The organism is Actinorugispora endophytica (assembly GCF_004363075.1).
GTDB lineage: Bacteria > Actinomycetota > Actinomycetes > Streptosporangiales > Streptosporangiaceae > Actinorugispora > Actinorugispora endophytica.
On record NZ_SNYN01000001.1, the window covers coordinates 510140 to 566326 of the forward strand.

Genomic DNA, 56187 nt, shown 5'->3' on the forward strand with positions numbered 1-56187 from the left:
TCGGGGGACGGTCGGTCTCCTCGCCCCTCCGTCGTCGGATGGGAGCTTTCAGGCTAGTCCCGAGCACACTGGACAGCCACCGGATAATCGCCCTAAACAGGACGAGAAGGCACTCGGTTCCGACCGCAACCGGTCACCGCTCCTTCCCGTGCGAGGGTTCCGGACACCGTGCCCGCGTTCTTTCGGTCACCGCTCCGGCCGCTTCCCGGACCGGCCGGCGGGACCGCTGGACGGGCGACACGGGATCTCCCGGTGTGCGGGTGTCCCCGTCCACGCGACGCCACCGACCCGCGCCTCCGACGGGCGTCGACGGCGCCGTCCGCCGGGCTCTCCCCCCGGCTCCCCGAGCCCGAGCGGCAGGCCCCGCGCGGACGCGTCCCGGCCGCCTGGGACGGGGCCCTCCCCGCCGTCCCGGCGCTGACGACCGCGTGAGGGTCCGCCCGAAAGGGCGAGAGGCCCGGAACGTGTTCCGGGCCTCTCGTGGCGGCACCCCTCGCACCGCTGGTTGCGGAGTTGTGGGACGGGACCCGGCGGTTTCGGGGTGCCGTCGCCACCGACGCTCCCCCGGAGGCGGGCTGCCCCGGCGGCCGTCGTTGGTCGTCTCATCCATCGGAACGGGACGCGTTGACATCATTACCCGGCAAGGCCGCGCACACTCGCACAAAAACGCAGGTCAAGGACTATATTCCGGATCGTTTGCCAACCTGTGACCGAACCCGGCCGACCGTGTCGCGCGTACCCCGGGAAGGGGCCGCGCGCACGGGGCTCCGGGACGGGGACCCGTCCGAACGGACACATCGGGGAAGCGATGGAATAGCGTAAAGAGCGATGAGCGACGACGCGGAGCCTGTCGCGCGCCGGGACCCGGAGCGCGCCCCCACCTATACCTCCTGGCTGCGGGGTCTGTCGGACACCGAACTGGGCGCGCTGTTCATCGTGCGCCCGGACCTCGTCAACCCGGTGCCGGCCGGAATCGCGGCGCTGGCCGCGCGGGCCACCGCCAAACCCACGGTCGTGCGCGCCCTGGACCGGCTGGACCGGTTCTCCCTCCAGGTGCTGGAGGGCCTGCTGGCGCTGGGCGACCCGTTGTTCTCCGGCCCTCCCGCGGGAACCGACCGGGCGGCGCTGGCCGCGGCGCTGGACGTCCGGGGCCCGCTCCTGGACACCACGCTGGACCGGCTGCGCACAGCCGCCCTGGTGTGGGACGACGGCGGAACGCTGCGTCCGATCTCGGTCCTGCGCGGCATCCTCGACCGGCCCGCCGGACTCGGTCCGCCGCTGGTCGCGCTGCTCAGCGTGCAGTCCCTGGAGCGGCTCAACCGGTTGGCCGCGGACCTCGGCCTGTCCGCCGGCTACGCGGACGGCGACCCCGCGGCGCGGATCGCCTCCGAGCTGACCCGCCGGAGCCGGCTCGACGCGCTCCTGGCCGAGGCCGGCGAGTCGGCCCGGCCGGTGCTGGACCGGCTCGTCTGGGGGCCCTCCCACGGCAGCGTCACCAACGCCCGCCGCGAGGTCTCGCTCGCCTCCGCCGCCTCGCCCATCGACCGGCTGCTGGCGCTCGGCCTGATCGTCGCCACCGACGAGCACACCGTCGCGCTGCCCCGGGAAGTGGCCCTGCACCTGCGCGGAGGGCGGCTGTTCTCCAGGACCGCGTCGATCCCTCCCCGGCTCGACGGACCCGCGCACGACCTCGCCTCGGCGGGCCGGGCCGCCGCCGGCCAGGCGTTCACGGTGGTCCGGGTGGTCGAGGAGCTCCTCGAGGACTGGGCCGGGAACCCGCCGGGGGTGCTGCGCAACGGCGGCCTGGGGGTGCGCGACCTCAGGCGCGCGGCCCGCACGCTCGACACCGACGAGCCGACCGCGGCCGTGCTGCTGGAGATCACGTACGCGGCCGGACTGATCGCGGCCGACGGCGAGGTGGACGGCGAGTGGCTGCCCACCGGGGAGTACGACATCTGGCGTGCGCACGGCCCCGCCCGCCGCTGGGTCTGGCTCGCCGAGGCGTGGCTGCGCTCCCCCCGGGTGGCGAGCCTGAGCGGGCAGAAGGACGCGCGCGGCCGGGCCCGCAACGTCCTGGGCGAAGGACTCGAACGGCGCTCGGCCCCCGAGACCCGGCTGGACGTGCTGCGCGCCCTCGCCCGAGCCTCCGAGGCGACCGCGCCGACCCCCGAGGCGGTCGCCGAGTACCTGGCCTGGCTGCGTCCGCGCCGGCAGGGGACCGCCTTCGCGGACCTGGTGCGCGGCACCCTCGACGAGGCCGCGACCCTTGGGCTGACCGGGCGCGGCGTACTCGTCCCGTACGCGCGGGCCCTGCTTCCGGAGCGGAACGCCGGCGCCGCGGCGCCCACCGGCGCGGAGGGGGCCGCCGCCGCGTCCCTGCTCGCCTCCCAACTCCCCGAACCGCTCGACCACTTCCTCCTCCAGGGCGACCTCACCGCGGTGGCCCCCGGCCCGCTGCTGCCCCCGCTGGCGCGCGAACTGGCACTGGCAGCGGACGTGGAGTCGACCGGGGGCGCCACCGTCTACCGGTTCAGCGCCGCCTCGGTCCGCCGCGCCCTGGACGCCGGGCGCGGCGCGGACGAACTGGTCGGGCTGCTCGAACGCCACTCGACCACACCGGTGCCGCAGCCCCTGCGCTACCTCGTGACCGACGTGGCCCGGCGGCACGGGCGGCTGCGGGTGGGGACCGCCTCCAGCTATCTGCGCTGCGACGACCCCGCCGTGCTGGACGAGCTCCTGAGCGACCGGCGCGCCGCCGACCTGCTGCTGTTCCCGCTCGCCCCGACCGTCATCGCCTCCCGGTTGAACCGGCCGGTCCTGCTGGACCGGCTCACCGAACTGGGGTACCACGCGGTCCCCGAGGCGACCGACGGAACGATGCAGCTCAACCGCCCCGAGACGCGCCGGGCCGCCGCGCGCGCGAGCGTCTCGGAGCTCGCCGAGCCGGATCCCCCCGGTCCCGAGCTGCGGGCGGCGGCGGTGCGCGCGATCCGCGCGGGCGACGAGGCCGCGACCGCGGTGCGGCACCCCATCGACTCCCCCGACGCCGAGCAGCCGCGCTCCCCGGTCGCCGCGACGACGGCCGCGCTCGCCGCGGCCGCCGCCGAGGGAAGGCGGGTCTGGATCGGCTACCTGGACACCGAGGGCATCGCCGGCAGCAGCATCGTGGAACCCGCAAAGGTGGACGGCGGGTTCCTCACCGCCTACGACACGACCCGGGCCGCCGTGCGCCGCTTCGCCGTCCACCGCATCACCGGGGTCGCCTCACTCGGTGGGGAACCCGCGTCCTCCTGACCGGTGCGGGCCGCACCGGACTGGGTATCCACCCCTCGGAAATCCCTCCCGGGTTCTGATGAGATGGGAGGGCCATGTCCGGTGCACGGAAACGAGGATCCTCCCCCCATGAGCAACCAGTCGCCGCTACCGCCCGGAGCGTCCGACCCCCGCGACGAGCCGCCGCCCCGGATCCGCCGAACCGAACGCGACCGGGACGGTGACCGGCGCGACGACGCGGAGGGGGAACACCGGCCGACCGGGGCGAGCAGCTCCACGATGGCGCTCATCCTGCACGCGCTGACCTTCCTGTGCTGCGCCAACTGGCTGTTCGGGGTCATCGGCATCGTCTTCGCGATAAGGGCGGCCCACAAACGCGACCGGGGGCTCTACACTCAGGCCGAAACCCTCACCCGGTACTCGTGGTACTGCCTGGGCGCCGCGGCCGTCATGTTCACGGTCATGCTCATCTCCTTCGGTGTCATCCTCACCCAGTCGGGGTCGTGGGTAGAGGGGTTCACATCGGACTTCAACTACTGACCGGCGCCCCGAACAACGGCCCGGTACTCGTGGACAGCAGAAAAGGCAGGAGCTCATGAGCAGCCAGTGGCCCGGCTCAGGCGACTATTGGGGCGACCCTCACCAGCCCCAGCAGCCGGGCCGGGACGGTGGATACGGCCGAACCGGCGGCCCCTGGCAGCCACCCGCTCCCCAGGTGCCGCCGCACCCCGGGTTTCTCCCCCAGCCCCCCGGCGTCCCCCCGGGTCCGCCGCCGGCCAAGGGGAACACGGTCCTGGCGCTGATCATCGCGATCATCGTCACCCTGTCCTGCTGCGGCTTCACCAACATCATCGGCATCGTGTTCGCCTCGGTCGCCCTCAGCAAGGAGCAGGAACCGGAGGCCTTCGAGAAGTACACCCGGTGGGCGTGGCTGTCCAACTTCGTCCACATCGGCATCCTGGTGCTCATCGTCGTCCTCTTCGTGATGCTCAGCTACATCTAGGGAAGCTCCGACCCGGGGGTGATTCGGCGTGCCGGTGCTTCGGTGGCCTTTCGGCCTCCTGTCACGCGGATCGCGGGGTCACGGCGGGCGGCGACGGCGGGTGGGGGTCGGGGCCGCGCCCACGGTGTCCGTTTCGCGTGGTTTCCGTTGGTGATCTTGCTGTTTCCCCCCGAGAACCTTGACCTCGGGGGAAACAGCAAGATCACCGGACATTCGAGGGCCGGTTCCGCCCCCACCCGGAATGATCTTGGGCTTTCCGCCCTTCCCGGCCCCGAAACGGGCAGAAAGCCCACGACCGTCAACGGCCCCCTCACGCAACGGACGTCGTGGGCGCGGCCCCGACCCCCGCCCTCCGGCCCCGCCCGCCGTCACCTCGCGGTCCGCACGGCATGAGGCCGAGAAACCCACCCGAAGCATCAGCACGCCGATCCCCCCGCCGGAAACTCCACAGCGCGGTCGCCGCGGACGTCCACCGGACCGGAGGACGGATAGCCTGGAGCGTCGCGCCGAGAGGAGACGCCCGTGTCCGGTCCGCTCATCGTCCAGTCCGACAAGACCCTGCTGCTCGAAGTCGACCACGAACTGGCCGCCGAGTGCCGGCGGGCGATCGCGCCGTTCGCGGAGCTGGAGCGCGCCCCCGAGCACATGCACACCTACCGGGTGACGCCGCTGGCGCTGTGGAACGCGCGGGCCGCCGGGCACGACGCCGAGCAGGTCGTGGACGCGTTCGTCAAGTACTCGCGCTACCCCGTGCCGCACTCGCTCCTGGTGGACATCGCCGAGACGATGGACCGCTACGGGCGGCTGCGGTTGCTCGCCCACCCCGTGCACGGCCTGGTGCTGAACGCGCTCGACCAGGCCGTGCTCGAGGAGGTCGTGCGCGCCAGGAAGATCAAGCCGATGCTGGGCGAGCGGGTCGAGCCGGACACCGTCCCGGTGCACCCGAGCGAGCGCGGCAACCTCAAGCAGGCCCTGCTCAAACTCGGCTGGCCGGCCGAGGACCTGGCCGGCTACGTGGACGGCGAGGCGCACCCGATCGAACTGGCGCAGGACGGCTGGGAGCTGCGCGGCTACCAGCGCGAGGCCGCCGAGAGCTTCGACGCGGGCGGGTCGGGCGTGGTCGTGCTGCCGTGCGGAGCCGGAAAGACCATCGTGGGCGCGGCGGCCATGGCGCTGGCCGGCGCCACCACGCTGATCCTGGTCACCAACACCGTCTCGGTGCACCAGTGGCGCTCGGAACTGCTGCGCCGCACCTCGCTCACCGAGGACGAGATCGGCGAGTACTCGGGCACCCGCAAGGAGATCCGGCCGGTCACCATCGCCACCTACCAGGTGATGGCCGCGCGCCGCAAGGGCGTCCACACGCACCTGGAGCTGTTCGAGGCGCGCGACTGGGGCCTGGTGGTCTACGACGAGGTCCACCTGCTGCCCGCGCCGATCTTCCGGATGACCGCGGACCTGCAGGCGCGCCGCCGCCTCGGGTTGACCGCGACCCTGGTGCGCGAGGACGGACGCGAGGGCGACGTGTTCTCCCTGATCGGCCCCAAGCGCTACGACGCTCCCTGGAAGGAGATGGAGAACCAGGGCTGGATCGCCCCCGCCGACTGCGTGGAGGTCCGGGTCACCCTGACCGAGTCCGAGCGGCTGGCCTACGCCACCGCCGACCCCGGGGAGCGCTACCGGTTCTGCGCCTCCACCGACGCCAAGACCGAGGTCGTACGCGAACTGGTGCGTCGGCACGAGGACGAGCAGGTGTTGGTGATCGGTTCCTACATCGACCAGCTGGACGAGGTGGGCGCGGCGCTGGACGCCCCCGTCATCAAGGGCGAGACGCGGGTCGGGGAACGGGAGCGGCTGTTCGACGCGTTCCGCTCCGGCGAGCTGCGCACCCTGGTGGTGTCCAAGGTCGCGAACTTCTCCATCGACCTGCCCGAGGCCGCCGTGGCCATCCAGATCTCGGGCTCCTTCGGCTCCCGCCAGGAGGAGGCCCAGCGACTGGGCCGGGTGCTGCGCCCCAAGTCCGACGGCCGGGCCGCCCGCTTCTACGCGGTGGTGGCCCGCGACACCCTCGACCAGGACTACGCCGCGCACCGCCAGCGCTTCCTGGCCGAGCAGGGCTACGCCTACCGGATCGCGGACGCCGACGACGTGGTCGCGGGCCGGGAGGTCTGAGCCGCTCCCCGAAGCCCGGGACGGAGGGGCCGGCCGGTGCTAGCATCCCGGTGCCCCTCCCCTTCCCCTCATCCCCGGAGCCGCCATGTCCCGGCTACGCCGCGGCCTGATCACCGCGACCGTCCTCCTCGTCAGCCTCGCCCTCGTGCTCTTGGGGACGAACACGCTGATGAACTCGCGCACCTTCCAGCTCACCGGTGAGATCGTCCACCGGGTGGACACGGACGACCGCGTCGTGGCGCTGACCTTCGACGACGGTCCCACCGAGCACGCCGAGGAGGTGGTGCGGACGCTGGACGGGCTCGGCGTCCGGGCGACCTTCTACGTGACGGGCCGGGAGCTGGAGGAGAACCCCCGGATGGGGGCGCTCATCGCCGAGGCGGGCCACGAACTGGGCAACCACACCTACTCGCACCAGAGGATGGTCTTCCGGTCCGCCGACTTCACCACCTCGGAGATCGAGCGCACCGACGCGGCGATCCGCGAGACCGGGTACTCCGGCGAGATCACGTTCCGCCCGCCTAACGGCAAGAAGCTCTACATCCTCCCGAGCTACCTGGCCGAGCACGACAGGACCACGGTGACCTGGGACGTCGAGCCCGATTCCGCGGAGGTCTCGGACGCCGGGACGATCGCCGAGGCAACCGTGCGCCAGGTGCGTCCCGGGTCGATCGTCCTGCTGCACCCGATGTACGACGCCCGCACCCCGACCCGCGACGCGCTCTCCTCCATCGTCGAGTCCCTGACAGCCGACGGGTACCGCTTCGTGACCGTGTCCGAGCTGCTGGCCCTGCGCCCTTCCCGCTGACCGTGGCCCTTCCGGGGTCTCGGAGACGGTTGAGACCCCGGGAAGGCCGGGACCGGCACTTCAAGGCCCGGGAGGCTACGGGGTTTCCGGTGCGGGGGTGGCTCGGGCACCGGTGCTTCGGAGGCTTTTCGGCCTCATGTCGTGCGGATCGCGGGGTCACGGCGGGCGGCGAAGGCGGGCGGGGGTCGGGGCCGCGCCCACCCGGAATGATCACGGGCTTTCCACCCTTCCCGGCCCCGAAACGGGCAGAAAGCCCAAGACCGTCAACAAAACCACCGGTGCCCGAGTCATCCCCGCGCCGGAGACTCCCTAGATCGCCGGCAGCGAGCCCACGATCAGGGTTCCGCCCGCGATCGCCCAGGCCACCAGGGAGTAGCCGAGGGTCTGGGCGCGCAGGACGGACCTGGCCCGCAGCGCCGGGGTGGCGAAGGCCGCGACCATCAGGATCAGGGCGAGCATCGCCGGGATCAGCGACGCGATGGCGAACAGCGCCATCTGGTCGACGCACTTCTGATAGCCCTGGACCAGTGGGTCACCGCAGAACACCCTGTCTCCCGACTCCGTGAAAACCAACAGCGAATAAGCGGCCGCCATCGCGGCGCCCGCGACCACCAGACCCGTCAGCACCGCGGAAACCGCGCGTACTCCCCCGAACCGGTCGTGTGAGGACGACACCTCCTGACCGTACCCCGGACGACCGATCCAGATCGAACGTCACCCCGAAACCGCCGGGGAGCGACACGAGGGAATGGCCACACGGTGTCGGTAAGGACCCCGCGGTCCGTAGGGTTGGACCATGGACATCCCCGACACCGCACCGCCCGCCGTCGTGGACGCGCTGGCATGGGTGCACGTCCGTGACGGGCGGGTGCTCAAGGTCCGCTCGACCGGCAAGGACGCCTTCTACCTGCCGGGCGGCAAACGCGAGCCCGGTGAGAGCGACGCCCAGGCGCTGGTGCGCGAGGTCTCCGAGGAGTTGTCGGTCCGGCTCGACCCGGCGACGCTGGCACTGTTCACGGTGGTCGACGAGGCCGCGCACGGCTATCCCGAGGGCACCAGAGTCCGGTTGACCTGCTACACGGCCGAGTCCACCGGTGAGCCCGTCCCCAGTTCGGAGATCGCCGAACTGGCCTGGTTCGGCCCCTCCGACGCCGCCCGCTGCGCCCCCGCGGGGGTTCGCGTCCTGGCCGAACTGACCGCGCGGGGGATGCTGTTCTGAGAGACGGGTCCGGCCGCACGCGAAAGGGGCGGCCCCCGAAAGGGCCGCCCCCGGGTGGAGCGGTGAGCGGTGCGGACTAGAAGTCCATGCCGCCCATGTCGCCGCCCGGAGCGGCCGGAGCGGCCTTCTCCGGCTTCTCGGCGATGACGACCTCGGTGGTCAGGAACAGACCGGCGATGGACGCGGCGTTCTGCAGGGCGGAGCGGGTGACCTTGGTCGGGTCGATGACGCCGTCCTTGAACAGGTCGGTGTACTCACCGGTGGCGGCGTTCAGGCCGACACCCGCCTCCAGGTTCTTCACCTTCTCCGCGACGACGCCGCCCTCGAGACCGGCGTTGACCGCGATCTGCTTCAGCGGCTCCTCGACGGCGCGGCGCACGATGTCGGCGCCGATGGCCTCGTCGCCGGCCAGCTCCAGCTTCTCGAAGGCCGGGACGCTGGCCTGGAGCAGCGCGACGCCACCACCGGGCAGGATGCCCTCTTCGACGGCGGCCTTCGCGTTGCGGACGGCGTCCTCGATGCGGTGCTTGCGCTCCTTGAGCTCGACCTCGGTGGCGGCACCGGCCTTGATGACGGCGACGCCGCCGGCCAGGCGCGCGAGGCGCTCCTGCAGCTTCTCGCGGTCGTAGTCGGAGTCGGTGCGCTCGATCTCGGAGCGGATCTCGTTGACCCGGCCGGCGATCTGGGCGGCGTCACCGGCGCCGTCCACGATGGTGGTCTCGTCCTTGGTCACGACGACCTTGCGGGCGCGGCCGAGCAGGTCCAGCTCGGTGCTCTCCAGCTTGAGGCCGACCTCCTCGGTGATGACCTGGCCGCCGGTCAGCACGGCGATGTCGCCGAGCTGGGCCTTGCGGCGGTCGCCGAAGCCGGGGGCCTTGACCGCGACGGACTTGAAGGTGCCGCGGATCTTGTTGACGACGAGGGTCTGCAGCGCGCCGCCCTCGACGTCCTCGGCGATCACCACGAGCGGGCGACCGGCCTGGAGGACCTTCTCCACGACCGGCAGGAACTCGTTGTTGTTGGAGATCTTGGAGTTGGCGATGAGAATGTAGGGGTCCTCCAGCACCGTCTCCATGCGCTCCAGGTCGGTGGCGAAGTAGGGCGAGATGTAGCCCTTGTCGAAGCGCATGCCCTCGGCGAGCTCCAGCTCGAGCCCGAAGGTCTGCCCCTCCTCGACGGTGATGACGCCTTCCTTGCCGACCTTGTCCATCGCCTCGGCGATGTACTCGCCGATCTGGGGGTCGCCGGCGGAGATGGAGGCGGTGGAGGCGATCTGCTCCTTGGTCTCGATCTCCTTGGAGAGGTTCGCCAGCTCCTCGCTGATGCGGGCCACGGCGGCGTCGATGCCGCGCTTGAGGCCGACCGGGTTGGCGCCCGCGGCGACGTTGCGCAGACCCTCGCGTACCAGGGCCTGGGCCAGCACGGTGGCGGTGGTGGTGCCGTCACCCGCGACGTCGTCGGTCTTCTTGGCGACCTCCTTGACGAGCTCGGCCCCGATCTTCTCGTACGGGTCCTCGAGCTCGATCTCCTTGGCGATGGAGACGCCGTCGTTGGTGATGGTGGGCGCGCCCCACTTCTTCTCAAGGACGACGTTGCGGCCCTTGGGGCCGAGCGTCACCTTGACGGCGTCAGCGAGCTGGTTCATGCCGCGCTCGAGGCCGCGCCGGGCTTCCTCGTCGAACGCGATCAGTTTGGCTGCCATAGAGTTCTGGTCCTCCCGAGACCGGGCTGATACGCGAAGGAACGAGCGATGCCCGCGACGGACGCCCGCGACCCGACCGGCAACCCGTCTGCCGGAGGCCACGGCCTCATCTCTCGATCCGTGATTAGCACTCCCGATGCGAGAGTGCTAACGGTCTTCTTTTTAGCACTCTCCTCGGGAGAGTGCAAACGCCCTCGCGGTTTCTCTCAACGGAAGCCACCCGCAGGTCAGAGCCGGGAAAACCGGTTCCCGCCAGGAACCCGGGCACGCTCGGAGGCCGTTCCCGGACAGGAAAACGGCCGGAGCGCTCGGCGCGCTCCGGCCGTTCAGGGTGTCCGGGGACGGGTCAGCAGCCGCCCGCGACCGCCGGGATGATCGAGACCTGGCTGTTCTCGGGGGTCTCGGTGTCCAGGCCGTCGGCGAACCGGACGTCCTCGTCCCCCACGTACACGTTGACGAAGCGGCGGATCCTGCCGTTGTCGTCGAGGATGCGGGCCCGGATCCCCGGGAAGTTGGCCTCCAGGTCGGCGAGCACCTCCTTGAGGGTGCCGCCGTCGGCCGCGACCTCGGCCTCGCTCTTGGTGTAGGTGCGCAGGATGGTGGGAACGCGGACGCTGACGCTCATGGCTGTGGGACTCCTCTGTTCGTGCTGCTGCTCGTCGGGAACGGACCGGCCGCTCGAAAGGGCGGCCGGGATCGGGCCGGAGGAGGCCTCCGGGTGCCTGCTCAGAGCAGGCCGGCCTCCTTGAAGGCCCCCAGGGACGGCTTGATCGTCGCGGTGACGCCGGCGCCGGACACCGCGTTGAGCGTCTTGAGCCCGTCACCGGTGTTCAGCACCACGGTCTCGGCCTCCGGGTCGAGCAGCCCCTTGCCCAGGAGTTTGCGCAGCACCCCGGTGGTGACGCCGCCCGCCGTCTCGGCGAAGACCCCCTCGGTGCGCGCCAGCAGCCGGATCGCGTCGACGATCTCGGGGTCGCTCACGTGTTCCACCGCGCCGCCGGTGCGGCGGCAGATGTCGAGCACGTACGGCCCGTCCGCGGGGTTGCCGATCGCCAGCGACTTGGCGATGGTGTCGGGCTTGACCGGCTGGATCACGTCGTGGCCGTTCTCCCACGCCCTGGCCACCGGGGAGCAGCCGGTGGCCTGCGCGCCGAAGATCCGGTACGGCCTGTCCTCGACGAGGCCGAGCTTGACCAGCTCCTGGAAGCCCTTGTCGATCTTGGTCAGCTGGGAGCCCGAGGCGATCGGGATGACGATCTGCTCGGGGAGGCGCCAGCCCAGCTGCTCGGCGATCTCGTAGGCGAGCGTCTTGGAGCCCTCGCCGTAGTAGGGGCGCAGGTTGACGTTGACGAACCCCCAGTCCTCACCCGCCGGGTCCCCGATGAGCTCGGAGCAGAACCGGTTGACGTCGTCGTAGTTCCCGTCGATCGCCACCAGCCGGCCGCCGTAGACAGCGGCCATGACGACCTTGCCCTCCTCCAGGCCCGCCGGGATGAACACGCAGGACTCGAACCCGGCCCGGGCGGCGGCCGCCCCGACCGCGCCGGCGAGGTTCCCGGTGGACGAGCAGGACAGGGTGGTGAACCCGAAGGTGCGCGCCGCCTCGACGGCGATCGCCACGACGCGGTCCTTGAAGGAGTGCGTCGGGTTGCCGGAGTCGTCCTTGACGTGCAGGGAGCGCAGCCCCAGTTCCGCGGCGAGGCGGTCGGCCCTGACCAGCGGGGTCTGGCCGGGGTTCATGTTCGGCAGGTCCTGGACGTTGCCCGGGACCGGCAGGAGGTCCTTGTAGCGCCAGATGTTGTTCGGTCCCCGGGCGATGGACTCGCGGGTGACCCGTCCGAACTCGTAGGCCACTTCCAGCGGGCCGAAGCACTCGGTACACGCGAACCGCGGACCGAGTTCGTAGCGCGCGCCGCACTCGCGGCAGGACAGCGCGACGGCGGGGCCGAAGGCGTCGGTGGCGGACGTGGCGGGTTCCGTGGCGGCAAGCACCATGAGGCGTCTCCCCTCATCTTTCCCGCGCCGCTCTGGCGACGGGACGGAGTTGGCACCTGTCCCGGTCGCCCCGCACTTGACGAGAAACGTGTACCGGGATGGTTGCCGGGGCTTCGCAGGGCCGTATCCCTCCACCCCTCTGGATGAGCAATATGAAGTTGTCGCCCGGTTTCGCGCCGAGACCTGTCGGTCACTCTAACCGACGGCATGTCGGATTTTCCATCCGGGGTCGCCCCCGTTCCACGGCCCCGCCCGGGGGCGTGAGAAAGCCCTCCCGGGGGAAGGACGGGTTTGCGGAGGGACGCCCCGGGCGAGACATACCGAGAACGTCACGTGACCCGCCTCCCGTCACCGTATGGGCGGTGTAGTCAAATGGGGCATCCGACCCGAACCGCTGAGAGGTGGACCAACAGGTGGACAAGGCACAGATCCTCGTCGCTTCCAACAGGGGACCGGTGTCCTTTTCGATCGGGGACGACGGCTCCGTCAACTCGCGCAGGGGCGGCGGGGGGCTCGTCTCCGGACTGAGCTCGGTGACCGCCGAGACCGACACCCTGTGGGTGTGCGCGGCGCTGTCCGACGCCGACCGCGAGGCCGCCTCCGCCGCGCCCGAGGGCCGGCTGGACAAAGCGGGGCACGACCTCGGCGGGGCGCTCGTGCGCATGCTCGACATCCCCGCCGGCACCTTCGCCAACGCCTACAACTCCGTGGCGAACTCCACACTCTGGTTCGTCCACCACATGCTCTACGACACCCCGAACAAGCCCGCGTTCGACGCGGGCTTCCACGCCGAGTGGGAGGACTACCGCGCCTACAACTCGGCCTTCGCCGAGGCGCTGCTCACCGGCTCCGCCGAGGGCGCGAAGGTGGCCGTGCAGGACTACCACCTGGCACTGGTGCCCCGGATGCTGCGAGGCCGGCGCCCGGACCTGCGCATCGCGCACTTCTCACACACGCCCTGGGCCCCGCCGGAGTACTTCCGGATGCTGCCCGGCCGGGTCGGCCGCGAACTCCTGGAGGGCATGCTCGGCGCCGACCACGTCGGCTTCCTCAGCACGCGCTGGGCGGACGCGTTCCTGCGGTGCTGCGAGACGTTCCTGCGCGCCGAGGTGAACTGGGAGAACCGGACCGTGGACTACGGCGGCCGGGTCATCCAGGTGGGCGTGCACGGCCTGGGCGCGGACGCCGACGGACTGCGTGAGAGGGCCTCCGCCGAGGACGTCGCCCAACGGCGCGCGGCGCTGCGCGAGCTCGTGGGCGACCGCAGGCTGGTCCTGCGCGTGGACCGGACCGAGCTGTCCAAGAACATCGCGCGCGGCATGGCCGCCTTCGGCGAGCTGCTGCGCGACCGGCCCGAATGGCGCGGACGCGTCACCCACCTGGCGTTCGCCTACCCGAGCCGCGGGGACGTGGCGGAGTACCGCGCGTACACCGAGTCGGTGCGCGCGGCCGCCGAGGCGGTCAACGCCGAGTTCGGAACCCCCGACTGGACCCCGGTGGTCCTGGAGGTCAACGACGACTACCCGCGCTCGCTGGCGTCCTACCAGATCGCCGACGTGCTGCTGGTGAACCCGATCCGGGACGGCATGAACCTGGTCGCCAAGGAGGGGCCGGTGCTGTCCGAGAACGGGGTCGCCCTGGTGCTGTCCACCGAGGCGGGGGCCGCCGACGACCTGGGCTCCGACGCGCTGCTGGTCAACCCGTACGACGTGAGCGAGACCGCCGCGGCGCTGCACGAGGCGCTGGCCATGGACGGCGACGAGCGCAGGAAGCGCAACGACCGCCTGGTCGAGGCCGCGGTGGCGCTGCCCCCGCAGCGCTGGTTCCTGGACCAGCTCCGGGCCCTGGGCTGATCTCGCGTCGCCTGGTCTGGCCGCATGCGGCCAGACCAGGCGATATCACCGCTTCCGACCTTGACCGTCACCCAGGGTCGCCATACTGGTTTCCATGCACGACGGGAGGCAATATGGCAGTCATGACTATTGGCGAGACACGCGCACCGCACCGGCGGTTGACCTCGGAGGACCTGCTGCGGATGCCGGACGACGGTCGCCGGTACGAGCTGGTCGAAGGGCGGCTTGACGTGTCGCCCGCACCGGTGTTCCTGCACACCCTCATCGAGTCCCGGTTGACCATCTATCTGGGCGGTATCGCGCCGGACGACCTCATGGTGCTGTCCGGCCCGGGGATCGACTTCGACGCCGACCGCGCCCACCACCGCATCCCCGACCTCGCGGTCATCCACTCTGCGGACGCCGAGCGGCCCTACCTCACCAGGCCGCCGCTGCTGGCCGTCGAGGTGGTCTCGCCCGAGAGCGTGTTCCGCGACCACCACACCAAGCTGCGCGAGTACGCCGGGTTCGGCATCGGGTCGTACTGGATCGTCAGCCCCTCGACCGACAAGCCCGGCATCGCCGAGTTCCGCCTCGACGGCGACCGCTACGTCGAGACCGCCCAGGTGTTCGGCGAGGACGTCTTCACCACCGACGCGCCCTTCCCGGTCCGGATCGTCCCGCACTGGCTGCTGGCGGACGGCCCCTGGAAGAAGCGCATCGGCGGCGAGGAAGCGGACTCAGACTCCTAGCGTCCGGGCCAGGTCCTCCAGGAACGCCACGACCCCGGCGGGGCCGTCCACGACCAGGTCGGCCCGCGCGGCCAGTTCGACGACCTCGGCGGAGCCGCTGCACAGCTTCAGCCCGGGAACGCCGTCGGCGCGCAGGCGCTCGACGGCGTCGAAGGCCGCCAGGTCCCCCAGGTCGTCCCCCGCGAACAGCACCGTCTCCGCGCCCAGGGCGCCGGCCAGGCCGGTGAGCGCCACGCCCTTGTCCATGCCGGGCGGGCGCAGTTCGATGACCATGCGGCCCGGCTCCACCGCGAGTCCGGCCCGCTCCGCCAGGTCCGCGAGCGGGGCGCCCAGCAGGTCGAGCGCGCCGTCGGGGTCGGCGGTGCGCCGCGTGTGCACGGCCAGGGCGTGGTTCTTGTCCTCGATCCAGGTGCCGTCGGGCGCGCCGAGCCGCTTGAGCACCCCGGGCAGCGCCGCGCGCACCCGGGCCACGCCCGGCGGCGGGTCGGGCACGGCGAGGCGGCCGTCCTCCCAGCGCTCCCGGCCGTACTGGCCGAGCACCGTGAGGCCCGGCACCGCGTCCAGCCCCCCGTACTCCACGGCCACTGCGGCGGGGCGGCCGGTGACGACGGCGACCGCGCGCACCCGGTCGGCCAGGGCGCGCAGCGCCGGGACGACGCCCGGGTGCGCCCGGGAGTCGCGCGGGTCGGGCACGATCGGGGCGAGGGTCCCGTCGAAGTCGAAGGCGAGGAGGGCGCGGCCGGGCTCGCTCTGGATGCGGTCGAGCGCGGCGCGGCCGTCCGCGGTGGTCGGGCGGTACGGAGTCATGGGCGGCTTCCCGTTCGGTGGTGGGACGTGCGCCGCGCCGGTCGCGGCGCTCGACGGGGAGCGGGTCGGCGTCCCCGGGGCTACAACTGGATGCCCAGCTTGCGGGCGGTGCGCTGGCGGCGGCGGTCGGCACGCCGCCTGCGGAGCCGTTTGACGGTCATGGGGTCGAAGACGAGCGCCTCGGGGCGCTCGATCAGGCCGTTGAGGAGCTGGTAGTAGCGGGTCGGCGAGAAGCCGAACTCGTCACGGATGGCCTGCTCCTTGGAACCCTCGAACTTCCACCACTGGCGTTCGAAGGCGAGGATCCGCTGCTCGCGTTCGTCCAGTCGGGGTTCGTCGACGGGTATCGCCCCGTCTGCTGGGAGATCGGACGGATCCCGGTCTCTCGGCCCTGCATCGGACATTGGGCGCCTCCTCGTCCGGATTGGCGCGACTTATGCTAGCGAGTCCACATGAACCCGGGAACGCGTTCCGCCGGACGGCCCTCCCGTACTCCGGAGGCTACCCGACAGGGCCGCGCGGCAGCGGGCGGGAAGAGGGCCCGCCCCTCCCGGCCGGGTGAGCCGACCGAAGGAGCGACCCGGCATGACCGACCCAGGCGGCCACAGGTGCCTGTCCTTCCTCACCGACTACGGAACACGCGACGGCTTCGTGGCCGCCTGCCACGGCCAGATGCTGCGGCACGCCCCCGGCCTGCGCGTCGTCGACATCACGCACGAGATCCCGCCGGGGGACGTCCGGCGCGGCGCGACCGTGCTGGCCGACACCGTGCCCGAGTTCCCGCGCGCGGTGCACGTGTGCGTCGTGGACCCCGGGGTGGGCACGGAGCGGCGCAGCGTCGCGCTGGCCGCCGGGGGGCACGTCCTGGTCGGCCCGGACAACGGCCTGCTGGTCTGGGCGGCCGAGGCGCTCGGCGGGATCGACGCGGCCTTCGAGCTGACCGACGAGTCGCTGTGGCGGCGTCCGGTGTCCGACACCTTCCACGGCCGGGACGTCTACGCCCCCGTCGGCGCGCGGATCGCCGCCGGCCTGCCCCCGGCCGGGGTCGGCCCGGAGCTGGACCCGGCGGGCCTGGCCCGGCTGCCCGAGCCGCTCCGTGAGGTCTCCACGGGATCGGCCCGCGGCGAGGTGCGCGCCGTCGACCGGTTCGGCAACTGCCAGTTGTCCCTGCGGCCCGGCGACCTGCGCGCCGCCCTCGCCGGAGCGTCCGCGCCGGACGCGCTGACCGTCCGCCTGCCCGGCGGCACCCGTCCGCTCGCCGCGGCCCGGACCTTCGGCGCGGTCGGGGCAGGCGAGCCGCTGCTGCTGACCGACTCGGCCGGGAGGCTGGCCCTCGCGGTGAACGGCGGCAGCGCGGCCGAGGTGTTCGGCCTGGACGTCGGTGATCCGGTCGAGCTCGGAGCGCACCCGCGCATGACAGAATGACCGGACCTCGGGGGCTGCTGCGGTCGGGCCGCGCGGGGGAGGGAGCCATCGGCCGTCGGGGAGGGTTGCACCGCCATGCGCATGACACGGACCGGGACACTCATCGCGCTGGGCGCCTGCGCGGCGGTCGTCGCCGGACCGCTCACCGTTCCGGCCGCGGCCGACGTGGCGGACCTGCGATACGACCAGTGGGGGCTGGAGACGGTCGGCGCCTCCCAGGTGTGGGAGACCACCCGGGGCGCGGGTGTCACGGTGGCCCTGCTGGACACCGGTGTGGACACCGAGCACCCCGACCTCGGCTCCGTCACCGCCGGCCCCGACCTCACCGGGCAGGACCTGGCGCCCGGCAGCGAGCACTACGGCGTGCACGGCACGATGATGGCCGGGATCGTCTCCGCGAGCGGACACGGCGTCGAACACAGCGGCGGGGTCATGGGGGTCGCCCCCGACGCGGACCTCCTGTCGGTCCGGGTGGCGCTCGACGAGGACGACCCCGAGCGGGGCGACTTCCCCGGCGGAGCGGGGTCCGGCAGCGCGCTGGCCGAGGGCATCCGGTACGCCGTGGACCAGGGCGCGCAGGTCGTCAGCGTCTCGCTCGCCGACGCCAACGCCGGTTCCGAGGGCCGCGAGGACGAGCAGCGGGCCATCGACAACGCGCTGGCCAACGGCGTGGTGGTGGTCGTCTCGGGTGGCGACGGCGGCGTGGACGGCGGGCCGGCCTATCCGGCCGCGTACGAAGGCGTGCTCGCGGTGGGGTCGGTGGGCGAGGACGGACTGGTGTCGGACTTCTCCAGCCGCCAGGACCACATCGCGCTGACCGCGCCGGGCGAGGAGATCATCGCCCCCGCTCCGAACAGCGAGTACCTGGCCGCCACTGGCAGCAGCGCCGCGGCGGCGTTCACCTCCGGCGTCGCCGCGCTGATCCGGTCGCGGTATCCGCAGTTGAACCCCGAGCAGGTCACCGAGGCGCTCCTCTCGGGCTCCGTGCTCCCCGAGGGCGCGGAAGGGCAGCCGGGCTACGGAGCCGGGGTGCTGAACGCGCCCCGGGCGATGGCGGCCGCCGACGTGATCGCCGCCGACGTGCCCGCCTTCGACCCCGAGATCGCGGAGGAGCTCGCCGACAGGCCGCTCGTCCCGACGTGGGCGCTGTGGGCGGGCGGCGCGGTGCTCGCCGTCGTGCTGGCCGTGGCGGGGGGCCTGCTGCTGCGCAGGCGCCTGTCCAACCCGTACGACCTGCCCCCGCGCGAGGCCCCGCCCGAGGGGCGGACGCGCCGCAGGAGGCAGCGCGGCGGCCGTCGGCGCAGGATCACGCGCTGAAGGCCGCGCGAACCGTCGCCCGCAGGTCGAACAGCCCGGGGCGCCGCCGCCCGTAGTGCACGGCGTTGGTGAGCAGACCGACGTAGCGGCCGCTCCGCGGGTGCAGGTACAGGCTCGTCCCGGTGAAGCCGTTGTGGTAGACGAGGCCGTCGTCGGTGACCAGCCAGGCCAGCCCCCGGGAGTAGTGCTCGTGCACCACTTCGTGCGGCGTCCAGCTCTGCCTGACGAAGCTGGTGAACGGGTTCGCGCCGTGTTCCCCCATGTGCCGCGACAGCAGCTCCCGGGCGAACACGCCCAGGTCCGTGGCGGTGCTGAAGACGCCGGCGTGCCCGGCGACGCCGCCCATGAGTGCCGCGCTCTCGTCGTGTACGACTCCCCAGGTGGCCGCGGCGCCGGGGATCCGGCGCTCGGTGGGGGCGACCGAGGCCGTGCGCGGCAGCGGGCCGTACGTCGTCGCCGTCATCCCGGCCTCCCGCCACGCCTCGCCCGCCAGCCGGTCCAGGGGCCGCCCGTACAGGCGCTCCAGCAGCAGCCCCAGCAGGATGAAGCCGCGGTCGATGTAGCGGTACCCGGGCTCCTCCAGCTCCTCGGAGAGGATGGCCTCGGCCAGCGGCTGCTCGGTTCCGACGTAGCGTTCGAGCCAGGTCACCGGGTTCAGCCGGGACGTGTGCGTGAGGATCTGCCGGGTCGTCACCGCGCCGCCCGGGTACGGCCCTCCCGGGTGGTAGCGGGCCATGGGGGCGTCCAGGTCCAGGAGCCCCTCCCCGACCGCCCGGCCGACCAGGATCCACGTGGCCATGATCTTGGTGAGGCTCGCCACGTCGTAGCGCACGTCGGGCGCGGTGACCGCCTCCCCGCACTCGGTTCCCACCCGTCCGACCGGGACGAACTCCCACATCGTTCCGGAACCGACCACCGCGACCCCGCCGGGCAGCCATTCGGCGTCGACCATCACCTTCAGGACACCGCGCAGCTCCGCGCCGGTCGCCGCCACCCAGTCCCCGTCACGCACACTCTCTCCTCGCCTTGCCTGTCCCCACCCCCCGGATACCCGAACCGGAACCGGATCTCACCCGGGCGGAATACGGACGGAACTTTTCAGCCGGGTAAAAACCGGGCCTCGGCGGCCCGGATCACGGTGACAAGGGACGCCTCCGACCACTTCACCACGGAGGCACCCCTTCAGGCCGAAACGGCAGGGACCGACACACCGCGCGCCCCGGACGAAAACCGGTTCCGCGTGAACCCGTCGGGCCGCGGGCCCGAACCGGTCCGCTGGCCACCGATCGCGTGGAGGGCCCGGCCCCGTCAGCCACGACGAGCAGCGGAAGGAAGCGTGGCTTCGGAGGAACACCGTCCGGCCCGGTACGACTTCTGGAAGGCTCGGTACCGGGCTTCGCGCAGGGCCTGCGGGAACCGCCGGGGACAAGGCCGGGGCCCGGCCAGACCGGGCATCGGACGACGGGAGTGGGGAGTGCCCTCGAAGTGGACATCGAACAGCTGTCGGCCGCGGTCGAAGAGGTCTCGAAGGGCTACGCCGCCAGGTTCGACATCGAGCGGAGTGCCGACTGGTTCGTCCTGAAGCTGCACGAGGAGCTCGGCGAACTGACCCAGTGCCACCTCATGGCCACGGGCCGGGCCCGCCCCAAGGGCCGGTCGGCCGAGGAGATCCGGGACGACCTCCACGCGGAGATGGCCGACGTCCTCAGCCACGTCCTGCTCCTCGCCCGCTTCCACGGGGTGGACCTGGAGGCGGCGGTGACGAGGAAGTGGCTGTCCCGCGACTCCCGGACGGCCGCCCCCTCCCCCGCCCCCGGCTCTCCCGGGTGAGACCGCGGACGGGAACGGCCCGTCCGGACGAATCCGGACGGGCCGTTCCCGTCAAGCCTGCCAAGTGCCGCTTCTTCGGTTGTGAGAGCCGGCGAGGGGACTTGAACCCCTAACCTGCCGCTTACAAGGCGGCTGCTCTGCCAATTGAGCCACGCCGGCCGGTGTCGAGACACCCACGGGGAATGGTACCGGTTCCGGAGTCAGTCCGCTGACGAGCGGCGGCGGGCGACCTCGTAGAGGGAGACCCCGGCGGCCACGGAGGCGTTCAGGGACTCCGCTCCACTGATCGGGATACCGGCCACGGCGTCGCAGGACTCGCGCACCAGGCGGGACAGGCCCTTGCCCTCGGAGCCGACCACGACCACCAGCGGACCGGTCGTCAGTTCGAGGCGGTCGATGCTGGTGTCGCCGTCCGCGTCGAGGCCGACCACGAAGAGGCCCGCCTCCTTGTACAGCTCCAGGGCGCGGGTCAGGTTGACGGCCTGGGCGACGGGCAGGCGCGCGAGGGTGCCGGCCGAGGTCTTCCAGGCGGCCATGGTGACTCCGGCCGCGCGGCGCTCGGGGATGAGCAGGCCGTTCGCCCCGAAGGCCGCGGCCGAACGCGCGATGGCGCCCAGGTTGTGCGGGTCCGTGACCCCGTCCAGGGCGATGATCAGCGGAACCGTCTCGCCCGCCAGGGCCGCGTCGAGCAGGCCCTCGGCGTCCCAGTAACGGTAGGGGCGCACCTGCAGGGCGATGCCCTGGTGGACCGCGCCCGGCAGACCGTTGCTGTCGCAGCGGCGGTCCAGCTCGGAGCGGTTGATCTCCAGGATCTCGATGCCCTTGGCCCCGGCGAGCTTGGTGGCCTCGGTGATCCGGTCGTCGGGGTCGAGGCTGTTGGACAGGAACAGCTTCGCGGCGGGCATGCCCGCGCGCAGCGCCTCCAGGACCGGGTTGCGGCCGATCAGCAGCTCGGCGCCACCCCCCTTGGTCTGCGCGACGGGGTGCGCCGGCCCGCTCGGCCTGCCCTGGGCGCGCTTGGCCGCGGCAGAGCGCTGCTTGCCGCTGTACCAGTGCCGCTCCTCAGCGGGGAGCGTTCCCTTCTTTCCCTCCAGCGAGCGGCGGCCCTTGCCTCCGCTTCCCTTGGTCGGACCCTTCTTCGTTCTCTTCGACGGCATGGTGCCCGTCCTCTCTCCGCCTTCTCGGCGGGCATGGTGAAGGCCACGGCCGCGACGGCCGTGGCCTGGGACGCGTCCCGGAACTAACCGCGCTTGAGCTCCCAGCGCGGCCCCTGCGGGGTGTCCTCGACAAGGATCCCGGACTCCGCGAGCTGGTCGCGGATCTCGTCGGCCGCCGCGTAGTCCCTGCGTGCGCGCGCGGCCTGGCGCTGGCGCAGCGCCACCGACACCAGGACGTCGACCACCTCGCGCAGGCCCGACTCCTCCGAACCGGCCCACTGCGGGGCCGACGGGTCCAGACCGAGCACCGAGAGCATCGCCCTGAGCCGCGCGGCGAGTTCGGCGGCCCGTTCCTTGGCGCCCTCGGCCAGCGCCGAGTTGCCCTCGCGCACGTGGCCGTGCACGACCGCCAGCGCCTGGGAGACCCCGAGGTCGTCGTCGAGCGCGGCGGCGAACTCGTCAGGCACCGGCGCGCCCTCGGGCACCGGGCCGGTGACCTCTCCCGCCCGGGTGAGGAAGCCCTCGATCCGCTGGTAGGCGGCCGCCGCCTCCTGGAGCGACTCCTCGGAGTAGTCCAGGCCGGAGCGGTAGTGCGCCTGCCCCAGGTAGTAGCGCAGCTCCACCGGGCGGACGCGGCGGATCACCTCGGGGATCAGCAGCGAGTTCCCGAGCGACTTGCTCATCTTCTCGCCACCGGTGGTCAGCATCCCGTTGTGCAGCCAGTATCGGGCGAACCCGTCCCCGGCGGCGTTGGACTGCGCGGTCTCGTTCTCGTGGTGCGGGAAGACGAGGTCGATCCCGCCGCCGTGGATGTCGAACACGGGGCCGAGGTACTTGGTGGCCATCGCGGAGCACTCCAGGTGCCAGCCCGGCCGGCCCGACCCCCACGGGGTGGGCCAGGAGGGCTCGCCCGGCCGCGCGCCCTTCCACAGGGCGAAGTCCCGCGGGTCGTGCTTGGCGCGCTCGTCGCCGTCCTCGGCCGCGCGCACCGCCTCGACGCGCTGGTTGGACAGCGCGCCGTACTCGGGGAACGACGGGACGTCGAAGTAGACGTCACCGGAACCGTCCCCCGCCGGGTAGGCGTGCCCTCGCTCGATGAGCCGCTCCATCAGCCCGATCATCTCCGGCACGTGCCCTGTGGCGCGCGGCTCGACCGTGGGCGGCAGGCAGCCGAGCACGTCGTAGGCGTAGGTGAACGCGCGCTGGTTCCGCTCGCTCACCTCCCACCACTGCACGCCCTCGGCCCCGGCCACCCGGATGATCTTGTCGTCGATGTCGGTGACGTTGCGGCAGAAGACGACCTCGTACCCGCGGTACACCAGCCAGCGCCGGAGGATGTCGAAGTTCACTCCCGAGCGGATGTGCCCGATGTGGGGGGGAGCCTGCACCGTGGCACCACACAGGTACAGCGAGACACGTCCCTCGTTCAGCGGGACGAAGTCGCGGACCGTGCGGGCTCGGGTGTCATAGAAGCGCAGACTCACGTTGTCAAGGGTAGCCGTTTCCACGTGTACAACGCGGTTTTTCCGGGTGACGGTTCGACCTCCCGCGAAACCGCCCGGCAGCTGGGAGGGGGCCGGCGGCGCTCGCGCTCCGGCCCCCGAAGCGGTCCGCACGTAATTCCCCGGAATGCCGCGGCCGAAGTCGCGACACGCCGGATCGGCACCGCGCCGGAACACCACCGCGAGGACGCGGGCGAACAGCCCCAACTGCGGGAACGGGAAATCGACCGTGATTATGCCCCGGACCACCGCCCGCCACTTCCAGCGGGTTTCGGGCGGAAGCCTCGTGCGAGCGGCCATTACGGACTAGCCTGCGCACAATGGCAGCCAATTCCTCCCGAAAAGCCCAGGCCCCCCGCAGCGCGCCGCAGCCGCCCGGCACGGGGGGACCACGCACGGGCGTCATCATGACGGCGGTACTCGGCGTCGCGACGATCGCGGCCTGCGCCATCCTGCTGTCCTACAACGGGATCTACCAGATCGCCGTCCGGGGCGGCATCGACGAGCGGCTGGCCCACCTGTACCCGGCCCTGTTCACCCTGCTGCTGGTGATGGCCTTCTGGACCACCTACCTGCTGCGCGACGCCCAGCGGCGGCGCCGCCTCTGGGTGGACGCCCTCGTACTGACGCTGATCCTGCTGGCGGCCGCCGCCAGCGCCATGAACTCGCTCCGCTACGAGCTCCTGGACTGGGCCGCCGCGGTCGTCGTAGCCGTCGCGCCCTGGATCGCGCTGCTGATCGCCTTCCGGCTCCTGCTGTGGATCACGCTGCAACTGCGCGGCGAGCGCTCCCGGCCGCGCCGGGGCCGGGCGGGCACGCGCACCGGCGACACCCCGGCCGGGCACGGCTCCGACGACGCCGACCGGTCCGGGTCCGAACGGACGGCGGCGACGAGCCGCCCCGCCTCGGCCGCTCCGGTGCCGCGCTTCGCCGACGAGCACGCCGACCGCGATCCGGGGCCCGCCTCCGGGCCGGCTCCGAGGCCCGCCCCGGATCCGGTTCCCGCTCCGGTTCCGGCCGCGGACCCCGCCGTGGAGGAACCCATCCGGCCGTTCGGATCTCCCGCGGCCGAGACCGTACCCGAGTCCTTCGTGGACTCGGTCCCGCTCCGGGCCGAGGAACTGTCCGCCCCCGACAACTGGACGGTCGAACCGCGGCCGGTCGCCCCCGAACCGCCCCCGGTCCCCGCAGAGGTCGCGGATGTCACGGATGTCACGGATGTCACGGATGTCGCGGATGTTCCCGGGAACGACGAGGAACTGCCCAGGCGCCCCCGCACGGGAGAGGAGAGCGCGATCAGGAAGGCGGCCGCCTCCCCCGAACCGGTGCCGCTGCCCTCCCTCCGGACCCCGGACCCGAGCGACAGCGACAGCGACAGCGACAGCGACCCGATGGCGCCGGACGACGGCTTCGACGCGGACGAGCCACTGGACGACCCCACGAGCGATGAGGCGCACGAGCCCGTCGGGGAGTCTCCGGAACCCGCCGTGTGGTTCCCTCCGGACCCCGAACCGGAGCCCCGTCGCCAACCCCTTCCGCAGCTGCGCAAGCGGCCCATGGTCCTCCGGCCGCGCAAGACCGGCAGCCTTCCGCAGGAACCCCCGTCCGGGCGGGTGCGCAGCGCACCGACCCCGCCGAGGGACTGACCGGTCCGCACGCCGGGTGCGCCGCTGACCGACGACGAGGAAGGGCCCCGCTCAGTCTGAACGGGGCCCTTCCTCGTCGTCGGTCAGCGGCGCACCCGGACGCACAGGGCCGTGGCGACCGCCGCTATGCCCTCTCCGCGACCGGTGAGCCCCAGACCGTCGGTCGTGGTCGCCGAGCACGACACCGGCGCCCCGATCGCCTCCGAGAGGGTCTTCTCGGCTTCGAGGCGGCGCGGGGCGAACTTCGGCCGGTTGCTGATGATCTGGACCGCGACGTTGCCGATCTCGTACCCGGCCTCCCGTACCCGCCGGGCGGTCTCGGACAGCAGTGCCACCCCGGAGGCCCCGTGCCAGGCGGGGTCCGAGGTGCCGAAGTGCGCACCGAGATCCCCCAGGGCACAGGCCGAGAAGAGAGCGTCGCAGGCCGCGTGGGCGGCCACGTCACCGTCGGAGTGTCCGCTGACCCCGTCCTCGCCCGGCCATTCGAGTCCGGCGAGGAAAAGGGTGCGTCCCGACGCGAACGGGTGGACGTCTGTTCCGACGCCCACCCTCGGCATATCGCGAATCAATGCGTTATTTCTCAGCTAACTCGTGAGGACCTCGTCGAGAAGGGCCTCTGCCTTGTCCTCGTTGGTCTTTTCGGCGAGGGCGAGTTCACTCACCAGAATCTGCCGGGCCTTGGCGAGCATTCGCTTTTCGCCGGCGGAAAGACCGCGCTCCTTGTCGCGCCGCCAGAGGTCCCGGACGACCTCGGCGACCTTGTTGACGTCACCGGAGGCGAGCTTCTCGAGGTTCGCCTTGTAACGCCGCGACCAGTTGGTCGGCTCCTCGGTGTGCGGTGCGCGAAGCACCTCGAAGACCTTGTCCAGGCCTTCCTGACCCACTACGTCGCGAACGCCGACGTCCTCGGCGTTGTCCGCCGGCACTCGTACCGTAAGATCGCCCTTGTCGACCTTGAGGACGAGGTAAATCTTGTCCTCGCCCTTAATGGTCCGTGTTTCGATAGCCTCAATGCGAGCAGCCCCATGATGGGGGTAGACAACAGTGTCGCCGACCTTGAAAGTCATGTGACAAGTACCCCTTCCGCTACCACAAGGGTACCACGTATCTACGACTTAACGTACCTATTGGATTTGTGAACGCGCAGGTCAAAGCCATAATTGCAGGCTTGACAAAGCCAACCCGGGGTGCTTGTCGGACCTCTGAGAAAGCTTGTGGGACACGTCCGGGGCCGCTTCTCCTGGCCACACCGGGAATCCCTCCATTCTACCCGGGATACCGGCGTTCGGCCATGGTCGCGCGCGTGACGCGGGGCCGTGGCGTACGCCACGGCCCCGCTGGTGCCGATTCCGGTCCCCGCCCGGATCAGGCGTCCGTGTCGATGTCCTTGGGCCTCTCCCCGGTCACCATGTAGACGAGGTGGTCGGCCACGTGCACGGCGTGGTCGCCGAAGCGCTCGTAGAAGCGGCCCGCCAGGGTGACGTCCATCGTGGCCTCCACCCCGTGCTCCCACCCCTGCCGAAGGATGCGCTCGAGCAGCTTGCGGCGGAGCCGGTCCATCCGGTCGTCGTCGGCGTCGAGTTCCAGCGCGGTCTCGGCGTCCCTGTTGAAGACGACGTCACCGGCCTTGATCACCAGCAGTTCGGCCTGGTGGCCCATCTCCAGGACGATGGAGCGCAGCTCCTTGGGAATGGCCGAGTCGGGGTGCCGACGGCGCGCGATCTTGGCGATGTGCACCGCGTGGTCGCCCATCCGCTCCAGGTCACCCGACATGTGCAGCGAGGTGATGATGGTGCGCAGGTCCTGTGCGACGGGCTGCTGGCGCGCCATCAGGTCGAAGGCGCTGTTGTCGATCTCCTCGTTGAGCCGGTTGATCTCCGCGTCTCCGGAGATGACCTCCTGGGCGGCCGAGAGGTCGGCGTCCAGCAGCGCGGTGGTGGCGCGTGCGATCGCGTGGCGGGCCAGCCTGGTCATCTCGACCAGCCGTTCGGTGAGGGCGTCAAGGTCCTCGTGGTAAGTGTCGCGCATGGCCTCAATCGTCCCAGGTGGTAACTGAATCACCGCGGAAGCGATGATGAATTCTCGGGGAACCTCGGTTGTAACACATGGCCAATCGGGTAAAGCGGCGTTCTGCCCGCTTACGATCGGATTGTGCAAGGGGAGCTGTTGGCCGCGATCGCGGGGATCGTCGGACTCGTGACAGGGGTCGCGGCCGGTCTGGCGTTTCGAATGAGTGAGGCGGGCCGTAGTCGTACCCCGAATCCGGCGCCGCAGTCGGAACTGCCGTCGGGGATCGCCGAAGTACTCGCGGCGCTGCCGTCGTCGGCGGTGGTCCTGGACCCCGCGGACCGGGTCCTCCGGGCCAGTTCGGCGGCCCGCGCCTACCGGCTCGTGCGCGGTGACGAGCTCGTCATCGGGGACCTGCTGGCCCTGGCGCGCCAGGTGCGCCGGGACGGCGTGATCCGCGAGACCGAGATCGAGGTGGCGGTGCGCAAGTTCGGCCCCGACTCCACGTCCTTCGCGGTGCGGGTGGCCCCGCTGGGCGGCACCGGACTGGTGCTGGTGCTGGCCGAGGACCAGACCGAACGGCGGAGGGTGGAGGCCGTACGGCGGGACTTCGTCGCCAATATCAGCCACGAGCTGAAGACCCCCGTCGGCGCGCTGTCGCTGCTCGCCGAGACGGTGGCCGACGCCAGCGACGACCCCGAGGCGGTGCGCCGCTTCACCGGTCGTATGCAGCAGGAGGCGTCGCGGCTGACCAGCGTCATCCAGGACCTCATCACCCTGTCCCGCATCCAGGGGGCCGAGCCGATGGCCGAGCCCACCGACGTCCCGCTCGACAGCGTCGTGGACGAGGCGCTGGACGCGGTGCGGATGGCCGCCGACTCCAAGCACATCGAACTGGTGTCGAGCGGCACCGAAGGCGTGTCCGTGGTCGGCGACGAGGGCCTGCTGGTGACCGCCATGCGCAATCTGGTGGCCAACGCGGTCGCGTACAGTCCAGAGCGCACCCGGGTCTCGGTATCGGTGCTGGTCACCTCCTCGACAGTGGACATCAGCGTGGCCGACCAGGGCATCGGGATCCCACAACAGGACCTGGAAAGAGTCTTCGAGCGCTTCTACCGTGTGGACGCGGCTCGGAGCCGGGCGACCGGAGGCACCGGTCTCGGCCTGGCGATTGTGAAGCACATCATGACCCACCATCGTGGGGAAGTGACCGTGTGGAGCAAGGAGGGTTCGGGGTCGACGTTCACTCTGCGTCTGCCCCGGCCCGAAACTCGGGAGCCCCAGCGCTCCGGTGGAAATACCTATCGGGAGGCAGCACAGTGACGCGTGTACTCGTCGTCGAGGACGAAGAATCCTACAGCGACGCCCTGTCGTACATGCTCCGCAAGGAAGGCTTCGAGGTCGCCATCGCCCCGACCGGCACGATCGCACTGGAGACCTTCGACCGTACGGGGGCCGACCTGGTCCTGCTCGACCTGATGCTGCCCGGCCTGTCGGGCACGGAGGTGTGCCGCACGCTGCGACAGAAGTCCAACGTCCCGGTGATCATGCTGACCGCCAAGGACAGCGAGATCGACAAGGTCGTCGGTCTGGAGCTGGGCGCGGACGACTACGTGACCAAGCCCTTCTCCTCGCGCGAGCTCGTGGCCCGCATCCGCGCGGTGCTGCGCAGGCGCGGCGAGGACGAGACGCTTCTGCCCGCCACCCTGGAGGCCGGACCGGTCCGCATGGACGTGGAGCGCCACGTGGTGACGGTGCGCGGCGACAGCGTGCAGCTCCCCCTCAAGGAGTTCGAGCTGCTGGAGGTCCTGCTCCGCAACGCCGGACGCGTCCTGACCCGCCCCCAGCTGATCGACCGGGTCTGGGGCGCCGACTACGTGGGCGACACCAAGACCCTCGACGTCCACGTCAAGCGCCTGCGCGCGAAGATCGAGTCCGACCCGGGCAACCCCCAGTTCATCGTCACGGTCCGCGGCCTGGGCTACAAATTCGAGCCTGCGGCCTGATCTTCGGGGTCGAAGGGGTCGCCCCCTGGGCAAACACCGAAATTCGAGCCTGCGGCCTGCCCTTCGGGGTCGAAGGGGTCGCCCCCTGGGCAAACACCGAAATTCGAGCCTGCGGCCTGCCCTTCGGGGCCGAAGGGGTCGCCCCCTGGACAAACACCGAAGTTCAAGCCTGCGGCCCGGCCCCCGGAGGCGAAGCGGTCATCCCCTGAACCGGCACCGAAGTCCGAATCCGCAACCCGATCACTCTCCCCACCTCTTCCGATCGCCGTGACTCTTGTGGCCTCTGCGGCACGCCCCCGTACGGGGGCGTGCCGGTCACAAGGTCACGGTAGGGGCTGTGGCCGCCGTCCGACCCTCGACAGCGCGACTCCCCTGGCCGCGAGTACCGCGAGGGAGACCAGCGCACCGACCGCCAGGAAGATCAGCTCTGCGGGTATGCCGTAGAAGCGCTGCAACCATGTGCCGTCCCTGCCTCCCATGATGAACGTCGCCGCGGCGTTGGCGGACAGCAGCACCGCCGGGGGGACCAGGTGGGGCAGCATGCGCGACGCGGTGGCCCACCAGGGGCGTCCCGCCCTCCGTGAGGCCCAGACGCGTGCGCGCAGCACCCCGCGTACTCCCAGGGCCGCCACGAGCAGGGTGAGCGCGCCGAACACCGCGTCCACCTTCCACAGGACCGAGCCCTCGCTCGGTGGGGTCCTGCCCTCGGTCAGCGCGATCAGTCCCTCGAGCATCTGCCCGGTGTCGTTCTCGTTGAGTGTGATGCCGCTGTTGAACAGCACGACGATGCCGTAACCGGTTTCGGGGACCAGCACCTGGTAGGAGGAGTAGGTGGAGACGACACCACCGTGCCAGACCTGGGTCGAACCGCCGCTGTCCTCGGGCGCCCGCCGCATCCAGCCGAGCGCGTAGCGCCCGTTGGGGGCCGAGGGGGTGTGCATCTCCTCCACCGCTTCCGCGGAGACCAGGGGCGTGCCGTCCGGCAGGCGTCCGCCGTCACCTTGGAGGATCAGCCACCGCGCCATGTCCTCGGCGGTCGAGACGACCCCGCCCGATCCCGTGCTGAAACCGTCGGGTTCGGTGACGGCGATGTTCACGCCGTAGGCGCGGATGTGCCCGAGGGCCGGAGCCTGGTCGGAGCTGTCGGCCGCCCCCAGTGACCAGGTGTCCCTCATGCCGGCGGGCTCGAAGACGCGGCTCTCCAGGTACTCCTCGAACGGCTCTCCGCCGACCACTTCCACCAGGCGGGCCGCGACGTGGTAGTTGGGGTTGTGGTATGTCCACTCCGCGCCGGGGTCCGCGGCGAGTCCGGCGTCGCGCATCTGCGCGACGGCCTCGGTGAGGGAGCCGGGCTGATGTGGTCGGGAGGCGTCGTGGAAGGTGCGGTCGGACATCCCGGAGCTCTGGTCGAGCAGTTGGCGCACGGTGATCTCGTCTCCGCGCGGATCCGCGATCTCGAACTCGGCCAGGTAGTCGCGGACCGGGCGGTCCAGTTCGACGTCCCCTCGGTCCACCAACTGCATGACGGCCAGCGCGGTCATCGACTTGCTCAGCGACGCGATCCGCATCGGGGTGTCGGGGCGCATCGGATTCCCCTCGGAGTCGTACCCGTACCCGCCGGTGTGGACGACCTGGTCGCCCCTGGTGACCGCGATGGTGGCGCCGGGCAGGCCGACGCGCTCCAGGTGGGCCTCCGCGAAACGGTCCAGTTCGGCCGCGCTCACCGGCTCGTCCACCGGCCCGCTCAGCGCCCCCGCGGACCCGGCGAGCGGCCCGACGAGGGCGACGACGACCGCGACGCAGCCCACCAGCGCGCCCCGCCGTCCTCCTGCCGTACCGCGCCGCGGCGTACCGCCGGGGCTCTCTGGGTCTCCATCGGACATCCCGGATCCTCCACGTGTCTGTCGTCTTCACTCGGACAGGAGAGACGCTAAGGATCTCGACGCTCCTCGGGCATCGCCGGAAAGCGGTCGGCCTGTCCGGCCTTTCTGGTCCTTTCGTGGCAGTGGACACCGCTCGGACGCCACCTTCGCGCGATACCGACACGGCTCGGCTTCAAATAGCTTTGGAGCCGTGGAAACGACCGTCACCGCGCGCCGGAGCACCCTCCGGCGCGCGCTCGCGCGTGGTGCCGCGCCCTCCGGAAGGAGTGCGGGCCGGGGGCTGCTGCTGGCGGGCTTCGTACTCGCGGCGGCGCTGGACTCCCTGACCCCCTTCACGACGACCCAGCCCGTGTCGCCGTTCGCCCCCCTCATGGCCGTGCCGGCCTACCTGATCGGATGGTCCCCGCCCACCGGCCGGGGCGCCCGTCTCTGTCTGACCGGAGTCCTCCTGGGGCAGCCGGCCGCGGCGCTGCTGCTGTGGGAGGGCGCCACGCCGGCGTTCCTGAAGGGGGCCGTCGCGGTCCTGTTCGCGCTGCTTCCGTGGCTGGTCGGCCGCTACCGGCGGCAACGCGCCGAGGCCGCGGGGCTGGGCTGGCGCCGCGCCGAACTCCTCGAACGCGAGCAGGAGGTGGCCGCCGAACGCGAGCGGCTGCGCGAGCGCGCCCGGATCGCCGCACGGATGCACGACTCGCTGGGGCACGAGCTCAGCCTGATCGCCGTGCGCGCCGGCGCCCTGGAGGTGGCCGAGGACCTGGGCGCGGAGGACTACCGCCGCGGTGCCGCGGAACTGGGCGCGGGGGCGATCGGGGCGGTCGAGCGGTTGCAGGAGATCATCGGGCTCCTGCACGACGACCGGCCCCCCGACGACGCCGAGCCGTGGCACGAGGACCTCCGGGCCCTCGTCGAGCACGCCCGCGCCTCGGCGATGGCCGTGGAGCTGGACGGCGGCGGCCTCTGGCACGACCTCTCCCAGACGACCCGCGCCGCTCTCTACACGGTGGTGCGGGAGTCCCTGACCAACGCCGCCAAGCACGCCCCCGGCGCGGCGGTGGCGGTCCGCCTGTCCCGAAACCCCGACGTCCGGGGCGGCGTCGTCGCCAGGGTGGTCAACGGCCCCGCGACCGGCCCCCCGAAGAGCGCGCGGGCCTCCGGCGGGCGCGGCCTGGCGGCGCTGCGCGAGCGGGTGCGCGCCGACGGCGGGTCCCTCGCCTCCGGTCCCCGGCCGGACGGCGGCTTCGAGGTGATCGCGCGGCTTCCGCCGAACGACGGGGCGGCCCCGCTCGGGAAAGGGGCCCCGTCGGAGTCCGAACGCCAGCGCGCCGCCACCCGGCAGCGGGCGAACCGCGGACTCGTCACCGCGATCGCGGTTCCCCTCGGGCTCCTCGCGGCGCTCGTACTGGCCTGGGGCGGGTACTACGGCCACACGTCGGCCCGCTCCGTTCTGGCCCCGGAGGCCTTCGCGTCACTGCGCGTCGGGGACGGGCAGGAGCGGGTCGAGGCCGTACTGCCGCCGACGCAGATGATCGATCCGCCCTCCGCGGCCGGTCCACCGGTTTCCGGGGCGTGGACGTGCTCCTACTACCGGTCGAGGGTGGCCTGGCCGGGGACCCTCGCGAACGCCTACCGGCTGTGCTTCGCCGACGGCCGGCTGGTCGGCAAGGACACGGTGCCCCTCGGCGCGCGGCAGGAGACCGACCGGTGATCCGGGTGCTGCTGGCCGACGACGAGCCCCTCATGCGGGTCGGGATCCGCACCATCCTGTCCTCCGACCCCGGCATCACCGTCGTCGCCGAGGCGTCCGACGGGCGCGAGGCGGCCGAGCTCGCCGGGCGGCACCGGCCCGACGTCGCGCTCCTGGACATCCAGATGCCGGGTACGGACGGCTTCACCGCCATCACCCTGATCCGCAGAGCCTCCCCCGCCACGACGGTCGCGATGCTGACCACGTTCAGCAGGGACGAGTACGTGTCCCGCGCCCTGGACGACGGCGCCAGCGGCTTCCTGTTGAAGGCGGCCGCACCGCGCGAGCTCATCACCGGGGTGCGCGCGGTCGCCGAGGGCGGCGCGTTCCTGTCCCCCAAGGTGACCCGGCGCGTGATCACCGGTTTCCGCAACCGGAGGGAGAACCGCGCGCACCCCGCCCACGAGCGGATCTCCGCTCTCAGCCCGCGGGAGAGGCAGGTCCTGGCGCTGCTGGGCGCGGGCCTGTCCAACGCCGAGATCGCCCGTGAGCTGCACCTGGTCGAGGACACCGTCAAGACCCACGTCAGCGCGGTCTACGCCCGGATCGGGGTGAAGAACCGCGTCCAGGCCGCGATCATCGCCCATGACACCGGTCTCAGCGCCGACCGCTAGGCGGACGCGGCGCTCCCGGAACTGGGAGCGGCCCCGGCCCCTTCCCGGGACGGGGCCGCTCCTGCGAAAACCGCGCGGGCTACTTCTTGCCCTGGTTCTTGACCGCTTCGATGGCCTGCTTGGCCGCCTCGGGGTCCAGGTACTCGCCGCCCGTCTTGCGGGGGGTGAAGTCGTCGTTGAGCTCGTAGAGCAGCGGGATGCCCGTGGGGATGTTGAGTCCGGCGATCGTGTCGTCGTCGATGCCGTCCAGGTGCTTGACCAGCGCGCGCAGGGAGTTGCCGTGCGCGGCGACCAGCACGGTGCGGCCCGCGGCCAGGTCCGGGACGATCGAGTCGTACCAGTAGGGCAGCATCCGGTCCACGACGTCGGCCAGGCACTCGGTGCGCGGCATCAGCTCGGGCGGCAGGTCCGCGTACCGGCGGTCGCCGACCTGCGAGAACTCGTTGTCGTCGGCCAGCGGCGGCGGGGGCGTGTCGTACGAGCGCCGCCAGGTCATGAACTGCTCGTCGCCGAACTCGGCGCGGGTCTGGGCCTTGTCCTTGCCCTGGAGGGCCCCGTAGTGGCGCTCGTTGAGCCGCCACGAGCGCCTGATGGGAAGCCAGTTCAGATCGGCCTCGTCCAGGGCGAGGTTCGCGGTGCGGATCGCCCGCTTGAGCAGGGACGTGTGGACCACGTCGGGGCGCACGCCCGCGTCGAGCAGCAGCCTGCCGCCCTTGCGCGCCTCCTCCTCGCCCTTCTCCGAGAGGTTGACGTCCACCCAACCGGTGAACAGTCCCTCGGCGTTCCAAACGCTTTCGCCGTGACGCAGCAGAACCAGAGTCGACATGCCCCTCAGCCTAGCGACCCGTCCCCGCCCGCATCGCACCGGGCCGCCCACTGGTCTACGCCAATTCGCCGCGGCGTCATCCGCCCGGCCGCTCCCCCACCATGTGCCGGAACGCCTCCAGGTTGCGGAGGCTCTCCCCGCGCCTGGTGCGCCACTCCCACTCCTTGCGGATCGCCGTGGCGAACCCGCGCTCCAGCGCCGGGTTGAAGTTCTCGTCGGAGTAGGTGAGCGCGCAGCCCAGCAGCCGGTCCACCTCGTCGGGCGTGACCCCGCCCAACGGCAGCCGCCCGGTGATGTACACGTCCCCCACCTCGTCGGCGGTGAAGGCCATCCCGTACATGCCGTCGCCGCGCTGCATCAGGTACCGGTAGAACTCGCCCTCGTTCTCGTCGGGGCGGCGGCAGAAGAAGCTCTTGACCAGCAGGCTGTGGTCGCCGATGTTCAGCCACACCAGCGTCTTGAGCTTGCGACGGCCGGGGAGGGTCACCAGGAAGGCGTCCTGGTTAGGCCGCTCGTAGTCCAGCTCGGCCTCCTCGAGGGCGGCCCTGATGGCCGCGGCCGCGTCGGCCTGCTCCCGCGTTGGCATACCGGTCCTTTCCTGATCGCCGTCGGCCGCCGGACGCGTCCGGCGCGCGGACGGTCCCGCCGGCCCGCCGGCCCCCGTCAGACGCGCCCGCACGAGGCGATCCTCGACTGTTGCCGCTCCAGGCTGCCACGGTAGACCCCCAGCAGTCCGTCCACGGTCGCGGACCAGCTGAGCCCGGCCGCGTGCCGGACCGCGGCGGCGGCCATCCGCCTGTGCCCGGCGGGCTCGGTGACCACCCTCTGCAGGACGCGGGCGTAGTCCTCGGGGTCGTGCCCGTCGATCAGCACTCCGGAGACTCCGTCGCGCACCGCCGTGGGCAGCCCGCCCACGTTGGCCGCGACCACGGGCGTACCGCAGGCCTGGGACTCCACCGCGACCAGGCCGAAGGACTCCGAGTGGGACGGCACCACGGTGACGGTGGCGGCCCGGTAGTAGTGCGCGAGTTCGGTGCGCGAGCGCGGCGGTTCCAGCCGCACGATGTCGGCGATGCCGAGCGAGTCCGCCAGTTCGACGAGGTGGGCGGGCTCGGCGTACCCGGTCCCGGACAGGCCGCCGACGATCGCGACGACGAGCCTGTCGCGCAGTTCGGGCGCACGCTCCACCAGCCGGGCCGCCGCGCGCAGCAGCACGTCGGGGGCCTTGAGACGCTGGACGCGGCCGACGAACAGCAGCAGCACGGCGTCGGCGGGCAGGCCGATCCGGCGCAGCGACCTCGTACGCGGACCGGGCGTGAACACGTCCAGGTCCACCCCCGGTGGAACGGTCGCGATGCGGTCGGGGTCGGCGCCGTAGTAGTTGACGAGCTGGACGGCCTCCTCGTCGGTGTTGGCGACGAGGCGGTCCGAGAAGGAGACGAGTTCGTCCTCGCCGCGCACCCGCGCCTCGGGTTCGGGGGTGTCGCCCTCGGCCAGCGCCATGTTCTTCACCCGGGCCATGGTGTGCATGGACTGCACGAGCGGCACGCCCCACTGCCGCGCGGCCGACCATCCGGCCTGCCCGGAAAGCCAGTAATGGCCGTGCACGAGGTCGTAGTGCCCGGCGAGGTTCTCCGCCTCCGCGCGCAGCACGCCGTGCACGAACGGGCACAGGTAGCGGGCCAGGGCCGCCTTGTCGAGCTTGCCGTAGGGGCCCGCTGCGATGTTCCGGACGGTGACCCCGGGGGCCATCTCGACCTCGGGCGGCTGGTCGAAGGAGGTGGCCCGGGTGAACACGTCGACGGCGACACCGCGCTCGGCCAGCCGCTTCGCGACCTCGACGACGTAGACGTTCATCCCGCCCGCGTCCCCGGTGCCGGGCTGGTCGAGCGGAGAGGTGTGCAGACTGATGGTGGCGATCCTGCGAGGGGCAGCCGTCCCGGTTCCCCGCGCCACGTCCGGTGTCTCCACTCGACTCCTCGTCCCTTCCCGTTCCCACGCGCTCACTGCGCGCCACATCGGTCAACAGCCGCTCGGTGGCGCGGTGTTCCCAATAATGGCCGCGTGGTCCCGGCCGCCCGGAGATCGGGGTGGGGATCGGGGCGCGGCGGAAGGCTCGCAGCCCCGGCACCTCCGGCTCCGCGTGCCCGGTCCCGCTGCTCCGCCTGCCGCGCGGAGTGGGGAAGGTCACGCTTCCGGACCGCTGCTCAGGCGTCCTCGGGGCCCGCAGGCGCGCGCCAGCCCTCCACCAGGAAGTCGACCGCGTCGGGAAAGGTCGGACGCCAGGCGTCCATGGTGTGGCCGCCCGGGGGGAACAGGGTGGTGTGCTCGATGCCGCGCTCGGCCAGCAGGGCGGCGAAGCGTTCGGCCTCGCCGCCGATCACGCCCTCCTGGAGGGGTGTCTCGTCCTCGGTCCCCTCGATGAGCATGAAGCGGATGTCCCGCGCGCGGGGTCCGTCCAGCAGCTGGTCCGGGGCATGCGGATCGGGGTTGTCGCCGAAGGTTCCGGACGGGTCGTCCACTTTGAAGTAACCCGCCCAGCTGACGACCTGGGCGTAGTCGTCCGGATGCCGCAGGGACAGCGCCGCCGCGCCGTAGCCGCCCATGGAGAAGCCGCCGATGGCGCGCAGGGCCCGGGGGCGCGGGTTGTCGCCCTCGACCGCCTCGATCGCCTTGTCGGTCACGAAGGTCTCGATCTTGAAGCTGCCGTCCACCGAGTCGCCCCACTCGGTGTCCCTCGCCATCTCCTCCTGGCCGTAGGGGGCGGCGATGACGAACTCCACGCCGCTGCGGCACATCTCCTCGTCCAGCAGCGGCCCGACGTCGGCGTCGCGCAGCCAGCGGTGGGTGCCGGTGGAGCCGTGCAGCAGGTACAGGACCGGCCGGTCCGCGCTGTCCGGGCCGGGTGGCCGGCGGACCCAGATCGCGCGGGTGTCGTCGGGCGCGCCCTTGTCGGGAACCTCGATGATCTCGTCGGTGCCCGGCTCCCGGCACACCGGGACGTCGTACGGGCGCGGCAGCAGCCCGACCTGTCCGAGCAAGGGGCGCACCCGGTCGGGATCGGTGGCGGCGGATTCGCCGGCGCTCTCCGTGACGGCGTTCGCGTCTGTGGCCCTGTCCTCGGCAACGGCCACAACGCATGCGGCCATCACGGTGAGCGATGCGACGGCCAGGGTCGCGGTCAACGCCGATGACTTACCCAACACGTATCGTTCCTCAAGGTCAGGGACTACTCGAGTGAGAGTTCGGCGAGTACTGAGGCAAAGGTCGAGTAAGCCTCAGCGCCAAAGAGGACAAACCGAATGTCACCCACTGTAGTAGAAGATTCGCGGAGTGTCATGACGGCGACACGCGCACCGTCGTCCATCGGCCAGCCGTAGACGCCGGTGGAGATCGCGGGGAAGGCCACACTGCGCGCGCCGAGCTCGTCGGCGACACGCAGCGACTCGGCGTAGCAGGAGGCGAGGAGCGCCGAACGGTCCTCCGTCGGGCTGTACACCGGCCCGACCGTGTGGATCACCCACCGCGCGGGCAGCCGCCCGGCCGTGGTGGCCACCGCCTGGCCCGTGGGCAATCCTCCGCCGTACCGGGAGGCGCGCAGCGCCCGGCACTCGGCCAGGATCTCCGGGCCGCCCCTGCGGTGGATGGCGCCGTCCACCCCGCCTCCGCCGAGCAGGGTGGAGTTGGCCGCGTTGACCACCGCGTCCACCCGTTCCTCGGTGATGTCGCCCCGAACCAGCCCGATCCTCATCCCCGCCCCCTTCTCACACGAATCCCCCGGCGACCGGCCTTGGCGGTCGCGAACAGCCCTTATCGCACTTTCTCACCCTGAGCGACCACATGTTTCCGGAAGGTGCTTAACCGTTGCCCTTCCGGGGCAAACAATCCGGTAAAGCCCTACCCAAGGACGTTCTCTCCCCGCACGGAGGGCCGTATGCCCCGTCCCGAGAACTACGTGTCCAGATCCGCCCTCGGCTGGGGGCCGTCCCCGGCCGGGCGGGCCGACCCGAAGAGCGGCCTGGTGATCCACTACGACTCCACCGACCAGCGCCTCGCCGACAAGCCCCACGCCGAGTGCCTCGCCTACTGGAGGCGCGTCAGGGAGTTCCACACCGGGCCGGCTCGCGGGTGGGCCGACATCGGTTACTGCGTCGACGAATCGACCGAGATCCTCACCGAGGACGGCTGGAAGACCTTCCGGCAGGTCAACGAGAGCGACATCGTCCTCACTCTCCACCACGAGACCGGGATGTCGCAGTGGCAGCCGGTTCTGGCCGTGAACATCTTCCCGAAGGCCTCTCGGGAACTGGTGCTCATGGAGGGCCGGGACCACTCCTCCCTGACCACCCCCGCCCACAGGTGGCCCGTGGAGCGTTTCCACCGGCGCACGGGCACCGAAGGGAAGAAGGACGGCAGCGGCAAGTGGGCTGCCACCGGCCGGGCAGAGCGCGCACCGCAGGGGCGTGAGCGCGTGTGGGCGACCACCGAGTCCCTGACCTACCGGGACCGCGTCCCGCTGTCAGCGCCCTGTGGCGGCCTGCCGACCGAACCCAAGTGGTCGGACGCCCTCGTCGAACTGGTGGCGTGGTTCTGGGCCGAAGGCCACGACAAGCCACAAAGCAGGAGCCGGTCTCCCGGCACCGGGGTGGCGATCCGCCAGTCGGAACAGAAGAACCCCGGGAACGCGGCCCGGATCAGAGCGGCACTTCACGCCCTGTTCGGCCCCGCCTGTGACGGGTTCCCCCCGCCCGGTCCCGTTCCGGACGGGGTTCCCCGATGGGGGGAGGCCCGGAACAGGAACGTGGCGGAGTTCCGCCTCTCCGCGGGAGCGGAGCGCGTCCTGGCCGACCAGGCACCGGACCGGGTACCGCGACACGAGTTCCTGCGCACGCTCACCCGAGCCCAGCTCGACCTGTTCCTTCAGGTGTCTCTGCTGGCGGATGGGCACGGCAACCGGACGGTCGACGCTCAGGCGCTCAGCCAGAAGAGCAGAGCCGCCGCCGAGGCGTTCCAGTTCGCCGCGACGTTGGCCGGCCACGCGACCTCGCTGCGCCGTCGGCCTCCCACCAAGAACACGAAGTACGACATGTGGAAGGTCGAACTGCGTCGGAAGACCCACTTCTCTCCCAAGGCAGCAGCCGCGCGCGAGTCGACGTTCTCCATCACCCGGGAGCCCTACGAAGGCCACATCTGGTGTCCGACGACTCCGAACGGGACCTGGCTGGCCCGCCGCAAGGGAACGGTGTACTTCACCGGGAACTCCTTCATGGCGTGTCCGCACGCCTACGTGATCGAGGGACGCGGCCTGTTCCGGACCCAGGCCGCGCAACCCGGCGGCAACACCACCCACTACTCGGTGACGCTCGCGACCGGGCCGACCGACGAGATCACCCCCGGCCAGGTCAACGCCGTGCGCCAGCTCCGCGAGTGGCTCATGGAGCCGCGCTCCAGCATCGCCGGGACGGTGAAGGGGCACCGCGACTTCGTCCCGACGTCGTGCCCCGGCGACGAGGCGTACGCCCTCGTCCGGAACGGGACCTTCGCCGAACCCGCGACCTGGGGAAGCATTCCTTCTTCGGAGGACGACATGCCGCACTACCTGAACATGGCGCACACCAAGCGCGTGGAGATCCCGCCCAGCAGATACGTCGCCCTGCGCTGGGACACCGTGTGGACCGACACCGCCGGGACCGCGCACAAAGACGGGCTCGCCGTCATGACCAGGCCCGGCGACGTCAACGGGGCCCTGTGGCTCGACCTGGAGGGGCTGGAGACGGGCCGCGAGGTCCAGATCCGCATGGTCGACTACATCCGCGCCACGAAGGAGTACCAGCTGCACCCGCCCGCGGAGGGGCTCGGCACGGGCGGCCGCGAGTTCCCGGTGATCCCGGTCGTCAACCGGATCGCCGACGGCCGGACGATGGATCTGCGCCTGCACAACGTCGGCAGGCATCCGATCCACCTGAACCGCGCCACGTTCAAGGGCCACGTGTGGCCGCGCTGACACCGGGGTCCCGGCCGGGCCCCGCCCCGGCCGCCCGCTCAGTGTCCGCGCGACCCGTTGACGGAAGACGCCGGACCCCCTTCCCCACAAGGGGACCAAGTACTTGGCCAGGGGTCCTACAGTACGGAGTGCGGGGGCTTCTTCGCGTGCGCGGCCCGCCTGCCAGCTCATCCCTGGCTGGCAGGCGTCTACGGCGACCGCCGCATCCACGCGCTCGCCTGCTCGGCGGCGCCCGGCTCCCGCAGATGCGGCGACCGCAGCAGAGATAGTGCCTGCCCGTAGGCGGCCGCGAGGCGGCGCACGACGTCCTCGACGGCACGCGGATCCACCGAGCCGGACAGCGGCTCCGGCCCGTCGTCCGCCGCCGTGTACACCTCGACCCGGCAGCCGACGTGCACCGCGACCGAGTTCAGGTCCACGACCTCGACGCGGATCGCGTCCGGCGCGACCAGGGCCGCGATCTCCTCGGCCGTCAGCCAGTGCTCGCCGGGCGACAGCTCCCGGCCTTCGGGGCCAGCCGCCTGGTCGCCGCCGATGTCGTAGGTGGCCACAGCCGTCCTCCCTCAGTCGATGGTGATGTCCCACCAGTCCACGCCGAGGCCCTCCAGCTCGGCCTGGACCAGGTCGCGGACGTGGTCGCGGATCGCCTGCTCGGGGCCGAGTCCGTGCTCGAACCGGTACGCCTGCTCCTGTTCGGCCGTGAGGGCCAGGTCCAGGCGCAACCGGAGCCGAAGCCGGGGCCGGGTCACGGGGCGGGCGCGTAGGCGCGGGCGCGGCCGCCGCGCGGCGGGCGGGCGCGGGCGATGTCCGGGTTCGTCGGCGGCACGACGTAGGCGTACAGCGCCCAGTCCAGGGTGGCGAGGTCGCCCGCGGCGACGATGGTGCCGTTGGCGCGGTGCCGCGCCGTGTAGGGGGCGCGGCCACCGTACTCGTAGGTGATCTCCCACAGGGGGCTGTGGGTTTCGGCGGTCTCGGCGAACGCCGGGTAGTTCGGGATGCGGGCCTCGGGCGCGGGGATGGGCCGGGCCTGGCGGCGCGGGGGCGCGGCGTGGCGCGGCGCGGGCAGCACCGGCTGGGCGGGCCCGGTCCGACGAACCGGTGTGGCCATCGCCAGCAGTAGCGAAACAAGCAGATACAGGAAGCGCATCATCGATCCTTCGGTCGCATGCGGCTGGGAGGGCCGCTCCACCAGGGAGATGGGGCCGCGCGACCGGTGACCGCCAAGTCAGGCACGGCCGCGCGGCGTCCGGAGCGCGCGAGCCAGAGGTGTGGGGCAAACTGGGGTCTGTGACCGCCAATCATCCGCCCGCCCTCTCTACCCCGGATAGTCCCTTATGGGAGACTATTTATAGGGGCTAAACTTTGCGCTACCGCGACGGTAACCCAGCCGTGCGACCACGCACAATAGAGGGGCTAAAGTTCGCGGGTGGATTTCGAGAAGAGGACCCACCAGCGTGGATGCGAGGACGCTGCACGACATTGCAGCCATCACCGACCCACTCGACCGGGCGCGCGCCGCGTCGAGCGCCATGACCACACTCCAGGGGCAGTCCGTGGAGCTGTCCCGAATTCGCCGTGCCGCGATCATCGAGGCGCAGCAGTCCGGGCTCCGCCAGGAGGACATCGCCCGACACCTCGGCGTCACCCCGGGGCGGGTCTCGCAAATGAAGAAGGCCGGCGCTGCTGACCACCAGGCGCCTGCCGGGCCGACCGAACCGCGGCCGCGCATCCTCGTACAGCGGGCGCTACCGACCCCGCCGGCAACCCGCGGATCGAGGAGTCTGTACCTCACCGAGGCTGCGCAGCAGGGCCTGGAACCGGAACGGAAGATGCTCTACGTGGGCCGCGAACCCGCGTCGGAGCACGTTGCCGCTGGGCTGCGCGTCGAAGCGGGTGAGGACGTGATCGCGCGCCGCAAAATGTTCTGGGCGAACACGGTACCGGTGCGAATCTCGACGTCCTACTTCCGGGTGGATGTCGCCGAGGGGACCCGGCTCGACGGGGACGGGTTCGTCCTCCCAACCCTCCAGGCCGCTATCGAGGAGATGGGCCACGTCTTCAGTCACGCCACCGAGACGCTGACCGCGCGGCCGCCGACACCGTATGAGGCCGATCTCCTGGATGTTCCGGGCGAGTGGGTGGTGCAGGTGCTGCGGGTCAGCTACTCCATGGACGATGCGCCGATCCACGCGCTGGAAACGGTTTGCGCTGCGTCCCGGCACGTGTTCCCGATCGGGCAGGTCGCAGGCTCTGACCAGTTCTGAAAAACGCGACGGCCCCCCGGATCTTGGGTTCTAACGGTGGTCGCAACACCCTGACTCTGGGGAGGTTGCGACCACCGTGTCGTTTTCCAAGCAAGAACTAGCCCGGCTGCGGGAACGGTTCCTAGAACGGATGGCCCAGTCCGGCAACGTCACCGGGACAGCCCGAGAGCTGGGGATCAATCGCAACACCGCGTTCGGGTGGGCACGCAAAGCAGGGCTGCGCTCCCGGCGAGGGGATCCCCCCCGACGTCGTAGACCGCGTCCGCAGCATCCTGCGCACCGCCCGGATCATCCGGGACTCGCTCCCGCCCCACGAGGCCGCGCTCGCCGCGTACACGCCGGGCGGGATGCCGGTCGCCGAGATCGAGGCGCTCATCACCCGCCAGCGCGCCGCGGCTAGGGCTCTTCCTAAGCAGGGATGATCATGGCTGGGTCTGGGAAGTACTATTCACCGCACATCGGGACGCGCTATCGTGGCGTTTCCGCAGGTCGCACATCGGGAGCCCTACCCCCTACGTGCCGTAGTACTACCGGCGGTAAACTGACTTCTATGAATCGGCTCGGCGACCTTGAACGTGCGGTAATGGATGTACTGTGGGAACGAATCGAGCCAATGACGGTTCGCGAAGTGGGGCGCGCCCTCTCTGACCGCGATCTCGCGCACACGACCGTCATGACCGTGCTCGACCGACTCGCCAAGAAGGGGGTCGTGCAACGCACCCGAGAGGGGCGCGCGTGGCGTTACCGTCCGGCCGCCAGCCGGGAGAACTACGTCTCGGAACTGATGTTCGACGCGCTTGGTCAGACGGGTGACCGGGACGCCGCGCTGGCCGCCTTCGTGCGGTCGATGAGCGGACCGGAAGCCGAAGCGCTTCGCCGCGCGCTCGCGGAGAGCGACGAGCCCTAGGACGTAGTCGAATGGTCAGTGCCGCACTGCTCACCACGATCGCAGGCGGCTGTCTTTTCGCCGCTTACCACCTCCGGCGTGCCGAATGGCCTGCCCGGGGGCCCCACATCGCGATCATCGCCTGGCAGGCGCTGGGTCTGGCCTGGGGGATCTCCACCATCGGCGCGCTGCTGGCCTTCGGCCTCACCTCCTACGGGCGCGGGGTCGCGCACGGCCTGCTCGCCCTCGCGCGGGACGCGAGCGTGAACGGCGCGCAGCTGGCCGCGTTCGACGGCAACCGGTTCGCCGCCACCCAGGTGGTCGCGGTCGTCGCCGCGGTCGGGCTGACCCTGCTCCTCTTCTGGGGCCTGGTCACCTCCTTCGTCCAGGTGCTGCGCACCCGCCGCCGCCACCGCGACCTGCTCGAACTCGTGGCCCGCGACGACCCGGAGGTGCCGGGCGCCAGGGTGCTGGACCACCCCGCCGCTGCGGCCTACTGCCTGCCGGGTGTGCTGAACTCGCAGATCGTGATCAGTGCGGGGGCGCTCGCGGTGCTGGACCGCCACGAGCTCGCCGCGGTCCTGGCCCACGAGCACGCCCACCTGCGCCAGCGGCACGACCTCGTCCTCCTCCCCTTCTCCTCGCTCAAGCGCGCCTTCCCCCGGGTCGGCTTCATGGAGAAGTACTACAACACCGTGGCGCTGCTCATCGAGATGTGCGCGGACGACCGGGCCCGCCGCGAGCACTCCCCCAGAGAGCTGGCGACGGCGCTGGTGCGCTTCGGGACCGCGGGAGGTCCCGCGGTCCCCGCCGGAGCGATGGCGGTCGTGCCCAACTCCCAGCAGCCCGAGGTCGTGACCCGCGTGTCCCGCCTGCTCAACCCGGCCGAGCTGTCCCGGTCGGCCACCGCGGCCGTCCTGCTGGGCTCTGTCGCCCTGATGACCACGACGCTCGCCCTGTGGCACCTGCCCATGTGACGCGGCGCCGCCCGGCCTGTTCCGGGCACGATTCGCGGCGGTCCCGCGTTTACCCTGAAGACAAGGTTCTCTCGCTAGGCAAAGGCCGGGTGCTCACGTGTTCGCCATGACCTTTATCGGTTTGCTGTGGAAAGTCATCTACCTGGCGATCTTCGTGACAACGCTGTACGCGCTGGTCGAAGCCGTCCGCACGCCCGCGCAGGCGTTCCCCGCGATGGACAAGCAGACCAAGGGCCTGTGGGTGGGCCTGCTCAGCGCGGGCACGCTGATCTCGCTCGGCGCGGTGATGGGCTGGTTCGTGTTCATGACGATCCTGGCGCTGATCGCCGCCCTGATCTTCATCCTCGACGTGCGCCCCGCGGTACGCGGTATCGGCCGCCCCGGTGAGGGCCCGTACGGTCGCTGGTAGCGGCCCCGGCGCACCGTCCGGGAGCGGCGGACGGACGGCCTCCTACTGGAGCACGTCCTCGTCCGCGCTCCAGGTGTTGCAGGCCCCGGGCGACTGGTGCTCCATACCGTGCTCGATCCACAGCATGCTGTTGTCCGCAGAGCCGTGCGTGCGCTCCTCCTCGGTGCTGTCGGCGCGGTCCGCGGTGGCGGCCGCGTCCTCGATGATCACCTCGCGTTCGGCTCCGCCGATCGGGTAGGTGACGCTCACCGCGCCGAGGAACGCTCCCGCCAGACAGTTCGCCTGGAGTTCGCTCTTCCGGGTCCAGGCGCTCCGCTGCGCGGTCTCGGGTTCCAGGCGGCGGCGCTCGTGGTAGTACTCCAGCAGCCCCGACTCGCCCTGCACGTGATGGCCGTACTCGTGCGCGAGCAGGGAGGCGTAGACGACGCTGTCCGTGCTGCGGTTCCACTTCTCGACCACGTCCGCGGTACCGATGTACACGCTCTTGCTGGACCTGCAGTAGAACCCGCCCGCGGTCGACGGGTACTCACGGCACGGGCTGACCCCTGGCTCGTCCCAGAAGACCCGCCCCGGAGGCTCGAAGACCAGGCCCGCCTTGGCGAACTGGGTGGCCCAGGTGTCGTCCAGGCAGTCCGCGACCGTGTTGAGGAAGTCCTCGACCGACTCGGAGGAGTCGATGTCGAGCTCCGGCGCCGGGCAGGGCAGCGGGGCGAGGCGGCCGGTCGAGTAGAGCGGGTTGTGCAGGAGCGCGGTCTCACCGGTGGGCGCTCCCGGACTCGGCCCGCCGGTGACCGACCGGTGCTCGTCTCCCGGAGCCGGTTCCAGCGGGGCGGTCGAGGCGGCACCGGCCGAGTGCGGGCCCGCCGGACCGCCTCCCGCAGCGGTGCTGTGCCACACGAGGACCACCAGGGCCAGCACCGCCGCCCCGACCGCGGCGTAGAAGGCGATGCCGCGCGCGGGCGGATCCGCGGAGCGCGCACCGCCGTCTCCTGCCCCGCCGTACACCCGCATCCGCAACCGCCTCAGCTCGCTCGCCCGCCGCTCCGGTCAGTCGACCAGTTCCTCCTCGGCCTCCCACGTGTTGCAGGACGCGGGGTCCATCCGGTCCATCCCGTGCTCCGTCCACATCCGGCCGTTGGCGGGGGTCCCGTGCGTGTGGACGTCACCGCGGTCCGCGCGCATCGCGGCGTCCTCGAGGACGTCCGCGCGCTCGTCCTCCCCTATGGGGAAGCTGTCCGCCACCGAGCCCAGGAACACCCCTCCCAGGCAGTTGGCCTGGAGTTCGCTGCGGCGCGTCCACAGGTCCCGCTCACCGGCGGCCTCGCTGTCCCCCCGCGACTGCTGGTACTGGCCCAGAATGCCCGACTCGCCCTGCACGTGGTGGCCGTACTCGTGGCTGAGCAGGAAGGTGTACGCCTCGGCCTCCCCGATGTGCCCGGACGTCTCCACGATGTCCTCCACTCCGAGGTAGAGGCCCTTGTTGGCGTGGCAGTAGAACGCGGACGACCCCTCGACCGGGTAGTTTCCGCACGGGCTCTGCCCGGAGGTGTACCAGTAGATCCGGTTCGGCGGTTCGAACGGCAGCTCGGAGTCCTCGAAGTGGACGCTCCACGCCTTGTCGAGGCAGTCGGTCACACTGTGCAGGAACGCCTCCATGGAGACCGGGTCGTCGACGTCCAGAGCCGGGGCGGGGCAGGTGACCGAGGCCAGCTGCCCACTCGTGTAGAGCGGGTTCGCCCTCAGCGTCTCCCGCGCGAGGGACGCCTGGTACTGCTCCGTGTCGGCCGTTGCCTCCGCCGCGGGCTCTGCCGGTGGGACGGGGCGGGCTCCCGTCTCGAAGAAGGACGCCACCGTCGCGAACCCGGCCAGCGCGACCGCGGCCAGGCCCGTGATGAGCACGACGAGAACGCCTATGTCCAGGTGCGGCCGGGGCTTGGCGGCGTGCACGGGCAGCGCGTACTCGCCTCCGCGGCCGCGGCCCCCACTCGGCTGTGCCATCGAGTCGACCCGCCTCCTTCCCAGCCACCACCCCCGTGGCCGGACCATCGATGCGACTTTTCGATTATGCCGGGTGAAAAGGGGTGCCTTCTGTCCCGGCTCCTTTCTCGATGCGGCCACCTTCGGCCGGTAGGCTCCCCGAATGCGAGCCGGTGGACGGGATGTGGAGGGGGTGGCGGGGGTGGCTTCCCGAGGAGTGCTGGCTGTCGTGGTCCTTGTCGGGACGCTGCTTGCGGGAGCTCCCGCCGCGGAGGCCGCCCAGAGCGAGCCGCCGACGCACGCGGTCCGGCCGGGCGAGGCCGCGGACGGGCAGATCGTCAACGAGATCTCCTTCCGCCTCGACCAGAACGGCGTCCTGCACGCGCAGGAGCGCATCACCTTCGGCGGGGGCGGCCCCGAGGAGTTCACGCGGACCTTCCTCGTCCGCAAGCCCTACGACACCGAGCACGACCGGAAGTACGAGGTCGTCGACCTGACCGCGCAGGCGGGCGACGGCAGCCCCGTGGCCGTCTCGACCACCGAGCACGAGACCACCCTGGACGCCACGCTGACCGTGGCCGGCAGCGGGTTCGTCATCGTGGACTACAAGGTGCTGGGCGCCGTCGAGGGCATCGGCGAGCGGCTGGAGCTGGAGTGGACGGCTGTCGGCGGGTACAGCGCCCCCGTCGACGAGACGACGGTGGTCGTGGACGCCCCCCAGCCGCCGCAGGCCCTGTCGTGCTCCGCGGGGGAACCGCGCAGCTCCATCTACTGCACCTCCTCCGACATGGGGGGTTCCCAGGCACTCATCGCCCGCTTCCTGCAGGCCGACCTGGACGCGGGCCAGACGCTCGGCATCGTGGTCGGGTACCCGTCGGGGACCGCGCCCAGCACCCTGGTGCTGGACCGCACCTGGTCGTTGGCCTCGGCGTTCGCGATCACACCCGGTACCGCGAGCGTCTTCGGGCTGCTGCTGGTGGTCCTGGTGGGCGGGCTGGTCGTGCTGATCCGGATCCGGGGGCGGGACGAACGGGCGCTGCGCACCGAGGCCCGGCTCGGCGACCACGCCCCGGTGCAGTCCGGCGTAGGCGGGAACCTGCGCTTCCGGCCGCCCGACGACGTGCACCCGGGGCAGATCGGCACCCTCATCGACGAGCAGGCGGACGTGGTGGACATCACCGCGACGGTGGTGGACCTGGCGGTCCGCGGCTACCTGTGCATCGAGGAGCTGCCGCACGAGCGCTTCGCCTCGATCGAGTGGACGCTGACCCGCACCGGGCGGCGCGGCGAGGGCTCCCTCCTGCCGTACGAGCAGCTGATGCTGGACGCCCTCTTCCACGCCCGCGACACGGTCCGGCTGTCCGAACTGGACGAGGAGTTCGCGCACCGGCTGGCGGGGGTGCGGCACGAGCTGTACCGCGACATGGTGCGGTTGAAGTGGTTCGCGCGCAGGCCCAACCGGGAGCGCAACCAGTGGACGACCCTGGGGATCGCGCTGACCGTGCTCGGGGTGGTCGTCACCGTGGCCCTGGCGGTCTTCACCCGCGCCGCGTTCACCGGGCTCGCGCTGGTCATCGCGGGCGCCGCGGTGACCGTCGGAGCGCAGTACATGCCGGCCAAGACCCGGCTGGGCAGTGCCGTGTTCGCGCACACCGCCGGTTTCCGGGCCTACCTGCTGCGCGCCCGGGTGGACGACATCCCGCCGGAGCGCCGGGTCCAGCTGTTCTCGCGGTACCTTCCGTACGCGATCATCTTCGACAACGTGGAGCGCTGGGCGCGAATCCTCGCGGCGGCGGGCTCGGCCGACCCCGGGGAGGGCGGCCTGTCCTGGTACTACGGGCCGCAGGACTGGGGCCTGGACGACTTCGCCGACTCCATCAGGACCTTCACCCTGACATTGTCGGGCGTCATCTCCAACACCCGGCAGTTCCGGGCCCTGGGCTGAGCGAAGGAGGATTTCGATGCGAGCGGTGGTGCAGCGGGTGGCGCACGCCTCGGTGACCGTCGGCGGCGAGGTCGTCGGCGCCATCACCGAACCCGGGCTGATGGCGCTGGTCGGTGTGACGCACACCGACGGCGAGCGGGAGGCCGCGGCGCTGGCCCGCAAGCTCTGGACACTGCGGATACTCGGGGGCGAGAGGTCCTGCTCCGACGTCGGCGCCCCGTTGCTGGTGGTCAGCCAGTTCACGCTGTACGGCGACGCCCGCAAGGGCCGCCGCCCCACCTGGCAGGCCGCGGCCCCGGGCCCGGTCGCCGAGCCCCTCGTGGACCTGGTGGTCAAGGAGCTGCGGGGGCTGGGCGCGCGGGTGGAGACGGGCGTGTTCGGCGCGGAGATGTCGGTGTCGCTGACCAACGAGGGGCCGTTCACGGTGATCGTGGAGGTGTGACCTGCTCCCCGCGCGGCCCTGTTCCCGCGCGGAGGGCCTTTCCCGGAACTTCTCCGGGTGTTAGATTGGCCACCGATCATCACACTGTGACAACGCTCACACTGCACTTCATGGGAGCGTTCCCATTCGTGGATGGTCGGTACCGGCAGCTGTGGGGGCGAGTCGGTCGCGGAAAAGGTACGCACCGTCGCACGAAAGGACGCACCGATGGCGGAATCCCGTCACCGCACCACCCCCCGGAGAGCAGCCGGACGGCTGCTCGGCCTCCTCCTCACCACCAGCCTGTTCGCGGCCGGGCTCGTCGCGGCCGGTACCACGGCGGCCCACGCGGCCGACCCGCTGCGGCAGGTCGCGGCGCGGCAGGGCATCCACTTCGGATCGGCGATCGCCAACCAGCACCTCTCCGTCCCGCAGTACCGGCAGATCGCCGGGGAGCAGTTCAGCGCCGTCACCGCCGAGAACGAGATGAAGTGGGAGTCCCTGGAGGGCCGGCGCGGCCAGTACAACTGGGGACCGGCCGACTCGATCATCGACTTCGCCGAGCAGAACGACCAGATCGTCCGAGGGCACACGCTGGTCTGGCACAGCCAGCTGCCGTCCTGGCTGAACGACGGGAGCTTCTCCGGCTCCCAGCTCCAGGGCATCATGGACGACCACATCGAGGCCGTGGCCGGGCGCTACGCGGGTGACGTCTACGCCTGGGACGTGGTGAACGAGCCGTTCAACGAGGACGGCACGTTCCGCGACAGCATCTGGTACCGGGGGCTGGGGCAGGACTACATCGCCGACGCGCTGCGCAAGGCGCACGAGGTGGACCCGAACGCCGAGCTGTACATCAACGACTACAACGTCGCCGGGATCAACTCCAAGAGCGACGGCCTGTACGACCTGGCCGTGCGGCTCCTCGACGAAGGCGTCCCGCTGCACGGCATCGGCATCCAGTCCCACCTCGTCTCCGGCCAGGTCCCCTCCTCGATGCGGCAGAACATCCAGCGCTTCGCGGACCTGGGCCTGGACGTGGCGATCACCGAGCTGGACATCCGGATGCAGACGCCCTCCGACGCCTCGAAGCTGCGGCAGCAGGCCGACGACTACACAACGGTCGTGAACGCCTGCCTGGCCGTCCCGCGCTGCATCGGGGTGACCGTCTGGGGTGTCGACGACGGCCACTCCTGGGTCCCCGACGTGTTCGACGGGCAGGGCGCCGCGCTGCTCTACGACGCGCAGTACCAGCCCAAGCCCGCCTGGGACGCGGTCTACGCCGCCCTCGGCGGAACCGAGGACCCCGGAGACCCGGACGACCCCGACGAGCCGAGCGGTCCCTGCGCCGTCGACTACACCGTGGTCAACGACTGGGGCAGCGGCTTCCAGGGCTCCGTCGAGATCACCAACACCGGCTCCTCCGCGGTCACCGACTGGCAGCTGGCCTGGGACTCCCCCGGGGTGACCGTCACGAACGGCTGGAACGGCCGATGGTCGCAGAGCGGCGGCCGGACCACCGTGTCCGCCCCCTCGTGGAATCCCACCCTCCAGGCGGGACAGAGCACGACCCTGGGGTTCGTCGCCGACAAGAGCGGCAGCGTCTCACCGCCCAGCGAGTTCCGGCTCAACGGGACCGTCTGCTCCTGACCGGGCCACGCCCCCTGACTCCCGGTGACGGGGCGGCGGGGATCCTCCGTCCGGTCCCGCCCGCCGCGGCGGGCGGGACCGGACCCGGGGCTCAGTAGACCAGCGCCTGGACGCCCTCTTCGGTGACCTCTTCGACGAAGCTGGGCGCGCCCGCGATACGCACGCCCGGGACGAGGTCGGCCCGGGTGAGTTCGCGGCGGGCCGCGCACTGGGTGCAGACGGTGACCCGGCCGCCGGTCAGCACCACGTCGAGCAGGTCGTCGAGGGGGGCCGCGTGCGGGAGCGCGAACTTCGCCGCGCGACCGGGGACCGCCAGCCAGCTCGCCTCACCGGTGAGCCAGAGCGACACCCGCACTCCGCTCGCCACCGCCGCCGCCGCGACCGTGAAAGCCTGGTTGCAGCGCTCGGGGGATTCCTCGCCTGCCGTCGCCTTGATCACCAACGCGCGATTCATGCTGTCAGCGTAGTGGCCGCCGGGCCCGGTCAGATTCCTCCCAGGACGAACAGCAGGCCCACCAGAGCCGAGGCGAGCGCGCCGCCGCCCAGCAGCAGGGCGTCGGTCGCCCGCGCCGGGACGGACGAGACCACGGCGGCCCCGTGCTCGATGCTGAGGCGGCCGTCCTGGGGCGCGACCAGGATCGGTCTGCCGTCGCGCATCGCGACCCTGCCGCGCACGATGATGGGATCGCCCGGGCGGATCACCCACTCGCGGTACTCGAACTCGATCGTCTCCCCCCGGAAGATCCCCGAGATGCGCCCCTTGACCCGGCCGAGGAGGTCGTCGGCGGGGGCGGGGACGCCGCGCTGGGGACGGCTCACGACGCGCTGGAGGCACATGTGCACGCCCTCGGTGTGCGCCTCGACCGGGTCCACCAGGATCGGCTGCTCATTCAGCCAACCGCTTTCGGAACCGGTGATCCCGAACGGTTCCGGAGAACCGTAATCGGCGATCGAGTCGCTTCCGAGGACCTGCTCGCGCTCCCCGGTCTCCTCCAGGGTGCGCCAGGTCGCGTAGTGCCGCAGCACCTCGTGCCCGTGCCAGACGCACTCCGCCCCGGCCAGGCGCGACTCCAGGCCGCCTTCGGGTCCTTTCGACGCGAAACCGCTGAGCGTGACCTCGTCGCCCTCCAGCGCGGCGAACGCCTCGGGACGCAGTTCGGCGATGTCCCGCCGCACGGACCAGCGCCGAAGGGCGAGGAGGCCCAGTGGTGCCAGGATCGCCGCGCCGAGTAGGAGGGCCGTCCCAATCACCAGCATGAAAGCCGCCTCTTCTCTGTTGTCGCTCGCCGCAGGCTATCCATGATCGTGCGTCCCGAGGTCCGTTGCTTCTTCTTTACCAGGATCCGTAGTGATATCCGTCATGGCGGTCCTTGCCCGAGGATGCCTTCAGTGATAGTCGGAGCGGGAGAATCGGGCGGGAATGGGGAGTGGACTCCCGCGGAGGACGGGACGAAGCCGAAGGGGAAACGGCTGCCCGGATCCACCGCCCCGCCAATGGATCCGGACGGGCGCGCGCGCCGCTAGGCTCGGAGATTATGCAGCCTGAGATTCACCCGGAGCTCGCGCGCCTGTCGTTCCTCCTCGGCCGCTGGGAGGGCGTCGGCGTCGCCGGCTATGAGGGCACCGAAGAGTTCCAGTTCGGCCAGGAGGTCGAGTTCACCCATGAGGGCCACCCGTACCTGAGCTACCGGAGCCGGGTGTGGCGGCTGAACGAGGACGGCTCCCTCGGCGAGCCGGTCACCTCGGAGTCCGGCTACTGGCGGGTGCGCCTGGGCGAGACCGCCGAGCAGAGCACCCCGGACAAGCCCGGTGTGCACCTGGAGGTGCTGCTGTCGCACCCCGAGGGCTTCAACGAGGTCTACCTCGGCACGATCTTCGCCAATCGCGTGGAGATCCACACCGACGTCGTACTGCGCACCGAGACGGGGCTGGCCGCGACCGGCGGCCACCGGCTGTACGGGCTGTTCGGGGACGACCGTGAGACGCTCGGATACGCGTGGGACCTGGCCGCCGACGGCCACGAGCTCCAGTCGTACATGTCCGCCCAGCTCAAGCGAGTGGACAGGTAGCAGAAGACGCGGAAGGGGTGCGGGGTCCGGACATGGACGGACCCCCGGGCGTATTGTCCGGCATCGTGCCGGGGCCGGTCGGACAAGGCCGGCCACCCGAGGGTCTGGGTGTCCATCGTGGAATCGCCTGGGCGATCCGAACAGCGATTCGCCCTAGCGGACGAACACCTCGCGAGTCCTAAAAGAATACACTTTTGGACCACCTCCTTTCCTGCGTACTCCCGACGTTACGCGTCCGCCCCTCGGGGCCGCAAATGTTTTTCCGGGTGGATCGGAGAGGCCCCGCGCGGGCGGGGACATAAGCTCACAGGTATGACTTCGCCGCTGCTCAAGCGTCCCGGCGCGGTGTCCGCCGAGACGCCCGACACCGCCATCGCAGCCCACTACGGAGAGCCGTCCCAGGAGCAACGCGCGCTGGAACGCGGCTCCGGCTGGACCGACCGGGGCAACCGGGGCGTCGTCCGCGTCACGGGCCCGGACCGGTTGAGCTGGCTACACAGCCTCACCAGCCAGTTCCTCGACGGGATCGCCCCCGGCACCGCCACCGAGGCCCTGGTGATGGACGCCAAGGGGCACATCCTGCACCACCTGTCGGCCGTGGACGACGGCACCTCGCTGTGGGCGCACGTCGAGCCGGGGACCGCCGCCGAACTCACCCGCTTCCTGGACTCCATGCGGTTCATGCTGCGGGTGGAGGTGGCCGACCTCAGCGACGAGCGCGCGGTCCTGACCGTCGCGGGACCCGAGCGCGCCGCGGTCCTGGGCGCGGCCGGTTCCGCGCTGCCGCCGGGGACGCCCGTCCGGGTCGCCGACGACGAGACCGACCTGTTCCTGCCCGTGGACGCGCTCGAGGCCGTCGCCGACGCCCTCACCGCCGCGGGCGCCCGTCCGGCAGGCATGTGGGCTTACGAAGCGCGCCGGATCGCCGCGCACCGCCCCCGCCTCGGCCTGGACACCGACCACCGCGCCATCGCGCACGAGATGGGCTGGATCGGTTCCGCCGTGCACCTGGAGAAGGGCTGCTACCCGGGCCAGGAGACGGTGGCGCGGGTGCACAACCTGGGCCGCCCGCCGCGCCGCCTGGTGATGCTGCACCTGGACGGCACCGCCGAGCGGCTGCCCGAACGCGGCGCCCCCGTCGAACTCGACGGCCGCGCCGTCGGCTTCGTCGGCTCCTCCGCCCGCCACTTCGAACTGGGACCCGTCGCCCTGGGCCTGGTCAAGCGGAACATCCCGGTGGACGCGGACTTCACCGTGGACGGCATCGCCGCCGGCCAGGAGGTCGTCGTAAGCCCCGACACCGGCGCCAACGCCGAGATCACCCTGCGCCGCCGCCCCGGATAGGCCTCGCCTCCACCCGCCGACCTCGACGTCTCCGGGGTCTCGACCGCTTCCAAGATCCCGGGGAGGTCGAGGTCGGCGGGTGGGAGCGGGCGCAGGACGCTAGTTGAGCCGGAAGACCTGGGCCTCCGCGCCCTCGTCGTAGTCGCTGTGCAGCGTCACGACGTAGGTGCCGGAGCGGGCGTCGGAGTCCTGGTCACGGCAGTCGGTCCAGGAGCGCTTGCGCTCCCAGGTGACGACGGCGGTGTGCGGAACGCCCCGGCGCAGCTGCTCGTTGTCGGCGGCGTCGCCCTCGACGCAGTCCGCGGTGGACCAGATCCGGTCCTCACCGGAGGTGACGCGCAGTTCCATGGCTTCGCGGCCGATGTCCACCGTGCAGGTCTGGGCCCCGGTGTTGACCACCGAGACGCTGAGCTTCGGCTCCTCGTCCCAGGCGTAGTCGGCCTGGTCGGTGCTGAGCGTCACGACCACGTCCTCGGGGCGGCAGGCGTCCTCGGGGGCCTCGGGCGCGGGAACGGCCTGACGGTCCGCGTCCGCGCCTTCGCCCCCGTCCTCGGCGCCGGCGTCGGCGTCGGCGTCCGCGCCGACCCCGCCGGAACCGCCCCCCGCGCCGCCCTCCCCGCCGGGCCCGGCATCCGGCTCATCGGCGGGCTCGGCGCTGGGCGGGGGCGAGGCTGGGATACTGGGATCGGGCGACTCGGCCACCTGGTCATCGGTCTCCGGACCGGAGTCGACGTTCGCCGAGTTCGTCGCGTTCTCCTCCGCGGACGGCCTGCACGCGAACGCGATCAGTGTCAGCACCGCGAGCAGTCCGATCAGCAGAAAGACGCGACGCCTCCAGTACGTCGCGTTGCTCACCGGTCCAGGGTGTCCAGCGCTCGAAGCCATGGGCGTAGTATCCCGGGTTTCAGATTTTGCACCTACCCGACCCGCCGTTGGATGTCTGATTGCGTATGACCGAAAACCCGTACCGCACAGCGGTTCTCGCCTGGTATGACGCCAACGCCCGGGATCTCCCCTGGCGCGCGGACGACGCCACGCCGTGGAGCGTCCTGGTCAGCGAGATCATGCTCCAGCAGACGCCGGTGGTCCGCGTCCTCCCGGCGTGGAAGGCGTGGCTCGAACGCTGGCCCACCCCCGCCTCCCTCGCGGCCGAGCCCTCCGGCGAGGCGGTGCGGATGTGGAACCGGCTCGGATACCCGCGCCGCGCGCTGAACCTGCACGCCTGCGCCAAAGCCGTCGTTGACCGGCACGGCGGCGAGGTCCCCCGGGCGCACGCGGACCTGCTGGCGCTTCCCGGGGTCGGGGTGTACACCGCGGCCGCCGTGGCGAGCTTCGCTTTCGGGCAGCGGCACGCCGTCCTGGACACCAACGTGCGCAGGGTCCTGGCCCGGTTGGAGACCGGGGTCGAGTACCCGCCCAGGACCCCCGGCAGGGCCGAGTACACGCTCGCCGAGTCGCTGCTGCCCGAGGAGCCGGCCGTGGCCGCCCGCTGGGGCGTCGCCGTGATGGAGCTGGGCGCGCTGGTGTGCACCGCGCGGGCGCCCAAGTGCGGGGTGTGCCCGGTCTCCGACCGGTGCGCGTGGGCGCTGGCCGGAAAGCCTCCGCACGACGGTCCGCCCCGGCGCGGGCAGAGCTACGCGGGGACGGACCGCCAGGTGCGCGGCAGACTGCTCGCGGTGCTGCGCGACGCGCCCGGGCCGGTGCCCAAGGCCGCCCTGGACGCGGTCTGGGACGAGGCCGCGCAGCGCGAACGCGCCCTCGACGCGCTGGTCGCCGACGGCCTGGTCGACCCCCTGGAGACGGGCGAGTACGCGCTGCCGGGCTGACTCAGTACCAGCCCGATTCCGCGGGTTCCCCCGTTTCGTCGACCCCGCCCGAGCAGGCCGCTCCGGGTTCGAGGGTCTGGGGACCCTGCACGTAGGCGACGAGGAACTCCACCAGGCGGGGGTCGGTCGCCTCGTCCACACCGAGCTGCTTGCCCCACGCGGAGGCCACGACCGGGGCCGGCAGGTCCTGGACGGGGCTGACGATGATGTAGTCGCCGGGAGAGTACAGCGCGCGCAGGGTCTCCACCTCGCTCTCGCCGAGGGCCGCGTCGTAGGTGATCCACACCGCGCCGTGCTCCAGGGAGTGCACGGCGTTCTCCGCCGGGACCTCGCTGCTGTAGACGCCGCAGTTCAGCCACACGGGGTTGTGCCGGCCTCCGACCGGCGGGTTCTGCGGGTAGTCCACCCCGCCCTCGACGTGGTCCGCCGAGAGGCCGGTGAAGGTCTGCACACCGTCGACGTCGCCGGGCTCCTCCTCACCGCGGGCCAGTGCCGGGTGGGCGCCGCTGTCGCCGCCCGACAGGACGACGACCAGGGTCACCACCACCCCGACGACGAGGACGAGCCCCGCCACCGAGCCGCCGATGACCCAGCCCAGGGCCCCCGAGCGGCGCGGCGCCGGCGGGCGCGGCGGGCCGGGCCGGGGGTAGTGGCCTCCGGGCGGCGGCTGCTGCCAGCCGGGCGAACCGGGTGGGACACCGGGGCCCTGCGGCCACACCGGGCCGTTGGACGGGCTCGAGCCACCGGGCGGAGGGCCCTGCGGATGCGGATGCGGCGGTGGTGGTGGACCGCCCCAGGGCCGCTGCGGTCCGGGGCCGGAAGGCTGCTCTGGAGGATGAGACACGTTCGGACACTACCGCCCCGGACTGCTCCGGGGAACAGGAAGAGGGACGACCCG

Annotated in this window: 54 protein-coding genes, 1 tRNA gene and 1 riboswitch; of the genes, 27 read left to right on the forward strand and 28 right to left on the reverse strand. The window is 71.6% G+C overall.

The features are described 5' to 3' along the window. Positions 1-828 precede the first annotated feature (828 nt). The 5 genes from EV190_RS02340 to EV190_RS02360 all read left to right on the forward strand — a co-directional run bounded on the left by EV190_RS02340 (position 829) and on the right by EV190_RS02360 (position 7256). Positions 829-3294: a helicase-associated domain-containing protein gene (locus tag EV190_RS02340; RefSeq protein WP_133739713.1), complete on the forward strand. Its 2466-nt coding sequence runs from the start codon at positions 829-831 to the stop codon at positions 3292-3294. Positions 3295-3402: 108 nt separating this feature from the next. Next, entirely contained in the window at positions 3403-3813 is a 411-nt protein-coding gene (locus EV190_RS02345) for a hypothetical protein (protein ID WP_133739714.1), read from the forward strand. Between the two features lie 55 nt (positions 3814-3868). Next, positions 3869-4276, forward strand: coding sequence for a hypothetical protein (locus EV190_RS02350; protein WP_133739715.1), 408 nt, complete (start codon positions 3869-3871; stop codon positions 4274-4276). Positions 4277-4798: 522 nt separating this feature from the next. Next, positions 4799-6448: a DNA repair helicase XPB gene (locus tag EV190_RS02355; protein WP_133739716.1), complete on the forward strand. Its 1650-nt coding sequence runs from the start codon at positions 4799-4801 to the stop codon at positions 6446-6448. A gap of 85 nt (positions 6449-6533) precedes the next feature. After that, entirely contained in the window at positions 6534-7256 is a 723-nt protein-coding gene (locus tag EV190_RS02360) for a polysaccharide deacetylase family protein (protein ID WP_133739717.1), read from the forward strand. Positions 7257-7565: 309 nt separating this feature from the next. On the opposite strand, the gene EV190_RS24400 is transcribed toward EV190_RS02360, so the two are convergent. Then, a complete protein-coding gene (locus tag EV190_RS24400; RefSeq protein WP_341770504.1) occupies positions 7566-7931 on the reverse strand; it encodes a hypothetical protein in 366 nt (121 codons plus the stop codon). A gap of 121 nt (positions 7932-8052) precedes the next feature. On the opposite strand from EV190_RS24400, the gene EV190_RS02370 reads away from it, so the two are divergent. Continuing rightward, positions 8053-8475 carry an NUDIX hydrolase gene (locus EV190_RS02370; protein ID WP_133739718.1) on the forward strand — a complete coding sequence of 141 codons (423 nt, stop codon included), beginning with the start codon at positions 8053-8055 and terminating at the stop codon, positions 8473-8475. 76 nt (positions 8476-8551) lie between these two features. Here the strand turns inward: EV190_RS02370 and groL are convergent, their stop codons facing one another. From groL to thrC, 3 genes are all read right to left on the reverse strand, one after another. Then, positions 8552-10177, reverse strand: a complete 1626-nt coding sequence (gene groL, locus EV190_RS02375; protein WP_133739719.1) for a chaperonin GroEL — start codon at positions 10175-10177, stop codon at positions 8552-8554. 346 nt (positions 10178-10523) lie between these two features. Then, the gene (locus tag EV190_RS02380; protein ID WP_133739720.1) at positions 10524-10802 is read right to left on the reverse strand and encodes a MoaD/ThiS family protein; all 279 of its coding nucleotides are present in this window, start codon (positions 10800-10802) and stop codon (positions 10524-10526) included. 101 nt (positions 10803-10903) lie between these two features. Next, positions 10904-12172 (reverse strand): threonine synthase, encoded by a 1269-nt coding sequence (thrC, locus tag EV190_RS02385; protein WP_133739721.1) that lies wholly within the window; start codon positions 12170-12172, stop codon positions 10904-10906. A 10-nt stretch (positions 12173-12182) separates the two neighbouring features. Beyond that, positions 12183-12322, reverse strand: a riboswitch (SAM riboswitch). A 263-nt stretch (positions 12323-12585) separates the two neighbouring features. Between thrC and EV190_RS02390 the strand changes: the two genes are divergently transcribed. Both EV190_RS02390 and EV190_RS02395 read left to right on the forward strand, forming a co-directional pair. Next, positions 12586-14025, forward strand: coding sequence for an alpha,alpha-trehalose-phosphate synthase (UDP-forming) (locus EV190_RS02390; protein WP_133739722.1), 1440 nt, complete (start codon positions 12586-12588; stop codon positions 14023-14025). Positions 14026-14138: 113 nt separating this feature from the next. Then, a complete protein-coding gene (locus EV190_RS02395) occupies positions 14139-14756 on the forward strand; it encodes a Uma2 family endonuclease (RefSeq protein WP_208112990.1) in 618 nt (205 codons plus the stop codon). Here EV190_RS02395 and otsB read toward each other — a convergent pair. Both otsB and EV190_RS02405 read right to left on the reverse strand, forming a co-directional pair. Next, positions 14745-15563 carry a trehalose-phosphatase gene (gene otsB, locus EV190_RS02400; RefSeq protein WP_133739724.1) on the reverse strand — a complete coding sequence of 273 codons (819 nt, stop codon included), beginning with the start codon at positions 15561-15563 and terminating at the stop codon, positions 14745-14747. The two genes, EV190_RS02395 and otsB, sit on opposite strands and share 12 nt — an antisense overlap. An 80-nt stretch (positions 15564-15643) precedes the next feature. After that, complete coding sequence (locus tag EV190_RS02405) at positions 15644-15967, reverse strand: DUF3263 domain-containing protein (RefSeq protein WP_243742286.1); 324 nt, start codon at positions 15965-15967, stop codon at positions 15644-15646. 181 nt (positions 15968-16148) lie between these two features. On the opposite strand from EV190_RS02405, the gene EV190_RS02410 reads away from it, so the two are divergent. Both EV190_RS02410 and EV190_RS02415 read left to right on the forward strand, forming a co-directional pair. Beyond that, entirely contained in the window at positions 16149-16988 is an 840-nt protein-coding gene (locus tag EV190_RS02410; RefSeq protein ID WP_133739725.1) for an SAM hydrolase/SAM-dependent halogenase family protein, read from the forward strand. A 75-nt stretch (positions 16989-17063) separates the two neighbouring features. Further along, the gene (locus tag EV190_RS02415; RefSeq protein WP_133739726.1) at positions 17064-18305 is read left to right on the forward strand and encodes a S8 family serine peptidase; all 1242 of its coding nucleotides are present in this window, start codon (positions 17064-17066) and stop codon (positions 18303-18305) included. On the opposite strand, the gene EV190_RS02420 is transcribed toward EV190_RS02415, so the two are convergent. After that, positions 18295-19317: a serine hydrolase domain-containing protein gene (locus tag EV190_RS02420; RefSeq protein WP_133739727.1), complete on the reverse strand. Its 1023-nt coding sequence runs from the start codon at positions 19315-19317 to the stop codon at positions 18295-18297. The two genes, EV190_RS02415 and EV190_RS02420, sit on opposite strands and share 11 nt — an antisense overlap. Positions 19318-19790: 473 nt before the next feature. Between EV190_RS02420 and EV190_RS02425 the strand changes: the two genes are divergently transcribed. Then, entirely contained in the window at positions 19791-20135 is a 345-nt protein-coding gene (locus EV190_RS02425; RefSeq protein WP_133739728.1) for a MazG nucleotide pyrophosphohydrolase domain-containing protein, read from the forward strand. Positions 20136-20221: 86 nt separating this feature from the next. Here the strand turns inward: EV190_RS02425 and EV190_RS02430 are convergent. The 3 genes from EV190_RS02430 to cysS all read right to left on the reverse strand — a co-directional run bounded on the left by EV190_RS02430 (position 20222) and on the right by cysS (position 22776). Next, positions 20222-20294, reverse strand: a tRNA-Thr gene (locus EV190_RS02430). Positions 20295-20335: 41 nt separating this feature from the next. Continuing rightward, positions 20336-21292, reverse strand: coding sequence for a 23S rRNA (guanosine(2251)-2'-O)-methyltransferase RlmB (gene rlmB, locus EV190_RS02435; protein WP_133739729.1), 957 nt, complete (start codon positions 21290-21292; stop codon positions 20336-20338). 83 nt (positions 21293-21375) lie between these two features. Then, a complete protein-coding gene (gene cysS, locus EV190_RS02440) occupies positions 21376-22776 on the reverse strand; it encodes a cysteine--tRNA ligase (RefSeq protein ID WP_133739730.1) in 1401 nt (466 codons plus the stop codon). Between the two features lie 338 nt (positions 22777-23114). Between cysS and EV190_RS02445 the strand changes: the two genes are divergently transcribed. Further along, on the forward strand, positions 23115-24440 hold the full coding sequence (locus tag EV190_RS02445; protein ID WP_133739731.1) for a DUF2637 domain-containing protein: 1326 nt from the start codon (positions 23115-23117) through the stop codon (positions 24438-24440). Between the two features lie 83 nt (positions 24441-24523). Here the strand turns inward: EV190_RS02445 and ispF are convergent, their stop codons facing one another. The 3 genes from ispF to phoU form a co-directional block, all read right to left on the reverse strand. Further along, complete coding sequence (ispF, locus tag EV190_RS02450) at positions 24524-24997, reverse strand: 2-C-methyl-D-erythritol 2,4-cyclodiphosphate synthase (protein WP_208112991.1); 474 nt, start codon at positions 24995-24997, stop codon at positions 24524-24526. Between the two features lie 27 nt (positions 24998-25024). Next, a complete protein-coding gene (locus EV190_RS02455) occupies positions 25025-25507 on the reverse strand; it encodes a CarD family transcriptional regulator (protein WP_133739733.1) in 483 nt (160 codons plus the stop codon). Positions 25508-25805: 298 nt separating this feature from the next. After that, positions 25806-26468 (reverse strand): phosphate signaling complex protein PhoU, encoded by a 663-nt coding sequence (phoU, locus tag EV190_RS02460; protein ID WP_133739734.1) that lies wholly within the window; start codon positions 26466-26468, stop codon positions 25806-25808. A gap of 147 nt (positions 26469-26615) precedes the next feature. Here phoU and EV190_RS02465 point away from each other — a divergent pair, with 147 nt between their 5' ends. Together EV190_RS02465 and EV190_RS02470 are read left to right on the forward strand one after the other, a co-directional pair. Next, a complete protein-coding gene (locus EV190_RS02465; protein ID WP_394345490.1) occupies positions 26616-27770 on the forward strand; it encodes a sensor histidine kinase in 1155 nt (384 codons plus the stop codon). Next, entirely contained in the window at positions 27767-28453 is a 687-nt protein-coding gene (locus EV190_RS02470; protein WP_133739735.1) for a response regulator transcription factor, read from the forward strand. The genes EV190_RS02465 and EV190_RS02470 overlap by 4 nt, the downstream gene beginning before the upstream one ends. A gap of 323 nt (positions 28454-28776) precedes the next feature. Here the strand turns inward: EV190_RS02470 and EV190_RS02475 are convergent, their stop codons facing one another. Then, a complete protein-coding gene (locus EV190_RS02475; RefSeq protein ID WP_133739736.1) occupies positions 28777-30336 on the reverse strand; it encodes a serine hydrolase domain-containing protein in 1560 nt (519 codons plus the stop codon). Between the two features lie 190 nt (positions 30337-30526). Here EV190_RS02475 and EV190_RS02480 point away from each other — a divergent pair, with 190 nt between their 5' ends. Next, positions 30527-32038, forward strand: coding sequence for a sensor histidine kinase (locus tag EV190_RS02480; RefSeq protein WP_133739737.1), 1512 nt, complete (start codon positions 30527-30529; stop codon positions 32036-32038). After that, on the forward strand, positions 32035-32691 hold the full coding sequence (locus EV190_RS02485) for a response regulator (RefSeq protein ID WP_133739738.1): 657 nt from the start codon (positions 32035-32037) through the stop codon (positions 32689-32691). Before EV190_RS02480 ends, EV190_RS02485 begins: the two co-directional genes overlap by 4 nt. 79 nt (positions 32692-32770) lie before the next feature. Here EV190_RS02485 and EV190_RS02490 read toward each other — a convergent pair whose 3' ends face one another. The 5 genes from EV190_RS02490 to EV190_RS02510 form a co-directional block, all read right to left on the reverse strand. Then, a complete protein-coding gene (locus EV190_RS02490; protein WP_133739739.1) occupies positions 32771-33517 on the reverse strand; it encodes a phosphoglyceromutase in 747 nt (248 codons plus the stop codon). Positions 33518-33593: 76 nt separating this feature from the next. Then, entirely contained in the window at positions 33594-34103 is a 510-nt protein-coding gene (locus tag EV190_RS02495) for a YbjN domain-containing protein (RefSeq protein WP_133739740.1), read from the reverse strand. A gap of 77 nt (positions 34104-34180) precedes the next feature. Further along, positions 34181-35488, reverse strand: coding sequence for a D-inositol-3-phosphate glycosyltransferase (gene mshA / locus EV190_RS02500; protein ID WP_243742287.1), 1308 nt, complete (start codon positions 35486-35488; stop codon positions 34181-34183). 236 nt (positions 35489-35724) lie between these two features. After that, positions 35725-36720, reverse strand: a complete 996-nt coding sequence (locus EV190_RS02505; protein WP_243742288.1) for an alpha/beta hydrolase — start codon at positions 36718-36720, stop codon at positions 35725-35727. A 26-nt stretch (positions 36721-36746) separates the two neighbouring features. Continuing rightward, on the reverse strand, positions 36747-37268 hold the full coding sequence (locus tag EV190_RS02510) for an O-acetyl-ADP-ribose deacetylase (RefSeq protein WP_133739742.1): 522 nt from the start codon (positions 37266-37268) through the stop codon (positions 36747-36749). 183 nt (positions 37269-37451) lie between these two features. Between EV190_RS02510 and EV190_RS02515 the strand changes: the two genes are divergently transcribed. After that, a complete protein-coding gene (locus EV190_RS02515; protein ID WP_133739743.1) occupies positions 37452-39521 on the forward strand; it encodes a Hint domain-containing protein in 2070 nt (689 codons plus the stop codon). Between the two features lie 188 nt (positions 39522-39709). On the opposite strand, the gene EV190_RS02520 is transcribed toward EV190_RS02515, so the two are convergent. Genes EV190_RS02520 through EV190_RS02530 form a run of 3 tightly spaced genes read right to left on the reverse strand, consistent with a single transcriptional unit; the run spans position 39710 to position 40668 of the window. Then, positions 39710-40072 (reverse strand): hypothetical protein, encoded by a 363-nt coding sequence (locus EV190_RS02520; protein ID WP_133739744.1) that lies wholly within the window; start codon positions 40070-40072, stop codon positions 39710-39712. Between the two features lie 12 nt (positions 40073-40084). Further along, on the reverse strand, positions 40085-40270 hold the full coding sequence (locus EV190_RS02525; RefSeq protein WP_133739745.1) for a hypothetical protein: 186 nt from the start codon (positions 40268-40270) through the stop codon (positions 40085-40087). Then, positions 40267-40668, reverse strand: coding sequence for a hypothetical protein (locus EV190_RS02530; RefSeq protein WP_133739746.1), 402 nt, complete (start codon positions 40666-40668; stop codon positions 40267-40269). The genes EV190_RS02525 and EV190_RS02530 overlap by 4 nt, the downstream gene beginning before the upstream one ends. A gap of 307 nt (positions 40669-40975) precedes the next feature. Between EV190_RS02530 and EV190_RS02535 the strand changes: the two genes are divergently transcribed. The 4 genes from EV190_RS02535 (at position 40976) to EV190_RS02555 (ending at position 44057) form a co-directional block, all read left to right on the forward strand. After that, positions 40976-41785: a GntR family transcriptional regulator gene (locus tag EV190_RS02535; protein ID WP_133739747.1), complete on the forward strand. Its 810-nt coding sequence runs from the start codon at positions 40976-40978 to the stop codon at positions 41783-41785. Between the two features lie 550 nt (positions 41786-42335). Next, entirely contained in the window at positions 42336-42692 is a 357-nt protein-coding gene (locus EV190_RS02545) for a BlaI/MecI/CopY family transcriptional regulator (protein WP_133739749.1), read from the forward strand. A gap of 11 nt (positions 42693-42703) precedes the next feature. Next, positions 42704-43648 (forward strand): M56 family metallopeptidase, encoded by a 945-nt coding sequence (locus tag EV190_RS02550; RefSeq protein WP_133739750.1) that lies wholly within the window; start codon positions 42704-42706, stop codon positions 43646-43648. Between the two features lie 106 nt (positions 43649-43754). Next, entirely contained in the window at positions 43755-44057 is a 303-nt protein-coding gene (locus tag EV190_RS02555) for a DUF2516 family protein (RefSeq protein WP_133739751.1), read from the forward strand. Between the two features lie 42 nt (positions 44058-44099). Here EV190_RS02555 and EV190_RS02560 read toward each other — a convergent pair whose 3' ends face one another. Together EV190_RS02560 and EV190_RS02565 are read right to left on the reverse strand one after the other, a co-directional pair. Then, positions 44100-45068: a neutral zinc metallopeptidase gene (locus tag EV190_RS02560; RefSeq protein WP_133739752.1), complete on the reverse strand. Its 969-nt coding sequence runs from the start codon at positions 45066-45068 to the stop codon at positions 44100-44102. Positions 45069-45104: 36 nt separating this feature from the next. After that, positions 45105-46055 (reverse strand): neutral zinc metallopeptidase, encoded by a 951-nt coding sequence (locus EV190_RS02565; protein ID WP_133739753.1) that lies wholly within the window; start codon positions 46053-46055, stop codon positions 45105-45107. 142 nt (positions 46056-46197) lie between these two features. On the opposite strand from EV190_RS02565, the gene EV190_RS02570 reads away from it, so the two are divergent. The 3 genes from EV190_RS02570 (at position 46198) to EV190_RS02580 (ending at position 50050) form a co-directional block, all read left to right on the forward strand. Then, positions 46198-47979 carry a DUF2207 domain-containing protein gene (locus EV190_RS02570; RefSeq protein WP_133739754.1) on the forward strand — a complete coding sequence of 594 codons (1782 nt, stop codon included), beginning with the start codon at positions 46198-46200 and terminating at the stop codon, positions 47977-47979. A 16-nt stretch (positions 47980-47995) separates the two neighbouring features. Beyond that, positions 47996-48421: a D-aminoacyl-tRNA deacylase gene (gene dtd / locus EV190_RS02575; RefSeq protein WP_133739755.1), complete on the forward strand. Its 426-nt coding sequence runs from the start codon at positions 47996-47998 to the stop codon at positions 48419-48421. Between the two features lie 207 nt (positions 48422-48628). Next, positions 48629-50050 (forward strand): endo-1,4-beta-xylanase, encoded by a 1422-nt coding sequence (locus tag EV190_RS02580; RefSeq protein ID WP_133739756.1) that lies wholly within the window; start codon positions 48629-48631, stop codon positions 50048-50050. A 91-nt stretch (positions 50051-50141) separates the two neighbouring features. Here the strand turns inward: EV190_RS02580 and EV190_RS02585 are convergent, their stop codons facing one another. Both EV190_RS02585 and EV190_RS02590 read right to left on the reverse strand, forming a co-directional pair. Continuing rightward, positions 50142-50504 (reverse strand): DsrE family protein, encoded by a 363-nt coding sequence (locus EV190_RS02585; RefSeq protein WP_133739757.1) that lies wholly within the window; start codon positions 50502-50504, stop codon positions 50142-50144. 29 nt (positions 50505-50533) lie between these two features. Further along, positions 50534-51307 carry a hypothetical protein gene (locus tag EV190_RS02590; protein ID WP_133739758.1) on the reverse strand — a complete coding sequence of 258 codons (774 nt, stop codon included), beginning with the start codon at positions 51305-51307 and terminating at the stop codon, positions 50534-50536. A gap of 278 nt (positions 51308-51585) precedes the next feature. Between EV190_RS02590 and EV190_RS02595 the strand changes: the two genes are divergently transcribed. Both EV190_RS02595 and ygfZ read left to right on the forward strand, forming a co-directional pair. Further along, the gene (locus EV190_RS02595; RefSeq protein WP_133739759.1) at positions 51586-52119 is read left to right on the forward strand and encodes a nitrobindin family protein; all 534 of its coding nucleotides are present in this window, start codon (positions 51586-51588) and stop codon (positions 52117-52119) included. 312 nt (positions 52120-52431) lie between these two features. After that, complete coding sequence (gene ygfZ / locus EV190_RS02600) at positions 52432-53463, forward strand: CAF17-like 4Fe-4S cluster assembly/insertion protein YgfZ (RefSeq protein WP_133739760.1); 1032 nt, start codon at positions 52432-52434, stop codon at positions 53461-53463. A gap of 99 nt (positions 53464-53562) precedes the next feature. On the opposite strand, the gene EV190_RS02605 is transcribed toward ygfZ, so the two are convergent. Then, complete coding sequence (locus tag EV190_RS02605; protein WP_243742289.1) at positions 53563-54318, reverse strand: hypothetical protein; 756 nt, start codon at positions 54316-54318, stop codon at positions 53563-53565. 95 nt (positions 54319-54413) lie between these two features. Between EV190_RS02605 and EV190_RS02610 the strand changes: the two genes are divergently transcribed. Beyond that, entirely contained in the window at positions 54414-55289 is an 876-nt protein-coding gene (locus tag EV190_RS02610; RefSeq protein ID WP_133740137.1) for an A/G-specific adenine glycosylase, read from the forward strand. Position 55290: 1 nt separating this feature from the next. Here EV190_RS02610 and EV190_RS23240 read toward each other — a convergent pair whose 3' ends face one another. Further along, a complete protein-coding gene (locus EV190_RS23240; protein ID WP_243742290.1) occupies positions 55291-56007 on the reverse strand; it encodes a DUF3105 domain-containing protein in 717 nt (238 codons plus the stop codon). Positions 56008-56187: the final 180 nt, after the last annotated feature.

Coding starts and splice junctions, on each gene's coding strand:
- EV190_RS02340 (WP_133739713.1), top strand. CDS start 829: ATGAGCGACGACGCGGAGCCTGTCGCGCGCCGGGACCCGGAGCGCGCC.
- EV190_RS02345 (WP_133739714.1), top strand. CDS start 3,403: ATGAGCAACCAGTCGCCGCTACCGCCCGGAGCGTCCGACCCCCGCGAC.
- EV190_RS02350 (WP_133739715.1), top strand. CDS start 3,869: ATGAGCAGCCAGTGGCCCGGCTCAGGCGACTATTGGGGCGACCCTCAC.
- EV190_RS02360 (WP_133739717.1), top strand. CDS start 6,534: ATGTCCCGGCTACGCCGCGGCCTGATCACCGCGACCGTCCTCCTCGTC.
- EV190_RS02370 (WP_133739718.1), top strand. CDS start 8,053: ATGGACATCCCCGACACCGCACCGCCCGCCGTCGTGGACGCGCTGGCA.
- groL (WP_133739719.1), bottom strand. CDS start 10,177: ATGGCAGCCAAACTGATCGCGTTCGACGAGGAAGCCCGGCGCGGCCTC.
- EV190_RS02380 (WP_133739720.1), bottom strand. CDS start 10,802: ATGAGCGTCAGCGTCCGCGTTCCCACCATCCTGCGCACCTACACCAAG.
- thrC (WP_133739721.1), bottom strand. CDS start 12,172: ATGGTGCTTGCCGCCACGGAACCCGCCACGTCCGCCACCGACGCCTTC.
- EV190_RS02395 (WP_208112990.1), top strand. CDS start 14,139: ATGGCAGTCATGACTATTGGCGAGACACGCGCACCGCACCGGCGGTTG.
- otsB (WP_133739724.1), bottom strand. CDS start 15,563: ATGACTCCGTACCGCCCGACCACCGCGGACGGCCGCGCCGCGCTCGAC.
- EV190_RS02405 (WP_243742286.1), bottom strand. CDS start 15,967: ATGTCCGATGCAGGGCCGAGAGACCGGGATCCGTCCGATCTCCCAGCA.
- EV190_RS02410 (WP_133739725.1), top strand. CDS start 16,149: ATGACCGACCCAGGCGGCCACAGGTGCCTGTCCTTCCTCACCGACTAC.
- EV190_RS02415 (WP_133739726.1), top strand. CDS start 17,064: ATGCGCATGACACGGACCGGGACACTCATCGCGCTGGGCGCCTGCGCG.
- rlmB (WP_133739729.1), bottom strand. CDS start 21,292: ATGCCGTCGAAGAGAACGAAGAAGGGTCCGACCAAGGGAAGCGGAGGC.
- EV190_RS02445 (WP_133739731.1), top strand. CDS start 23,115: ATGGCAGCCAATTCCTCCCGAAAAGCCCAGGCCCCCCGCAGCGCGCCG.
- ispF (WP_208112991.1), bottom strand. CDS start 24,997: ATGCCGAGGGTGGGCGTCGGAACAGACGTCCACCCGTTCGCGTCGGGA.
- EV190_RS02455 (WP_133739733.1), bottom strand. CDS start 25,507: ATGACTTTCAAGGTCGGCGACACTGTTGTCTACCCCCATCATGGGGCT.
- phoU (WP_133739734.1), bottom strand. CDS start 26,468: ATGCGCGACACTTACCACGAGGACCTTGACGCCCTCACCGAACGGCTG.
- EV190_RS02475 (WP_133739736.1), bottom strand. CDS start 30,336: ATGTCCGATGGAGACCCAGAGAGCCCCGGCGGTACGCCGCGGCGCGGT.
- EV190_RS02490 (WP_133739739.1), bottom strand. CDS start 33,517: ATGTCGACTCTGGTTCTGCTGCGTCACGGCGAAAGCGTTTGGAACGCC.
- EV190_RS02495 (WP_133739740.1), bottom strand. CDS start 34,103: ATGCCAACGCGGGAGCAGGCCGACGCGGCCGCGGCCATCAGGGCCGCC.
- EV190_RS02510 (WP_133739742.1), bottom strand. CDS start 37,268: ATGAGGATCGGGCTGGTTCGGGGCGACATCACCGAGGAACGGGTGGAC.
- EV190_RS02515 (WP_133739743.1), top strand. CDS start 37,452: ATGCCCCGTCCCGAGAACTACGTGTCCAGATCCGCCCTCGGCTGGGGG.
- EV190_RS02530 (WP_133739746.1), bottom strand. CDS start 40,668: ATGCGCTTCCTGTATCTGCTTGTTTCGCTACTGCTGGCGATGGCCACA.
- EV190_RS02545 (WP_133739749.1), top strand. CDS start 42,336: ATGAATCGGCTCGGCGACCTTGAACGTGCGGTAATGGATGTACTGTGG.
- EV190_RS02550 (WP_133739750.1), top strand. CDS start 42,704: ATGGTCAGTGCCGCACTGCTCACCACGATCGCAGGCGGCTGTCTTTTC.
- EV190_RS02555 (WP_133739751.1), top strand. CDS start 43,755: ATGACCTTTATCGGTTTGCTGTGGAAAGTCATCTACCTGGCGATCTTC.
- EV190_RS02560 (WP_133739752.1), bottom strand. CDS start 45,068: ATGCGGGTGTACGGCGGGGCAGGAGACGGCGGTGCGCGCTCCGCGGAT.
- EV190_RS02565 (WP_133739753.1), bottom strand. CDS start 46,055: ATGGCACAGCCGAGTGGGGGCCGCGGCCGCGGAGGCGAGTACGCGCTG.
- EV190_RS02570 (WP_133739754.1), top strand. CDS start 46,198: ATGCGAGCCGGTGGACGGGATGTGGAGGGGGTGGCGGGGGTGGCTTCC.
- dtd (WP_133739755.1), top strand. CDS start 47,996: ATGCGAGCGGTGGTGCAGCGGGTGGCGCACGCCTCGGTGACCGTCGGC.
- EV190_RS02580 (WP_133739756.1), top strand. CDS start 48,629: ATGGCGGAATCCCGTCACCGCACCACCCCCCGGAGAGCAGCCGGACGG.
- EV190_RS02585 (WP_133739757.1), bottom strand. CDS start 50,504: ATGAATCGCGCGTTGGTGATCAAGGCGACGGCAGGCGAGGAATCCCCC.
- EV190_RS02590 (WP_133739758.1), bottom strand. CDS start 51,307: ATGCTGGTGATTGGGACGGCCCTCCTACTCGGCGCGGCGATCCTGGCA.
- EV190_RS02595 (WP_133739759.1), top strand. CDS start 51,586: ATGCAGCCTGAGATTCACCCGGAGCTCGCGCGCCTGTCGTTCCTCCTC.
- ygfZ (WP_133739760.1), top strand. CDS start 52,432: ATGACTTCGCCGCTGCTCAAGCGTCCCGGCGCGGTGTCCGCCGAGACG.
- EV190_RS02610 (WP_133740137.1), top strand. CDS start 54,414: ATGACCGAAAACCCGTACCGCACAGCGGTTCTCGCCTGGTATGACGCC.